Source organism: Kitasatospora griseola, assembly GCF_044999035.1.
Taxonomy (GTDB): domain Bacteria; phylum Actinomycetota; class Actinomycetes; order Streptomycetales; family Streptomycetaceae; genus Kitasatospora; species Kitasatospora griseola.
The window spans coordinates 2,139,512-2,197,182 of sequence record NZ_CP173360.1; the positions used below are offsets into that span (position 1 = coordinate 2,139,512).

At 70.3% G+C, this 57,671-nt stretch carries 41 protein-coding genes, 3 pseudogenes and 3 CRISPR repeat arrays (2 of these 47 running past the window's edge); of the genes and pseudogenes, 17 read left to right on the top strand and 27 right to left on the bottom strand.

Annotation, left to right across the window (positions count from 1 at the left end):
- The 6 genes from ACI1MP_RS09715 to ACI1MP_RS09740 form a co-directional block, all read right to left on the bottom strand.
- On the bottom strand, positions 1-52 hold the 5' portion of the coding sequence (locus tag ACI1MP_RS09715) for a cellulase family glycosylhydrolase (RefSeq protein WP_404868362.1). 1,253 nt of this gene lie to the left of the window's left edge; only the first 52 of its 1,305 coding nucleotides appear in the window; the start codon lies at positions 50-52; its stop codon lies off the left edge, out of view.
- Positions 53-113: 61 nt separating this feature from the next.
- Complete coding sequence (gene manA, locus ACI1MP_RS09720) at positions 114-1,307, bottom strand: mannose-6-phosphate isomerase, class I (RefSeq protein WP_404868363.1); 1,194 nt, start codon at positions 1,305-1,307, stop codon at positions 114-116.
- Between the two features lie 94 nt (positions 1,308-1,401).
- Entirely contained in the window at positions 1,402-2,430 is a 1,029-nt protein-coding gene (locus tag ACI1MP_RS09725; protein WP_404868364.1) for a LacI family DNA-binding transcriptional regulator, read from the bottom strand.
- A gap of 97 nt (positions 2,431-2,527) precedes the next feature.
- Positions 2,528-3,358: a carbohydrate ABC transporter permease gene (locus ACI1MP_RS09730; protein ID WP_404870786.1), complete on the bottom strand. Its 831-nt coding sequence runs from the start codon at positions 3,356-3,358 to the stop codon at positions 2,528-2,530.
- A gap of 47 nt (positions 3,359-3,405) precedes the next feature.
- Positions 3,406-4,380 carry a carbohydrate ABC transporter permease gene (locus ACI1MP_RS09735; RefSeq protein WP_404868365.1) on the bottom strand — a complete coding sequence of 325 codons (975 nt, stop codon included), beginning with the start codon at positions 4,378-4,380 and terminating at the stop codon, positions 3,406-3,408.
- Between the two features lie 100 nt (positions 4,381-4,480).
- Positions 4,481-5,788, bottom strand: a complete 1,308-nt coding sequence (locus tag ACI1MP_RS09740) for an extracellular solute-binding protein (RefSeq protein WP_404868366.1) — start codon at positions 5,786-5,788, stop codon at positions 4,481-4,483.
- A gap of 349 nt (positions 5,789-6,137) precedes the next feature.
- On the opposite strand from ACI1MP_RS09740, the gene ACI1MP_RS09745 reads away from it, so the two are divergent.
- The 3 genes from ACI1MP_RS09745 (at position 6,138) to ACI1MP_RS09755 (ending at position 9,378) form a co-directional block, all read left to right on the top strand.
- Entirely contained in the window at positions 6,138-7,130 is a 993-nt protein-coding gene (locus ACI1MP_RS09745) for an ROK family protein (protein WP_404868367.1), read from the top strand.
- A gap of 128 nt (positions 7,131-7,258) precedes the next feature.
- On the top strand, positions 7,259-8,245 hold the full coding sequence (locus ACI1MP_RS09750; RefSeq protein WP_404868368.1) for a LacI family DNA-binding transcriptional regulator: 987 nt from the start codon (positions 7,259-7,261) through the stop codon (positions 8,243-8,245).
- Between the two features lie 104 nt (positions 8,246-8,349).
- Entirely contained in the window at positions 8,350-9,378 is a 1,029-nt protein-coding gene (locus tag ACI1MP_RS09755; protein ID WP_404868369.1) for a LacI family DNA-binding transcriptional regulator, read from the top strand.
- Positions 9,379-9,406: 28 nt separating this feature from the next.
- Here the strand turns inward: ACI1MP_RS09755 and ACI1MP_RS09760 are convergent, their stop codons facing one another.
- Positions 9,407-10,447: a LacI family DNA-binding transcriptional regulator gene (locus ACI1MP_RS09760; protein WP_404870787.1), complete on the bottom strand. Its 1,041-nt coding sequence runs from the start codon at positions 10,445-10,447 to the stop codon at positions 9,407-9,409.
- 404 nt (positions 10,448-10,851) lie between these two features.
- Between ACI1MP_RS09760 and ACI1MP_RS09765 the strand changes: the two are divergent.
- The 4 genes and pseudogenes from ACI1MP_RS09765 (at position 10,852) to ACI1MP_RS09780 (ending at position 15,676) form a co-directional block, all read left to right on the top strand.
- A pseudogene (locus tag ACI1MP_RS09765) lies at positions 10,852-12,114 on the top strand (ABC transporter substrate-binding protein).
- Positions 12,115-12,351: 237 nt separating this feature from the next.
- Positions 12,352-14,766 carry a glycoside hydrolase family 2 protein gene (locus ACI1MP_RS09770; RefSeq protein ID WP_404868370.1) on the top strand — a complete coding sequence of 805 codons (2,415 nt, stop codon included), beginning with the start codon at positions 12,352-12,354 and terminating at the stop codon, positions 14,764-14,766.
- 140 nt (positions 14,767-14,906) lie between these two features.
- A pseudogene (locus ACI1MP_RS09775) lies at positions 14,907-15,116 on the top strand (MOSC N-terminal beta barrel domain-containing protein); the annotation flags it as partial.
- 95 nt (positions 15,117-15,211) lie between these two features.
- Entirely contained in the window at positions 15,212-15,676 is a 465-nt protein-coding gene (locus ACI1MP_RS09780; RefSeq protein ID WP_404868371.1) for an MOSC domain-containing protein, read from the top strand.
- A 287-nt stretch (positions 15,677-15,963) separates the two neighbouring features.
- Here ACI1MP_RS09780 and ACI1MP_RS09785 read toward each other — a convergent pair whose 3' ends face one another.
- On the bottom strand, positions 15,964-16,461 hold the full coding sequence (locus ACI1MP_RS09785) for a winged helix-turn-helix transcriptional regulator (RefSeq protein ID WP_404868372.1): 498 nt from the start codon (positions 16,459-16,461) through the stop codon (positions 15,964-15,966).
- Between the two features lie 92 nt (positions 16,462-16,553).
- On the opposite strand from ACI1MP_RS09785, the gene ACI1MP_RS09790 reads away from it, so the two are divergent.
- Entirely contained in the window at positions 16,554-17,288 is a 735-nt protein-coding gene (locus ACI1MP_RS09790; protein ID WP_404868373.1) for a nitroreductase, read from the top strand.
- 380 nt (positions 17,289-17,668) lie between these two features.
- On the opposite strand, the gene ACI1MP_RS09795 is transcribed toward ACI1MP_RS09790, so the two are convergent.
- Positions 17,669-17,872 carry a cold-shock protein gene (locus ACI1MP_RS09795; protein ID WP_224277403.1) on the bottom strand — a complete coding sequence of 68 codons (204 nt, stop codon included), beginning with the start codon at positions 17,870-17,872 and terminating at the stop codon, positions 17,669-17,671.
- 866 nt (positions 17,873-18,738) lie between these two features.
- On the opposite strand from ACI1MP_RS09795, the gene ACI1MP_RS09800 reads away from it, so the two are divergent.
- Positions 18,739-19,983 (top strand): tyrosine-type recombinase/integrase, encoded by a 1,245-nt coding sequence (locus ACI1MP_RS09800; protein ID WP_404868374.1) that lies wholly within the window; start codon positions 18,739-18,741, stop codon positions 19,981-19,983.
- A gap of 1,211 nt (positions 19,984-21,194) precedes the next feature.
- Positions 21,195-23,422: a CRISPR direct-repeat array (repeat unit 37 nt; unit sequence GTTGCGATCCTCGGCCGTCCCGAAGGACGACCGCCAC).
- A 139-nt stretch (positions 23,423-23,561) separates the two neighbouring features.
- On the opposite strand, the gene cas2 is transcribed toward ACI1MP_RS09800, so the two are convergent.
- Genes cas2 through cas5c form a run of 6 tightly spaced genes read right to left on the bottom strand, consistent with a single transcriptional unit; the run spans position 23,562 to position 29,042 of the window.
- Entirely contained in the window at positions 23,562-23,852 is a 291-nt protein-coding gene (gene cas2 / locus ACI1MP_RS09805; RefSeq protein ID WP_404868375.1) for a CRISPR-associated endonuclease Cas2, read from the bottom strand.
- The gene (gene cas1c / locus ACI1MP_RS09810; protein ID WP_404868376.1) at positions 23,852-24,886 is read right to left on the bottom strand and encodes a type I-C CRISPR-associated endonuclease Cas1c; all 1,035 of its coding nucleotides are present in this window, start codon (positions 24,884-24,886) and stop codon (positions 23,852-23,854) included. The genes cas2 and cas1c overlap by 1 nt, the downstream gene beginning before the upstream one ends.
- Positions 24,883-25,548: a CRISPR-associated protein Cas4 gene (gene cas4 / locus ACI1MP_RS09815; protein ID WP_404868377.1), complete on the bottom strand. Its 666-nt coding sequence runs from the start codon at positions 25,546-25,548 to the stop codon at positions 24,883-24,885. Before cas4 ends, cas1c begins: the two co-directional genes overlap by 4 nt.
- Positions 25,545-26,468, bottom strand: a complete 924-nt coding sequence (gene cas7c, locus ACI1MP_RS09820) for a type I-C CRISPR-associated protein Cas7/Csd2 (protein ID WP_404868378.1) — start codon at positions 26,466-26,468, stop codon at positions 25,545-25,547. Before cas7c ends, cas4 begins: the two co-directional genes overlap by 4 nt.
- 20 nt (positions 26,469-26,488) lie before the next feature.
- Entirely contained in the window at positions 26,489-28,282 is a 1,794-nt protein-coding gene (gene cas8c, locus ACI1MP_RS09825) for a type I-C CRISPR-associated protein Cas8c/Csd1 (RefSeq protein WP_404868379.1), read from the bottom strand.
- Between the two features lie 4 nt (positions 28,283-28,286).
- Positions 28,287-29,042, bottom strand: a complete 756-nt coding sequence (gene cas5c / locus ACI1MP_RS09830) for a type I-C CRISPR-associated protein Cas5c (protein WP_404868380.1) — start codon at positions 29,040-29,042, stop codon at positions 28,287-28,289.
- Between the two features lie 633 nt (positions 29,043-29,675).
- A CRISPR array of direct repeats spans positions 29,676-30,591; the repeat unit is 37 nt; unit sequence GTTGCGATCCTCGGCCGCCCCGAAGGGCGACCGCCAC.
- Between the two features lie 99 nt (positions 30,592-30,690).
- Positions 30,691-32,345: direct repeats of the CRISPR family, unit length 37 nt; unit sequence GTTGCGATCCTCGGCCGCCCCGAAGGGCGACCGCCAC.
- Positions 32,346-32,534: 189 nt separating this feature from the next.
- On the opposite strand from cas5c, the gene cas3 reads away from it, so the two are divergent.
- Together cas3 and ACI1MP_RS09840 are read left to right on the top strand one after the other, a co-directional pair.
- Entirely contained in the window at positions 32,535-34,778 is a 2,244-nt protein-coding gene (cas3, locus tag ACI1MP_RS09835; RefSeq protein WP_404870788.1) for a CRISPR-associated helicase Cas3', read from the top strand.
- 858 nt (positions 34,779-35,636) lie between these two features.
- Positions 35,637-36,077, top strand: a complete 441-nt coding sequence (locus ACI1MP_RS09840; RefSeq protein WP_404870789.1) for a CRISPR-associated endonuclease Cas3'' — start codon at positions 35,637-35,639, stop codon at positions 36,075-36,077.
- Positions 36,078-36,278: 201 nt separating this feature from the next.
- Here the strand turns inward: ACI1MP_RS09840 and argS are convergent, their stop codons facing one another.
- Positions 36,279-38,039, bottom strand: coding sequence for an arginine--tRNA ligase (argS, locus tag ACI1MP_RS09845; RefSeq protein WP_404868381.1), 1,761 nt, complete (start codon positions 38,037-38,039; stop codon positions 36,279-36,281).
- Positions 38,040-38,339: 300 nt separating this feature from the next.
- Here argS and ACI1MP_RS09850 point away from each other — a divergent pair, with 300 nt between their 5' ends.
- Positions 38,340-38,612, top strand: coding sequence for a hypothetical protein (locus ACI1MP_RS09850; RefSeq protein ID WP_404868382.1), 273 nt, complete (start codon positions 38,340-38,342; stop codon positions 38,610-38,612).
- 7 nt (positions 38,613-38,619) lie between these two features.
- On the opposite strand, the gene ACI1MP_RS09855 is transcribed toward ACI1MP_RS09850, so the two are convergent.
- Entirely contained in the window at positions 38,620-39,477 is an 858-nt protein-coding gene (locus ACI1MP_RS09855) for a methyltransferase domain-containing protein (RefSeq protein ID WP_404868383.1), read from the bottom strand.
- A 204-nt stretch (positions 39,478-39,681) separates the two neighbouring features.
- Between ACI1MP_RS09855 and ACI1MP_RS09860 the strand changes: the two genes are divergently transcribed.
- From ACI1MP_RS09860 to ACI1MP_RS09870, 3 genes are all read left to right on the top strand, one after another.
- Entirely contained in the window at positions 39,682-40,113 is a 432-nt protein-coding gene (locus tag ACI1MP_RS09860) for a hypothetical protein (protein WP_404868384.1), read from the top strand.
- Between the two features lie 346 nt (positions 40,114-40,459).
- Positions 40,460-41,320 carry a DUF5655 domain-containing protein gene (locus ACI1MP_RS09865; protein WP_404868385.1) on the top strand — a complete coding sequence of 287 codons (861 nt, stop codon included), beginning with the start codon at positions 40,460-40,462 and terminating at the stop codon, positions 41,318-41,320.
- Between the two features lie 77 nt (positions 41,321-41,397).
- Positions 41,398-42,630 (top strand): IS30 family transposase, encoded by a 1,233-nt coding sequence (locus ACI1MP_RS09870; protein WP_404868386.1) that lies wholly within the window; start codon positions 41,398-41,400, stop codon positions 42,628-42,630.
- 408 nt (positions 42,631-43,038) lie between these two features.
- Here the strand turns inward: ACI1MP_RS09870 and ACI1MP_RS09875 are convergent, their stop codons facing one another.
- A complete protein-coding gene (locus ACI1MP_RS09875) occupies positions 43,039-43,722 on the bottom strand; it encodes a hypothetical protein (RefSeq protein ID WP_404868387.1) in 684 nt (227 codons plus the stop codon).
- A gap of 187 nt (positions 43,723-43,909) precedes the next feature.
- Between ACI1MP_RS09875 and ACI1MP_RS09880 the strand changes: the two genes are divergently transcribed.
- Together ACI1MP_RS09880 and ACI1MP_RS09885 are read left to right on the top strand one after the other, a co-directional pair.
- A complete protein-coding gene (locus ACI1MP_RS09880) occupies positions 43,910-47,494 on the top strand; it encodes an AAA family ATPase (RefSeq protein ID WP_404868388.1) in 3,585 nt (1,194 codons plus the stop codon).
- The gene (locus ACI1MP_RS09885) at positions 47,491-48,384 is read left to right on the top strand and encodes a serine peptidase (protein WP_404868389.1); all 894 of its coding nucleotides are present in this window, start codon (positions 47,491-47,493) and stop codon (positions 48,382-48,384) included. The genes ACI1MP_RS09880 and ACI1MP_RS09885 overlap by 4 nt, the downstream gene beginning before the upstream one ends.
- Here ACI1MP_RS09885 and ACI1MP_RS09890 read toward each other — a convergent pair.
- From ACI1MP_RS09890 to ACI1MP_RS09930, 9 genes and pseudogenes are all read right to left on the bottom strand, one after another.
- On the bottom strand, positions 48,369-48,827 hold the full coding sequence (locus ACI1MP_RS09890) for a hypothetical protein (RefSeq protein ID WP_404868390.1): 459 nt from the start codon (positions 48,825-48,827) through the stop codon (positions 48,369-48,371). The two genes, ACI1MP_RS09885 and ACI1MP_RS09890, sit on opposite strands and share 16 nt — an antisense overlap.
- Positions 48,824-50,995 (bottom strand): hypothetical protein, encoded by a 2,172-nt coding sequence (locus ACI1MP_RS09895; RefSeq protein WP_404868391.1) that lies wholly within the window; start codon positions 50,993-50,995, stop codon positions 48,824-48,826. The genes ACI1MP_RS09890 and ACI1MP_RS09895 overlap by 4 nt, the downstream gene beginning before the upstream one ends.
- The gene (locus ACI1MP_RS09900) at positions 50,992-52,890 is read right to left on the bottom strand and encodes a hypothetical protein (protein ID WP_404868392.1); all 1,899 of its coding nucleotides are present in this window, start codon (positions 52,888-52,890) and stop codon (positions 50,992-50,994) included. The genes ACI1MP_RS09895 and ACI1MP_RS09900 overlap by 4 nt, the downstream gene beginning before the upstream one ends.
- Positions 52,887-54,356, bottom strand: a complete 1,470-nt coding sequence (locus tag ACI1MP_RS09905) for a site-specific integrase (RefSeq protein WP_404868393.1) — start codon at positions 54,354-54,356, stop codon at positions 52,887-52,889. Before ACI1MP_RS09905 ends, ACI1MP_RS09900 begins: the two co-directional genes overlap by 4 nt.
- A gap of 45 nt (positions 54,357-54,401) precedes the next feature.
- Positions 54,402-54,623 (bottom strand): hypothetical protein, encoded by a 222-nt coding sequence (locus ACI1MP_RS09910; RefSeq protein ID WP_404868394.1) that lies wholly within the window; start codon positions 54,621-54,623, stop codon positions 54,402-54,404.
- Positions 54,624-54,833: 210 nt separating this feature from the next.
- Complete coding sequence (locus ACI1MP_RS09915) at positions 54,834-57,092, bottom strand: DUF317 domain-containing protein (RefSeq protein ID WP_404870790.1); 2,259 nt, start codon at positions 57,090-57,092, stop codon at positions 54,834-54,836.
- Complete coding sequence (locus ACI1MP_RS09920; protein WP_404870887.1) at positions 57,028-57,264, bottom strand: hypothetical protein; 237 nt, start codon at positions 57,262-57,264, stop codon at positions 57,028-57,030. The genes ACI1MP_RS09915 and ACI1MP_RS09920 overlap by 65 nt, the downstream gene beginning before the upstream one ends.
- Before the next feature lie 42 nt (positions 57,265-57,306).
- The gene (locus ACI1MP_RS09925) at positions 57,307-57,504 is read right to left on the bottom strand and encodes a hypothetical protein (RefSeq protein WP_404870888.1); all 198 of its coding nucleotides are present in this window, start codon (positions 57,502-57,504) and stop codon (positions 57,307-57,309) included.
- Positions 57,505-57,563: 59 nt separating this feature from the next.
- Positions 57,564-57,671, bottom strand: a pseudogene (locus tag ACI1MP_RS09930) (DUF317 domain-containing protein); its annotated part runs 222 nt beyond the window's last position; the annotation flags it as partial.

Consider the following 57,671-nt stretch of genomic DNA (forward strand, 5'->3'; position numbering starts at 1 on the left):
CGGCGGCTCCCAGCAGGGTGCGGCGGCGGCTGGTGCGGGGCTGGTCGTTCACGGGGCTCCTCCGGACAAGCGTGGGTGGGGCGGTGCCTGGGGGTGTGACGGGTGGGCTTCGGTCAACGGAGCTGTGGGACCTTCGCGCGGAACAGGGTGGCGTCACCGTCCAGCTGGACGGGTCCGCCGGCGGCCGGGAGGTAGGCGGACTGCCCGGCGCCGAGGGTTGTTCCGCCGTCGATCCGGGCGGTGCCGCGCACGCAGAGCAGGATCTGCGGGCCGTCGTCGGCGATCTCCAGGGGTTCGCCGAGTTCGATCCGGGAGAGGCTGAACTCCTCGGCAGGAGTGAGGAATTCGAGCTCGCCGCAGCCGGTGGGAACGGCGGGGACGTGCTGCGGGGCGGTGGGGCGGAAGTCGACCACCGCGGCCAGTGCGACGGTGTCGACGTGCTTGGGGGTGAGGCCGCAGCGCAGCACGTTGTCGGAGCCGGCCATGATTTCGACGCCGAGGCCGCGCAGGTAGGCGTGCGGGACTCCGGCGTCCAGGTAGAGGGCCTGGCCGGGGCCGAGGCGGACGTGGTTGAGCAGCATCGCGGCGAGGATCCCGGGGTCGCCGGGATAGTCGCGGGCGGCGTCCCGGTACGCGGCCCAAGTGGCCGCGTCCGCATCGTCGCCCGAGGCCAGGGCGGCCAGGGCGGCGGGGAGTTCGGCGGCGGCCCGCTTTCCCCTGGTCCGGTCGTCCGCGAGAGCGGCGGTCAGCACCGTGCGCAGTGCCTGGTCGGCGGGGGCGGTGCGCAGCTGCCGGATCCAGGGGTCCAGCACCGGCAGCGCCAGGCGCTCCCAGAGCGCGGCGGTGGCCCGGGGGTCACGGAAGCCGCAGAGTGCCTCGAAGTCGCCGAGGGCGCAGATCAGTTCGGGCTTGTGATGGCGGTCGCGGTAGATCCGGTGCGGGGCGTCGAGCGGGATGCCGGCGGCCTCCTCGGCCGCGTACCCGGCCTCGGCCCGGGCGGTCGTCGGGTGGACCTGGACGGAGAGGGCCTGGTCGGCGGCCAGCAGTTTCAGCAGGAAGGGCAGGCGGGCACCGAACCGGTCGGCCACCCGCTCGCCCAGTTCGTGCCGCGGGTCGCGGGCGATGACGGCGTCGAGTGCCTCGCTGCCCCGGCCGCGGTCGATCCGGGCGGGTGCGCCGGGGTGGGCGCCCATCCACAGCTCGGCCTCGGGTTCGCCGCTGGGCCGACGGCCCGTCAGTTCGGCGAGGGCGGTGGTGGAGCCCCAGGCGTAGGTGCGGATGGTGGTGCTGAGCAGGTCGGCGGTCATGTCGGTGCTCCGGTGTGCGTGGGCCCCGGTCCGTCCCCGAGCTTCCTCACCCTCAAGAGGAGCCGGGGACGGACCGGGAGTCTGTGGGAGGCGGTCAGCGGGCCGGTGGGCCGCTGCTGCCGCGTGGTACCAGGACGGGCGTGGGGGCAGGCGAGGTCGGCGGACGCCGGTGCTCGATGACGTCGAACAGGGTGCGGGCGACCTGGACGCCGTACCCGTGGACGTCGTGGCTCATCGCGGACAGCGGGGGGTGGGTGAGCCGGCAGAGCTGGGAGTCGTCCCAGGCGATCAGGGACACGTCCACGGGGACCTGGAGGCCGAGCTCGGCGGCGACCGCGATGCCGGCCACGGCCATGATGTCGTTGTCGTACACGATCGCGCTGGGGCGCTCGGCGGAGGCCAGCAGCATCCGGGTGGCCCGGGCACCGGCCCGCCCCGAGAAGTCGGTGGGCAGGCTGCGCGGCGGCTCCAGGCCGAGCTGCGCGGCGACGGCCTCCAGCGCCCGGGTGCGGATCGCGGTGTGGCCGAGGGCCGGGTCGCCGCCGACCCGGGCGATGCGGCGGTGGCCGAGCATCGCCAGGTAGCGGACGGCGTCTTCGACGGCGGCGGAGTCGTCGGTCCACACGGCGGCCAGTGCCGGGCCGGCCAGGGCCGGGTGTCCGGCGGCGACGGCGGGCATGCCGAGCGCGGCGACGGCCGGGATCCGGGGGTCGTCCTCGGTGAGGTCGACCAGGACGGCGCCGGACACCCGGCGTGTGCGCCACCAGGTGCGGTGCACGGCGATCTCCTGCTCGCGGTCGCGCACCAGGCGCAGCAGCAGGGTCGCCGAGCGCTCCCCCAGCACGGTCTCGATGCCGGAGATGAACTCCATGTAGAAGGGTTCCAGGCCGAGTTGGTGGGCGGGGCGGGCGATGACCAGGCCTACGGTCTCGCCGTCCGGATGGAGGCTGGCCAGGCTGCGGGCGGCTTGGTTGGGTACCCAGCCGAGTTCGGCGGCGGCGGCCCGGATGCGGCGCCGGGTGGGCGCGGAGACGCCGGGCCGGTCGTTGAGGGCGAGTGACACGGCGCCGGGAGAGACTCCCGCGCGGGCGGCGACGTCGCGGATGGTGACGCGTCCGCTCATCGCCCCGGTCTCCTTGCCGTGGTGGGTGCGCCCTGCCGAGGCGGAGGCACCACGGCGCAGGTGTGGTGCCTCCGCCTCGGCTGTCCCGGGGGCCAGCTCACTTGCTGGATCCGGCGGCGAAGCCGGCGTAGATCAGGCGTTGCAGGGCGAGGAAGACGATCAGGGTCGGCAGGATGACCAGGATGGTTCCGGCCGAGATGATCTCCCAGTTGACGCCGAACGGGCCCTGGAAGCGGAACAGCGAGGTGGAGATGGTGCCGAGGTCGCTGGAGGGCATGTAGAGGAAGGGGATGAAGAAGTCGTTGTAGACGGTGACGCCCTTGACGATGACCACGGTGGCGATGGCGGGCTTGAGCATCGGCAGGATGATGCGCCAGTAGATGGTGAAGCTGTTGGCGCCGTCGAGGCGAGCGGCCTCGTCGAGGGAGACCGGGATGGAGCGGATGAACTGCAGGAAGATGTAGATCGAGATGATGTCGGTGCCGAGGTAGAGCAGGATCGGCGCCCAACGGGTGTTGAACGCACCGAGGTTGTCGATGATCTGGAAGGTCGCGACCTGGGTGGTGACGCTGGGGACCAGGCTGGCGAGCAGGAACAGCGCCATCACGAGCTTCTTCAGCCGGAAGTCGAAGCGGTCGATGGCGTAGGCGGTCATCGAGCCGATGACCACCGTGCCGGTGACCGAGACCAGCAGGATGAAGGTGGTGTTGAGGAAGGCGGGCAGCATCTTGCCCTGGGTGAAGGCGATCCGGAAGTTCTCGAAGTTGAGCCAGTTGCCGGGCAGGTCCAGCGGCCCGGTGCCGAGGGCTTCCTGACGGGTCTTCAGCGCGGTGAAGAGGATCACCAGCAGGGGGATCAGGACGACGGCGGAGGCCAGGACCAGCGAGAGGTACTTGGCACCGCCGGCTACGGCGGACCGGGCGTGGATCCGGCGCGCGGCGCGGAGGTGCCGCGCGGGGGTGACGGGGTCGGTGGTCACGAGAGTTCCACCCTCTCCTCCGGCACCAGGCGGCGCTGGATCCAGGTGACGAGCAGGATCAGGACGAGCAGGACCACGGCGCTGGCCGAGGCGAGGCCGAACTTGTCGAACTTGAAGGCCATGTTGATGCTCTGGATGACGAAGGTCTGCGAGCCGTTGGCGCCGCCGGTCATGATGTACGGGATCTCGAAGACGGCGAGCGAGCCGGAGACGGCGAGGATCGCGCTGAGGCTGATGACGGGCTTGATGCTGGGCGCGATGATGTGGCGGAACTGCTGCCAGCGGTTGGCCCCGTCCAGGGCGGCGGCCTCGTAGAGGTGCGGCGGGATGGACTGGATGGCGCCGAGGAAGAGCACCAGGTTCAGGCCGGTGTAGCGCCAGACCGACACGCCGGCCAGGGACTTGTTGACCAGGTCCGGGTCGCCCATCCAGAGGTGGTCGTCGTGGATGCCGAGGAGTGCGAGCAGGGAGTCCAGGGTGCCGTGGGGGCGGAAGAAGTAGAGGAAGACGAACCCGATCGCCACGCCGTTGATCAGGTAGGGGAAAAAGAGGATGCCCTTGAAGAGGTTGCGAAACTTCGTGTTGAAGCTGAGCACGGTGGCGAAGTAGAGCGCCAGGCAGATCTGCAGCACCGCGGCGATCAGGTAGACGCCGCTGACGAGGAACACCTTGAACAGCTCGGGGCGGGTGAACAGGTCGGTGTAGTTCTCCAGGCCGACGTTGTTCTTCTCAGGGCTGATGCCGTCCCAGTCGGTGAAGCTGTAGCCGAGCATGTCGGCGATCGGCAGGTAGGTGAAGGCGGTCAGCAACCCGAGCGGTACCAGCAGGTAGAGCCATGGCGTGAACCACCAGTGCCGGCGGACACCCTTGCGTCGGGTGGCGCGGCCTTTGCGGGCAGGGGCGGCGTCGGCGGCGGAGGCGGTCCGCGCGGGGGGCTGTGCGGTGCCCCGGTCCCTCTGCAGTGCAGTCATCTTCGTTCCTTCGTTGGTCCTGGCGTCCGGTGAGCGGCACGGCCCGGCCCTGATGTCAGGGCGGGTGGGCGCGGGCCGTGCCGCTCGGTTCCCGGGTGGGTCAGCCGACCGTCTTCTGCGACTCGGACCACTTCTTGTTGAGCTCGGCGAAGTAGCTCTTCTGGTCGCCGGGGGCGGCGCCGCGGGCGATGTCGACCAGCTTCTGCCGGTAGTCGGGGGCATCCAGGTTGATCTCCGCTCCCTTGTCGATCTTCTTGACCTTGGCCAGCTGCTCCTGGTTCTGGCCGATCATCTGCACGCCCTTCTCGGTGAAGGGCTTGAGGGCGCTGGGCAGTTCGGTGCCCTTGACGGAGGAGATGCCCTGCTCGTTCTGGGCGGCGCCGGACTTGTTGATGAACCAGTCGATCCAGGCGCGGGCCGCCTCCTGGTTCTTGGAGTGCTTGTTGATCGCGTACTTGTAGTCCGGCTGCAGGACGGTGCAGGGCTTGCCGGTGGTGGACGGGAACGGCATGTAGCCGATGTCGTCCGGGTTCGCGCCGGCCTTGGCGGCGGCGTCGCGCACCTGGGAGATGGACCAGGAGCCGAGGTACATCGAGCCGATCTTGCCGGTGGCCAGCAGAACCTTCGAGTTGTCCCAGTTGGTGGTGGTCGGGTCGGTCTCGGAGAGCTTCTCGCTGACCACCGAGTAGAGCAGGCTGTCGATGGTGAAGATGTCGTTGCCGCTGGTCCACGGCAGCGGCGTGGTGGCCATCGCGTCCTTGGCCTTGGGGTCGCAGCTGGGGGAGCTGACCGCGTCGGTCCACTGCCGCAGCGGCCAGCCGTCGTGGTAGTTGGTGTAGTACGGGGTCGCGGCGCCCTTGGCTTTGATGGCCTTCAGCGCGGCGGTGAACTCCTCGGGGGTCTTCGGCCACTCGGTGACGCCGGCGTCCGCCCAGACCTTCTTGTTGTAGACGAAGCCGGTCACGGTGCCGTAGTTGGCTATGCCGTAGACCTTGTCGCTGACCGTCGAGTAGTCGGTCCACTGGTACTGCTTGGACAGCTCGGCGGCCTCACCCAACGGCGAGAAGAAGTTGGGGAACTGAGCGATCGACAGGTCCGAGGGGATCGGCAGCACGTCACCGTAGTTCTCGGTGTTCATGCGGATCTTGACTTCGCCCTCGTAGTCCTTCATGCCCTCGAACTTCACCTTGACGTTCGGGTAGAGCTTGGTGAACTCGGCGGCGTACTTGTCCAGGGTGCCGTCGCCCAGCTGGTCCGTACGGTTCGTCAGGACCGTGATGGAGCCGGACACCTTGGTCGGGTCGGAGTTGACCGTCGGGACCGAGGTAGCGCTGCTGCCGCCATTGCTGCTACACGCCGTGAGCACCACCATGGTCGCGGCCGCAACGGCCACCCATCCTCTTCGCATCTCGCCCATCCTTCGCGCTGATCGTCTTCTGAACACGGGGGAAGCGACATCCAGCGGACCTGACCGGCCTCCCTGGCTGCTGGACGCTTAACGTAGACGTCACTTTGCTGCCATGTCCATAGAGCGGTCAACTTTGATATCCACCAGTTTTGTTACCGATCAAGGCCGTTTTTACTAAAACTTTGCCTAACTCATCAGTGGATCGGCTCTGTTATCCGACTGCGATCGAGGGTGCCTGGACAACGTTGTCAGCGAGGGTCAGAATCGCCGGGAACGCCCCGGCGGCACCCGGTCCAGCACTGCGGCGCCCCCTAGTCAGACACGCGGAGAAGTTACAATGAGTTACGAAATGGCTGGTGCCGCGATCACAGCCGGGTCAGCACCGGGTGGCATCCCCGCAGGACCGCTGATCGCGGCCCTCGACATCGGCGGCACCAAGATCGCGGGCGGCCTGGTCGACACCGACGGCACCCTGCTCCACCAGCTCCAGGTGCCCACCCCCGCCGACGGCGACCGCCACGAGCTGATGACCGCCGTCGACCACGTCCTCGACGACCTCGCCCGCCTCCCCGCCTGGCAGCACGTACGGGCGCTGGGCATCGGCAGTGCCGGCCCCGTCGACATCGCCGCCGGCACCGTCAGCCCGGTCAACCTCCCCGGCTGGCGCGGCTTCCCGCTGCGGTCCGAGGCCGCCGAGCACCCCGCCGTCCGCGACTTGCCCGTCGTCCTCGGCGGCGATGCCGTGGCCATGACCGCCGCCGAACACTGGCGCGGAGCCGCCCGGCCCTTCCGCAACGCCCTGTGCCTGGTGGTCTCCACCGGTGTCGGCGCCGGCCTCGTCCTCAACGGCCGCCTCCACACCGGCACCACCGGCAACGCCGGACACCTCGGGCACATCAGCATCGACTACGGCGGCCGCCCTTGCCCCTGCGGCTCCCGCGGCTGCCTCGAAGGACTTGCCTCCGGCACCGCCATCGCCCGCACCGCCGCCGAACTCGGCTGGCGCCCCGGCCCGGACGGCGACGCCACCGCGGGCGCCGTCGCCATCGCGGCCCGGGCCGGCGACCCACTCGCCCTGACCGCCTACGACCGCGCCGCCCGGGCCCTGGCGGCCGGCATCGCCGCCACCGCCAGCCTCGTCGAACTCGACGCCGCGGTGATCGGCGGCGGCGTCGCCAAGGCCGGCTCCGTCCTCTGCGACCCGCTCGCCCGCCACCTCGCCTCCTACGCCACCCTCTCCTTCACCCGCGGACTGCGCCTGGTGCGCGCGCACCTGGGCACCGACGCGGGCCTGGTCGGCGCCGCTGCCCTCGCCCGCCCCGCACTCCCCGCCCACCGCTGACGGGGCCTCCACCGCGTCACCCGCGAAGGACCGTCCCGCGGACCGAGAGGAGACGGAGGTGCCGGGCCCGGACGGCCGCCGGCCTCCCACCACCGATGAGCACCAGCAGACACGGCACCAGACCGACCATGAACGACGTCGCCACGCGAGCGGGTGTCAGCCTCAAGACCGTCTCCCGGGTCGTCAACCGCGAGAGCGGCGTTACCCCCGCGATGGCCGAGCGGGTCCGAGCCGCGATCGCCGAGCTGGGATTCCGCCGAAACGACACCGCCCGCCTGCTGCGCACCGGCCACACCGCGAGCATCGCGCTGTTCCTGGAGGACATCGGCGACCCGTTCTCCTCGCTCCTGGCCCGCACGGTCGAGGAGGTGGCCGTCGAGCAGGGCTGCCTGCTGTTCACCGGGTCCAGCGCGGAGGACGGAGAGCGCGAGCGCGAGCTGGCCACCGCCTTCTGCGCGCGCCGGGTCGACGGCCTGCTCATCGTGCCCGCCGGCGCCGACCACTCCTACCTGTCACCGGAGATCGCCTCGGGCACACCGGTGGTGTTCCTGGACCGGCCCGCCGCGGCCATCGACGCCGTCCTCAGCGACAACGCGGGCGGCGCCCGCCACGACGTCACCCACCTGATCCGTCACGGACACCGCCGGATCGGATTCGTCGGCGACCTGCCCGGCATCCACACCTGCGCGGAGCGGCTGCGCGGCTACCGCCAGGCGATGGACGAGGCGAACCTGCCGGTGGACGAACGCTGGATCGCCACCGGCCCGACCACCCCTGCCCAGATCGCGCGATCCCTCGCCCGCCTGCTGGAGGGGCCCAAGCCCGTCACCGCGCTGCTGACCGCCAACAACCGGATCACCACGGCAGCCCTCGGCGTCCTCGCCCACCACGACGCGAGGCCTGCCCTGCCGGGGTTCGACGACCTCGAACTCGCCGCGCTGCTCACTCCAGGCCTGACCGTTGTCGCCCAAGACCCCACGGCCCTCGGCAGGAGCGCCGCCGGCGTGGTGTTCGACCGGCTGCGCGGTGACACCGGCCCGAGCCGCCGCGTCCAGATCCCCACCCGCCTGATCGTGCGGGGATCGGCGGAGAAGGCCCCGCCACCCGAGGGCTGACCCGAGGCGAACGGGCGCCTGCCGCTGCTGCGCGACCTGACAGGATGGGACCCGGAACACGTGGAAACGTGCCGCAGGCCCGCCAGCCGTCAGAGGGGAACAGCATGCCGCACCGGGTGACGATCCGAGACGTCGCCGCTCGCGCCGGGGTCTCCGCCGGTGCCGTCTCGCTCGCCCTCAACGACCGGCCCGGCGTCTCGCAGGAGACCCGCCGCCGCATCACCGAGGCCGCCCGAGAGCTCGGCTGGTCCCCCAATCTCGCCGCCCGTTCGCTGGCCCGCGGTCCGCAGGTGCACACCATCGGCATGGCGATCAGCCGCGAAGCCGTGGACGAGGGACTCGACGCACTCCACATGGCCCTCATCGGCGGCATCGAGCACGTTCTGTCGGAACGGCCCTGCTCCCTGCTGCTGCACCTGACCACCAGCCGGGAGATGGAGATCGCCCTCTACAAGCAGTGGTGGCAGTCCGGCCAGGTCAACGGGGCGGTCCTGACTGGGGTGACCGCGGACGACCCCCGGATCGAGCCCACCCACCGCCTGGGCATGCCCGTGGTCGCCGTCACCCACCCCGACCACAGCGGCCCCTTCCCGGCGGTCTGGAGCGACGAGGCGGCGGCCATCACGGAGGCGGTGCGCTACCTGGCCGTTCTCGGGCACCGGCGGATCGCCCACATCGCGGGCCCCGCCAAGCTCGGCAGCGCACTGGTCCGCTCGCAGGCGTTCGAAGACATCGCCGTCGAACTGTCCCTGGAGGACCACCGCACCGTGGTCACCGACCTGTCGGCACATCAGGGCGCCCGCGCCACCCGGGAGTTGCTTGCCTCCGCCGACCGGCCCACCGCGATCGTCTACGACAACGACATCATGGCCGTGGCCGGCCTGGCGGTGGCCGCCGAGCTGGGCCTGCGGGTCCCCGAGGACCTGTCGCTGGTCGCCTGGGACGACTCGGACCTGTGCCGGATCACCAGACCGGGCCTGTCCGCCCTCAGCCACGACCCGTTCGCCTTCGGCTCGGAGGTAGCCAGGTGCCTGCTCGAACTCCTGGACACCGGGCGGGCCGAGTCCCGCATCTCCGGCACCCCCGAACTGGTCCCGCGCGGGACCACCGGCCCGCCGCCGCGGCAGCCGTGAGTCCGGCCCGTCCCGGGGGCGGGACCGATCAAGCCGGCGGTGCCGCGGTGCTCCCGCGGGGCGTCAGCTGCGGAGCGGCGTCCTCGTAGCCCTCGCTCCTCCCGCCCGCGATCAGCGCCAGCAGGGTCCGGGCGGCGTGCGCGCCGTAGGCGTGGATGTCCCGGGTCAGCGCGGTGAGCGGAGGCCGGACCACCTGGACCAGGGGGGAGTCGTCCCAGGCGACGATCGACAGGTCCCCGGGCACTTGGAGCCCCATCTCCTGGGCAACCGACAGGCCGGCGACCGCCGTCATGTCGTTGTCGTAGAGGATCGCGGTGGGCCGCTCGGGGGAGAGCAGCAGGCGCCGCGTCGCCCGTGCGCCCTCCAAGCCGGTGTAGTCGGTGTGGACGACCGGAACGGCCTCCAGCCCGAGCTCCTCGCACACGGCCGTGAATGCCGCGTCGCGCAGCGAGGTGTGCACCAGGCCCGTGAGCCCGGCGACCCGGCCGACCCGCCGGTGACCCAGCGCCGCCAGGTACTCCAGCGTCTCGCGGACCGCCGCGGAGTCGTCCGACCACACCGGGGTCAGGCCGCCGGAACCGGACGGGTGACCGATCACGACCGTCGGCAGGCCGATCTCCTCCAGGGCCGGCACGCGGGCGTCGTCCTCCCGCAGGTCGACCAGGATCGCGCCGTCGATCTGCCGCGCGCCCCACCACCGCCGGTAGGCCTCCAGGCCGCGCTCGTGGTCGGCGACCACCTGCAGCGCCAGTGAGTAGGACGCCTCGGACAGGACGCTCTCGATCCCGCCGATGAGCTCCATGAAGAACGGCTCGGTTCCGAGCATCCGGGCCGGCCGCGCCAGCGCCAGGCCCACCGCGGAGGACTTCGCGCCGCTCAGCGCCCGGGCGGCGCTGTTGCGCACGAACCCGATCTCCTCGGCGACCTCCGCGATCCGGGCCCGCGTCGCCTCCGAGACGCCCGGCTGGCCGTTGAGCGCATTGGAGACGGAGACCTTCGACACGCCGACGATCTTGGCGATGTCGGCGATCGTGGGCCGCCGCGCGGCCGGACTCTGCTGCGGGGACACCTGATCCACGAGGACCCTTCTGAACCGATGAGGCAGACCTTGCGCTCCCAAGCTACTACGGGCCTGGCCGTCCGCAGTAGCCAACCTGGGCATTGATAGGAACCGGTTAATCTCCTAGTGACATTGACGAGAAGGCGGACATAGCGTTTCCGGCATTAATCGGTTAATCCAGCAGGCAGCGGAGCGTGCGCGAGGTGGCCGCCCCGGCGCGGTCCTGCCTCCGGGATGGCCGGTACCCGATCCGCGCACCGCCGGGCCCGCCGGCTGCAGGCCTGGGTCCTTTGGCGTCACGCGCCGCGTACTCCTGCCCGCTGCTCCGGCGGCCCGCACCGATCCCCCCGACGACCGGCGCGAAGGACGAGCGAATGCGCACAGGGTGGGTGGCCGTCGCCGTCGCGACGGCGATGCTGCTGACGGCCTGCGGGAGCGGGGGCGACGGTGCCCCGCCTCCCGACGGCGGCGACACCCTCGTCTCCGGCGAGATCAAGGTCCTGACCAACCGCGTCGATCAACTCTCGGACGGGACGCTCAAGAAGTACGCGGACCGGTTCCGGAAGGCGTACCCGGACGTCAGGGTCCGGTTTGAGGCCCTCACCGACTACGAAGGCGGGATCGGCGTCCGGCTGGACAGCGGCGACTACGGCGACGTGCTGCTGATCCCCAACAGCATGACCCTCAGTCAGTACCCGGCCTACTTCGCGCCCCTCGGCTCCGCGGACAAGCTCGCGCAGACCTTCGACTTCACCGAGTACGCCACGGTGGCACACCAGGTGTACGGCCTAGCGAACATCGGCATCGCCACCGGCTTCGTCTACAACAAGGCCGTCCGGGAGCAGGCCGGCGTCACCGAGTGGCCGCAGTCCCCCGAACAGTTCATCGGCGCCCTCAAGGCCATCAAGGCGAAGACCGAGGCCATCCCCTACTACACCAATTACCACGACGGATGGCCGCTTCGGCGATGATCCGACCACATCGGCGGACCGGGCTGCAGCAACTCCGCCCGTGACGCCCTCGCCGCCACCCTGGACCCCTGGAGCCCGGGCAGGGACCTCCACGCCATCGACGGCCTGCTCTACAGCGCGGCCCTCGAGCAGCTGAACGAGCCCGATCCCACCGCCACCGACTGGGAGGACTCCAAGACCCTGATGGGCACGGGGAAGATCGGTGCGATGTTCCTCGGCTCCTGGGCGATCCCACAGATGCAGAAGGCCGCCAAGGCCGCCGGCCACAACCCCGACGACATCGCCTACATGCCGTTCCCGGCCCTGTCCAAGTCTCACTTCTGCACCGTCGTCCAGCCCGACTACAAGTACGCGGTCAGCGCGCACTCCAAGAACAAGGCCGCCGCCCGGGCCTGGATCGACCGGTACCTGACCAAGTCCGGCAGCGCCCAGGCGGAGCAGGCCATCTCCACGGTCAAGGGCACCCCGCTGCCACCGGCCCTCAAGGCCTTCGACGAATGCGGAGTGCGCATCATGACGCAGACCCAGGACAAGGCCGCCCTGGTGAGCGCGATCGACAAGGACGCCCGGATCGGGCTGAGCTCGCCCGACTACCGCCGAGGGCTGGTCGACATCGCCCGCGGCGCGGCCCCGGGAGACCAGGTCGGCTACTTCGCCGATCTCAACAAGCGATGGGCCCAGTCCCAGCGCAGACTCGGGCGCTGACTCCCGCTTCCCGCACCCCAACCCAAGATGAACCGGTAAAGACCGGATGCTTGCGCTTGGCTAGGCATCGGATGCTCGACGAGTCAATCTGGGGTCAGAACATGCTTTTACAAGGGATGTTCGCGTTTAGTTAAGCTCGCAAGCTAAACCTAACCGGTTTATGGACAGGGATGGCGCGGCGGGTTACGGTTGCTCCCGCCAGCCCCGGAACCACCCCACAGCGAATGGAGCCGCACGATGAAGGACGTCACCCAGCTCGACCAGGGCTGGACCCTGCACCACGCGGGGAACCAGCTGCCCGCCGTCGTGCCCGGCTGCGTCCACACCGACCTGCTCGCCGCCGGCCTCATCCCGGACCCGTTCCTGGAGACCAACGAGACCAGGGTCGCCTGGGTCGGCCGCCAGGACTGGACCTACACCCTGGACCTGCCTGCCCACGGCACCCCGCACGAGCGCACCGACCTGGTCTTCGATGGCCTCGACACCGCCGCCACCATCACCTACGGCGGAACCGAACTCGGCAACACCCGTAACATGCACCGCAGCTACCGCTTCGACGCCACCGGCCTCACCGGCGAGTTGGCGGTCCACTTCACCAGCGCCTACCGCGAGGCCGAGCGCGTGCGCGCCCTGGTCGGCGACCGGCCCAACGTCTACCCCGAGCCCTTCCAGTACATCCGCAAGATGGCCAGCAGCTTCGGCTGGGACTGGGGCCCGACCCTGCCCACCGCCGGCATATGGCGCCCCGCCCGGATCGAGCGGTGGAGCACCGCCCGACTGGCCCGCGTCCGCCCCCACGCCACCGTCACCGGCACCACCGGCACCGTCGAACTCCACCTCGACCTCGAGCGCACCGCCACCGGAACCGACCTCGAACTCACCGCCACCGCCACCATCGGCGAGCACACCGCCGCGGTCACCGTCCCGGCCGGCCAGGACACCGCCGTCCTCGTCCTGGAGGTCCCCGACGCCGCCCTCTGGTGGCCGCGCGGCTACGGCGACCAAGCCCTCCACGAACTCGACGTCACGCTCGCCGACGCACAGGGCCCGCTCGACACCTGGCAGCGCCGCATCGGCTTCCGCACCGTCGAACTCGACACCTCCGCCGACGAGCACGGCAGCGGCTTCACCCTGGTCGTCAACGGCGTCCGCCTCTTCGCCCGCGGCGTCAACTGGATCCCCGACGACACCCTGGTCACCCGGGTCACCTCCGAACGCTACAAGGACCGCCTCACCCGCGCCGCCGAAGCCAACATCGACCTCGTGCGGATCTGGGGCGGCGGCATCTACGAGAACGAAGCCTTCTACGACACCTGCGACGAACTCGGCCTGATGGTCTGGCAGGACTTCCTCTTCGCCTGCGCCGCCTACCCCGAGGAACAGCCGCTGCGCGGCGAGATCGAGGCCGAGGCCCGCGAGAACGTCGTCCGCCTGATGCCGCACCCCTCCCTCGTGCTGTGGAACGGCAACAACGAGAACCTGTGGGGCTTCCGTGACTGGGGCTGGGAGGAAGACCTCGCCACCGACTCCTGGGGCGAGGTCTACTACCTCGGCCTGCTGCCCCGGATCGTCGCCGAACTCGACCCCACCCGCCCCTACACGGCAGGCAGCCCCTGGTCCGGCAGCTGGGACCACCACCCCAACGACGTCGACCACGGCACCCACCACTCCTGGGAAGTGTGGAACCGTCAGGACTACGCCGAGTACCGCGCCACCGTCCCCCGCTTCGTCGCCGAGTTCGGCTGGCAGGCCCCGCCCGCCCACGCCACCCTGCGCCGAGCCCTGCCCACCGAGGAACTCGCCGCCGACTCGCCCGGCATGCTCCACCACCAGAAGGCCGAGGACGGCAACGGCAAGCTCGACCGCGGCGTCGCCCGCCACTTCGACCTCCCCGCCGACTTCGACCGCTGGCACTACCTCACCCAGGTCGTCCAGGCCCGCGCCGTCTCCGCCGGCATCGAACACTGGCGCTCCCACTGGCCCCGCTGCGCGGGCACCGTCGTCTGGCAGCTCAACGACTGCTGGCCCGTCTCCTCCTGGGCCGCCATCGACGGCGACGGCCGCCTCAAGCCCCTCTGGTACGAACTGCGCCGCGTCTACGCCGACCGGCTCGTCACCGTCCAACCGAACACCGACGACGAGGCCACCCCCACCCTCGCCCTCGCCAACCAGGCGGCCCAGCCCTGGAACACTGTCGTCACCCTGCGCCGGGTCTCAGCCGACGGCACCAGCACCACGACCACCGACATCCCGGTGACCGTCGAAGCCCGCTCGGTGCTGCGCCTGCCCGTACCGGGTGCGCTGACCCCGGCGGCCGGCTCGACCAAGGAGTTCCTGGCCGCCGACGCCGACGGCCTGCGCGCGGTGCACTTCCCGGTGTCCGACAAGGAATTCGACTACGGGCAGCCCGAGTTCGACGTCACCGTCGAGCCGGTGGCCGACGACGACAGCGCCCTCGACGTCGTCGTCACCGCCCACACCCTCGTCCGCGACCTGCTCCTGCAGGCGGACCGGTTGGCACCCGAGGCGGTCGCCGACCAGGGCCTGCTGACACTGCTCGCGGGCGAGCAGGCCCGGATCCGGATCACCGGCGCACCCGGCACCGACGCCGACACCGCCCGCACCGCCCTGTACTGCGTCCAGCCCGCATGACCGGCTCCGCCTGACACACCGCCGGCAGCGGCGTGATCGAGCGGACCGCCGCAGGGCCGAAGACGGTTCGCCGCCGCCCGGCGGCGGACCGTCCCGCCGTACCCGGCGTGGCACTCCCCACCGACCCGCAGGACCGGGACATGCCCCAGTTGACCGCCCTTCACATCTACCCCGTCAAATCGACCCACCGCTACAGCCCGGACACCGCCGCAGTCCAATCGCGGGGCCTCGCCGGAGACCGCCGCTGGATGCTCGCCGACCCGACCGGTCGGGCCGTGACCCAGCACGACAACCCCGCCCTCGCCCGGTACCGCACCGAGCTGCACCCCGACGGCTCACTGACCATCAGCGACCCCAGGGGCGCGCCCGCATCCGAGTGCCTCCACCGCACGCCCACGCAGGCCCGGCAGCACAAGGCATCCTCTTCGGAAGCACCTTCCCCACCGTGGAGACCACCAAGGAGGTCCAAGCGTGGTTCCGCGAGCGCCTCGGCGACGTCCGCCTGCTGCACCTGGCCGCCCCCGCCACCAGCCGCACGATCCATCTCGGTGGAGGACCACCTGACGCCACCACCAGCATGGTCGACGGCTACCCGGTGCACCTGACCACCACCGCCTCACTAGCCGCCCTCAACCAACATCTCGCCCAGGACCACCCGACGTCAGAGCCGCAGGCCGGGCCGCTGCCGATGAGCCGCTTCCGCCCCAACCTCGTCGTCACCGGCACCGAGCCGTGGGAGGAGGACACCTGGCACCGAATCAAGGTGGGCGACGTGGTCTTCCGCACCGCCGAACTGTGCGGACGGTGCGTGGTGATCACCCTCGACCAGGAGACCGGCGAACGCCGAGGAGCCCGCCCGCTCCGCGCGCTCGCGCGCCACCACCGGTACGGCAGAACGCTCGCTTTCTGACTCAGCATGGTCCCAGAACGGCCCGAGGGCCTGCGCGGCGACCGCCTGGGCACCGTGCGGCTCGGCGACGAGATCACAGTCCTGGCGACACGACCACGAGCACACGGCCCAACAGGACAGACCGAGCACGCGGACCCGGACACCACGACCCGCTGAGATTGTTGGTGGCCAGTTCGGATTCCCCGCTCGTGGTCACTTGATGGGGAGTCATCTGGCCGCGGATGTCACAACGCGTGGTCAGGGCAGATCGGCGGCTCGGCGCGGCGCTCTCGCGGAGGCGCGTCTGATCAGCCGGGCTGTCCGTCGGCGGACTGGCCGGGCCCCGGCCGGCCGAGGTGTGCGAGGATGCCCGGTCCCGGCTCGGGTGCGATGTCGTGTGCGGTGACGTCGGTTCCGCAGGCGTCGCAGGTGAGTCTGGCGTGGGCCTCGCCGGTGCAGTCGTGGTGGCGGTAGTGCGCGGGCGGCCCGTCGGGGGCCATGTAGGTGTCGCCCCAGTCCCTGATCGCCATGAGGATCGGGTAGGTGTCGTGGCCCTTGCGGGTCAGGCGGTATTCGACGTGGTCGCCGTCGTCGGCCTGCCGCCGGGCAAGGATGTCGTGCTCGACGAGTCGGGCGAGACGGTCCTGCAGCCGGCTGCGGGAGATCCCGAGTGCGCTCTGGAAGGCGTTGAACCGGCGGACGCCCGCGAACGAGGCCTTCAGGATCAGCAGCGTCCAGCGGTCGCCGAGGATCACCAGCGGGCGCGTGATCGAGCACGGCAGGTCGGCGAGGTCTTCGTAACGCACGCCCCGACTCTACCCCCGCGGTTCCAAAACAAGACCGGCCCGGCTAATGTGCGGTCTCGAAACGAGACCGACAGTTCCGGCGGAGGCCACCCTTGAGCCCGACCAGCACCCACCCCGGCACCGGCACCGACCTGCACGAGGCGCTCAGCCGGATCCTCACCGACCGCTTCACCTGCCGCCAGTTCCGACCCGACCCCGTCCCCCGGGACACCATCGAGCGGCTGCTGCACCTGGCCCAGCGCACCCCCTCCTGGTGCAACACCCAGCCCTGGCACGTGCACCTCACCGAAGGCGCCGCGACCGAACGCCTGCGCAGCCAGCTGATGGCCCACGTTCAAAGCCACCCGGCCGCCCCCGACTTCCCCTTCCCCGCCCAGTACACCGGCGCCTACCGCCAGCGCCGGCGCGAGTGCGGGCTTCAGCTGTACGGCAGCCTCGGCATCGCCAAGGGCGACCACGAGCGGACCCTGCGCCAACTGCTCCGCAACTTCGAGCTGTTCGACGCACCCCACGTCGCGATCATCACCACCGAGGCCGATCTCGGCGTGTACGGCGCCGTCGACTGCGGCCTCTACATCAACACCTTCCTGCTCGCCGCCCACAGCCTCGGCCTGGCCGCGGCACCGCAGGCCGCCCTCGCCGCCTACTCCGACTTCCTCCGCGACCACTTCGGCATCCCGGACAACCGGCGCGTGGTGGCCGGCATCTCCTTCGGCCACCCCGACCCCGACCACCCGGTCAACGCGTTCCGCACCACCCGCGAACAGCCCGATAGCACCGTCACCTGGCACACGGGCAGCAGCGAGGAAACGGCCGCGGGGGCGTGATCCATGGGGCTGGCGGGCACGCACCGGACCGGTACACGAAGGACTCGCCCCCAATGCCGACCGAACAGTCGGCCGCGCGGGTCGCGGCTAACGCCATCGAGCTGGACCGCGGTCACCCACGGTTACATCCACAACTGGCCGTCCGTGGGGAATTCCGGGTGGCCGCCGTCACCAGGGGACGTGGGTCAGGCCGCCGTTGCCCTCTGCGCCACCCATCGGCCCCAGCACTCCAGCCCGGACGGGCCACCTGGCCCACGCCGATGTCAGCTCACCCTACGAATCTCCGGGTACGGCCACAAAGGAAGGTACGACTCGCGCGGCGGAGACAAAGAGGCGCCCCGCACACGGACCCGTGCGGGGCACCCGCTCATGTCTGGAGGTCAGGCGGGGCGGATGTGCTCCGCCTGCGGGCCCTTCTGGCCCTGCACGACGTCGAAGGTCACCTTCTGGCCCTCCTGGAGCTCACGGAAGCCCTGGGCGTCGATGTTGGAGTAGTGGGCGAACACGTCGGGGCCGCCGCCGTCCTGCTCGATGAAGCCGAAGCCCTTCTCGGCGTTGAACCACTTCACGGTGCCGGTCGCCATGCGCTTGCCCTTCGTGGGAACTGGTCGCGCCCACTGGTGCGGGCCCGGAGGTGATCGCCGTGGTCCGGAGAGGCGTCGAACAGCAAGAACGCCCACGGCATGTGACCGCGGGCGAGAACTTCGGAACCACGACTGCTTGATCGAAACGTTACACCGCGGGGGGTTCCGCGGCCAGGGAGGCGAGCCGGACATCGAGCGGCGTCGCTGCGGCACCCGTACGCGCCTCGGTCGGTGCCGAGCCGCCGGCCGCCACCGGCACTCGTCCCAGCGGATTCCCGTCGAACACGCCCTCGCCGACCACAAGCGATGGAAAGGCCTGACCCGCTGGACCCACCGGCGAGACGCCCTCCCGGACACCTATCTCGCCATCGCCGGCCTCGTCTCCGACCGCACCGCTACCACCGGAACAACGCCACCGCTCAGGCCCTCGCACCCCCAACGCAATCACGCACCAGGTCGTAAGTCGCCTGCCGCAACTACCGATCGCGGATCAGGGCACCCCGACCTCGGCGGGCCACTCACTTCGGCCCAAGGCTGCGCAGGGCTGGCCAACCCGACGGGCCGTTCACGCTGCGTAGCCGCGTCGGGGGGCAGGAAGCACTCCCCATGCCACCTGGACGGGCCTTCGGAACAGGGCCCCGGTAGTCACGTACGGTGACGGTTCCGCGTGCCCGCATCGACCATGACGGGCACCACGGCAGCCTGCCCGTCCATTGGCGCGCCCAGCGGGTCCTCACCGTGAACCGCAGGTCAGAGCTCCATCTCCACGTTGGTGATCGCATGGTGGTCGCAGACGGTCATCCGATCGCGGCGCAGATAGCCTCCGTGAACTGATCAATGAGTCACAGCCACAGGAGGTACACGGAGTGCGCAGGTCAGGACGACCAGGCCGGGTCTACCGCCGATGCGGGTGCCGCGATGCCACCCGGCGTCAGCTCGGCGCGAAGTGCCCACGCCTGGCCGAGGAGAAGCACGGCACGTGGACGTTCGCCGTCGACATCCCCTCCCTCAACAGCCGCAGGCGCACCATACGGCGCGGCGGGTTCGAGGACGCCTGGACCGCCGAGACGGCACTTCGACGCCTCCTCGAAGGCCGGAAGCTGGGCTTCGACGCCGACCCCCACGAGACGGTCGCCGCCTACCTCACCAAGTGGCTCAAGAGCATGGAGTTCCTGCTCAAGCCCACCACCTACGCCCGCTACCGCACCTACGTACTCTGCGAACTCATCCCCGTCTTCGGCAAGATGCGCCTGGAGGAGCTCGCCCACGACCACATCGCCGCCTACACCCACCAGCAGCTCGAAGCCGGCCGCGGACACCAGGCCGTCTACCACTGCCTCGCCACCCTCTCCAGCGCCCTGGGCACCGCCGTGCGCACCCACCGCCTCCCCTACAACGCCGCCCAGCCCCTGCCCATGCGCAGGCCCCAAGCCGCCGAACGCGTCCCCTGGACCGCGGAACAGGCCGTCGCCTTCCTGAGTCACTGCCGAGGCGTCGACCCCGCCTTCGCCGACCTCTTCGAAGTCATCATCGGCACCGGCCTGCGCAAGGGAGAGGCCCTCGGCCTCCAGCGCCCGTGTGTCCGACTGGACGACCGCGTCATGTACATCCGCCACACCCTCTCCGCGATCGACAACCACGAACTCGTCCTGACCGCACCGAAGACCAAGAAGAGCCGCAACTGGGTGCCCCTGTCCGACCGCGTCGCCGCCGCCCTCGAACGCGCGATGACCAGGAACACCTCCCCGGGCAACGGCCACGTCTTCCAGGACACCGACGGCAAGCCCCTCCACCCCGCCGCCGTCCGCCGACGCTTCCACGAACTGCGCGAACAGGCCGGGCTCCCCCACGTCACCATCCACGACTTGCGCCACCTCGCCGCCACCATCGCCCTGGAGGGCAACGTGCCCATGGCCGTCATCTCCAAGACCCTGCGGCACTCCACCCTGTCGACCACCGCGAACATCTACAGCCATCTGACCTGGGACGTCGCCATGGCCGCGGTCCACACCATCGAAACCAGGCTCCACCTCGCCGAGTCCCGTACCCACTGCGGCGACGACGCCCTCGCCGGTCCCTTGCCGAACCCGCTGTTCAGTCACGCGGCCTGACACAACCGCACGGCTACAGCCACCCTGGTCCACCGGGCCCGCCCAGAACGCGGCAAGGACCAGCCAAACGGCCGGACCGGCCGGTCGATCACTGACATCCGCTCAGCCCCGGAGCCACCACCACACCTGACGCCACGGGCTCCACAGGCATGCCCACTTCCGGGAACTCATGCCGCTTCGACACGGGGCAGAAGCCCACTCAACGAAAAACTACGCTCAGTCACCTCGACTGAACAGACAAAAGCCGCATATCGACTGCATCTAAGCGCCCCACACCCCCGGATGCGCCCCCTGAAATGACGCGAACGAGCGTCCGCGACCACATTGCGACCACCACAGCAAAAGAGCGGGCACCCGGTTTCCCAAGTACCCGCTCTCACAACCGACTTCACAGTCGGGACGACAGGATTTGAACCTGCGACCCCTTGACCCCCAGCAGGAAGGGTCTCCCTATTCCTGCCTGAAATGCGCTCACGCACACGTCGTGCGTGTGCAGATGAGCGCGTTTCGTGCACCTCGCACGCCAGCGCGCATGACGTGTGGTCCCCAGCTGGTCCCCAGGCCAGGGGCTTGACGGAGGGTCCGGGTGGCGTTCATGTCTCCAGGGTAGCGCCACTCCAGCCGTGGATCCAGAGATTCCCGCGGATCGCCCAGGACGTCACCGGACAGAGACCCGGCATCGCGGAGTTAAATCAATTCGACCCGAGCCGAACGTCAGCCAGAAATGGCCGCATCAAACCCAGACCCCATCTATTTCCTTCGGTCTCACCGAAATTCTCGGGGCTCGCTGTGACCCGCTCGGGGGACCAGTCCGAGGCTTGACGCCATCGCTCTGCCCATGCTCCGGGTTGTACGACCTGAACAACCCGTCGATGACCGTCACCTGGGACTCCACGCCCTCCTCGACTACACCATCCGGAGATTGCGATCCTCGGCCGTCCCGAAAGATGACCGCCACCGCCGCGGACCGCGTAGGTGACCTCGCCCACCAGGTAGTTGCGATCCTCGGCCGTCCCGAAAGATGACCGCCACCCGTGCCAACCAGCCCGGCCGGGCCCACCGAGAAGGAGTTGCGATCCTCGGCCGTCCCGGAGGATGACCGCCACCTCGCCGATCGCGCCGTCGATGAGCGTCGAAGCGAGGTTGCGATCCTCGTCCCGAAGGATGACCGCCACCATCCACGACCTGGTCCACGTCGTGCCCGTGGCGGCGTTGCGATCCTCGGCCGTCCCGAAGGACGACCGCCACGACACGGTCGCGAAGCTGCGCTCGGACCGGGAGTTGCGATCCTCAGCCGTCCCGAAGGACGACCGCCACGTCGAGCATCTCGTGGAAGACCTTGCGCCAGTCCGGGTTGCGATCCTCGGCCGTCCCGAAGGACAACCGCCACCCGTCGGTGCGGCGGAATCGGTAGACGGGGCCGCTACGGTTGCGATCCTCGGCCGTCCCGAAGGACGACCGCCACTGCGGCGGCCCGCGCCCGGAGCGGACGGCCCGTCAGGTTGCGATCCTCGGCCGTCCCGAAGGACGACCGCCACCGGTGCCGATGCCCTTCGCGGTCACCAGGGTGCCCTGGTTGCGATCCTCGGCCGTCCCAAAGGATGACCGCCACATGGGGCTTCGACGGTATCCGTCTTCAGACCGACGCCGTTGCGATCCTCGGCCGTCCCGAAGGACGACCGCCACCAGGATCGCGGGGATCATCGCCGTCGCGACCGTGACGTTGCGATCCTCGGCCGTCGCGAAGGACGGCCGCCACCGGCCCTCCCCCTGCCACACCTCGACCGAGGAGCGTGTTGCGATCCTCGGCCGTCCCGAAGGACGACCGCCACTGGCGACGGCAGCGGTCGCGAGGGGGATGCGGAGGATGTTGCGATCCTCGGCCGTCCCGAAGGACGACCGCCACGTAGGAGCCCCGGCCTCTCTGGTGATCAGGCCCTAAGTTGCGATCCTCGGCCGTCCCGAAGGACGACCGCCACGCCGCCGCCGCAACGGCATCTTCGAGGTGCTGCTGATCGTTGCGATCCTCGGCCGTCCCGAAGGACGACCGCCACCTCCGCAGCACGCACCTGCGCCACGAGGGTGGTCCTGTTGCGATCCTCGGCCGTCCCGAAGGACGACCGCCACGATGTTGTCGGCGATGGGCTCGCGGTGCGCAGCCAGGTTGCGATCCTCGGCCGTCCCGAAGGACGACCGCCACTCGGCGCCGCCGAGCTCCGCGAGGTGATCAAGGCGTTGCGATCCTCGGCCGTCCCGAAGGACGACCGCCACGGCGGGCCGTCAGGCGGCCGTGTGCGCGGTGAGGTTGTTGCGATCCTCGGCCGTCCCGAAGGACGACCGCCACGGCCGGGCGGAGGCTGAGGCACCCGGTGACCGCGTCGTTGCGATCCTCGGCCGTCCCGAAGGACGACCGCCACGCCCGCTCCTCGGCGTCGTCACCAACGTCGAGGGCGAGGTTGCGATCCTCGGCCGTCCCGAAGGACGACCGCCACCCGCGAGGGCCTGAGCACTACGGTCGGCATCGGGCAGGTTGCGATCCTCGGCCGTCCCGAAGGACGACCGCCACCGGTGGCGGTGCGGGCGGCGGCGGAATCGGCGCGCGTTGCGATCCTCGGCCGTCCCGAAGGACGACCGCCACCCGTGGTGAGTTCCGCCGCCCGGACTCGGGCTGGTCGTTGCGATCCTCGGCCGTCCCGAAGGACGACCGCCACCCTGGACGATATCGACCATGCTTCCCCGGCCCTGGAGTTGCGATCCTCGGCCGTCCCGAAGGACGACCGCCACTGCGGCCTTCGACGATCTGCTGCGCGCGGGTACGGGAGTTGCGATCCTCGGCCGTCCCGAAGGACGACCGCCACGATCCCCTACCGCGAGGGGGTCCGCACCCCGGACGGGTTGCGATCCTCGGCCGTCCCGAAGGACGACCGCCACCCCAGGTGACGGCCCGCCAGGTCCAGCAGGAGCAGGCGTTGCGATCCTCGGCCGTCCCGAAGGACGACCGCCACCGCCCGGCCGCCGGCGCGTTCGGCGACCGCCCCGCGGTTGCGATCCTCGGCCGTCCCGAAGGACGACCGCCACGCGGACTCGATGTCGATGACATCGCCGACGAGAAGAGTTGCGATCCTCGGCCGTCCCGAAGGACGACCGCCACGGGCGAGCCGGGGCAGTGTCAGTGCTGTACGAGGGGTTGCGATCCTCGGCCGTCCCGAAGGACGACCGCCACTGCCGAACATCACGCCAAGGGAACGCCCATCGAGGTTGCGATCCTCGGCCGTCCCGAAGGACGACCGCCACCTCCGTCAGCGCCCGGCACTGGCGGGCCGCCCGCGAGTTGCGATCCTCGGCCGTCCCGAAGGACGACCGCCACCGAGCTGGACGCCGTCGTTCACATGATCCGGATGGGTTGCGATCCTCGGCCGTCCCGAAGGACGACCGCCACAGCATATAACCAGGGTGAACACGTCCCGAGTGACTGCGATGCGGAGACTGTTCACCGGCTGATTCCACTCAACTCGGACATCACGCTTCGGTGCGATCCGCGTGGCGTGTGTGCACTTGGGGTTCCGAACCGTGCTCTGTCACAGGATGAGGTCCTCACGGTGGCTTTGCACTCGGGCGATGCCGAGTGTCCGTACGTCGTTGAAGCCGTTGTGCGGGAGGCGGTAGATCCGGATGCTGTCGGTGTTGCCGTCGATGGTGTTGCCGATGTCGTTGAGGAGGTGCAGGAGGTCGACGTCGGTCGCGGCGATCTCGAAGACGGACTTCTGGACCCGCAGGCCGTGGCCTTCGCAGAGCTTCGCGACTTTCCGGAGCCGGCGGCGGCCTTCGGGTGTGGTGGTGTCGACGTCGTAGGTGAGCAGCAGGTCCATCAGCCGGCCGTCCAGGGTAGGTATCCGGGGAGGTCGCCTCGGATGTGGCGGGCGAGGATGCGGCACTGCAGGACCGGGAGGAGTGCGGCGGGGACTGTCCGGCCGGCTGCCGGGTGTTCCCAGGGTTGGGTCTTCCATTCCTGCCAGGCGGCGAGGACCGTTTTGCGGCCGTCTTCGGTGAGGTTGACGGCTCCGCCTGCGAGGGTGTCGAAGTGATGGGTCCTCAGTTCTCGGCGGTTGAGGAGGGTGAGGGCGAATCGGACGGCGAGGACGGGTCGGAATTCTTCCATCAGGTCGAGGGCGAGGGCCGGTTTCGCGGGGCGCAGGCCGTGGAGGAAGCCGATGTAGGGGTCGAGGCCGATCTGTTCGATGGCGCCGTGGACGAGGTTACGCAGCAGTCCGTAGGTGAAGGAGAGGGTGGCGTTGACGGGGTCGGTCGGTGGGCGGCGGTTGCGGTGGGTGAAGGCGGGGATTCCGTCGGTGGGCCGGTGTATGTCGCGGAGGGCGGCGAAGTAGTTGCGGGCGGCGTTGCCTTCGATGCCCATGAGGGTGTCGAGCGAGTCCGTGTGCTGGGTGTCGGTGAGTGCTTCGGCGAGTTTGGCGGCGGCTTCGCGGATGCGGGTCTGTGCGGTCGGGTTGGTGTCGCGGGCGGCGCGGAGCAGGATCCAGCGGCTGTTGCGGATTTTTCCGGCGACGGTGTTGCGGGCGATGGCGAGTCGCTGGTCGGGGTCGGTGTGGGCGCGGTGTTGTTCGTGGCGCAGGAGAACGTTGCCACGGACAGGGCCTTCGAGGCGTGCTTGGAAGCGTCCGCCCCGGGTCATCCAGGTGATGGGACGTCCGTCCTGGGCACAGCGGGTGAGGAGTTCGGTGGAGAGGTTGATGTGGCCGTAGAGAACGATGGCGTCGAGGCGTCGCAGGGGGAGGGTCTTGCGGCCGGGGGTGTCGGGGAGGTGGATACGGAGGGAGTCCTGGTCGAGGCGGAGGTCGGTGCCTTGGGTTTGGACGTAGAGGGTGTTGAGGAGTTCGAGGGTCATGGGTATGTGGGTTCTTCGTCGGGGAGGGTGTAGAGGTCGGTGAGGGCGTGCTGGTAGGGGCGGGTGCGGGTGAGGATGGTGGGGATGCAGGTGGTGGCCATGGAGCAGCGGCGGCAGCGGTTGTCGGTTGTGGGTGGCGGTAGTTGATGGGTGGTGAGGAGTTGGCGGACGGCTCGGGTGGCGGCCTCGACGCGTTGGTGGAGTTCGGGGGTGATGGTGATGGTGTGGCGTCGTCGGTCGGCTGCGGAGTAGATCGCGGCGTGGGGTACGGGTTGTTGGAACATGTGTTGCAAGCAAAGGGCTTGGGCTGCTGCTTGGACGTCGGCGGGGCCGCCCGGGTGGTAGCGGCCTGATTTGTGTTCGACGGGCAGGATGGTGCCGTTGTCGTGGAGTTCGACGGTGTCGCAGGTTCCGGTGAGTCCGAGGCCGTCGTGCCAGACGGGGAGGGCGTGCAGGGTGCGGATGGTTCCGCGTCCGCGGTTGCCGGGGGTGTCGACGCGTTGGTGGAGGAGGGTTCCGCGGGTGGTGGCGGCGTCGTCGGTGAAAGCGTCCTCGAGGACGATGAGGGCGCACTGGCGGGGGCAGTAGGTGTAGTGCTCCAGCCAGGAGAGGGCGACTTGGGGTTGGTCGCCGTCTCCCGGTCGGGGGTTGGGGTGGGTCATCCGACGATGCGGGTGAAGGCGACGCCGGCGTCGGTAAGGCCGGTTTCGTCGATGTCGATGGGGCCGTAGTCGGTGATGTTGCGGGCGGTGGCGTCGTGGAGTTGCTTGATGCGGATGCGGTCGAAGAGGGTGTGGGAGGGCAGGCGGCCGAAGGCGTCGTCGTGGGTGAAGACGTAGAGGCCGCGCAGCGCGAGGCTGCCGCGGGCGGCGGCGCGGTCGTGTTCGAACATGATCTCGAAGGCGCGCCAGAACATGGCGAGGTCGTCGCTGGTGACGCCGGTGCGGGCGGCGAGCGGGGCGCTGAAGTGGCCGGCTCCGCGGTACAGGGCGTAGGGGACGATGTGCTTGGTGCCCATCTCGGTCTCCTTGCCCTTCTTGTCCTCGGTGGGGTTGTTGAACGCGTCGACGTCTTCCTGCTTGGTGGGGGTGACGCGGGTGATGCCGATCTCCAGGGGGGTGATCGGGTCGATGGAGCGGGAGAAGGTGAGTTGCATGGGGCCCTGGACGCGGCCGGCGGGCTTCTTGCCGGTGCTCATGACGGCGCCGAACATTCGGATGTCGTAGAAGGTCTGGCACATCCAGGTGCGGGCGTCGGCCTGCTGGGTCTTGGGGCCGAGGGCGGTGTAGGCGCGTTCGTGCTGGCTGTTGAGGGCGACGCCGGCTTCGACGTAGATGTCGTAGCCGGGCTTGGGCTGGTGCTGGTTGAGCATGGCGACGGTGTTGCGGATCTTGCGCTTGATGGCGACGTCGGTGATGAGGCCCTGTCCGGAGACGGGGTCGGTGCGGGGGCTTCCGCCGGCGTCGGGGTCGCCGTTGGGGTTGCTGTCGACGGCCTCGACGAGGAAGACGAAGTCGTGCTTGCGGGCGGGGTCGAGGTGGGCGTCGTTCATGGCGGTCTCGTTCTCCAGAAGGTTTCGCACGGGCTGGGGTTGACGTTCGGTCAGGAGGGCTGTTCGTCGGGGGTGTTCGCGGCAGCCTTGGCTGCCTTCGCCGCGGCTTTGGCGGCCGTTGCCGCGGCTTTGGCTGCGAAGTCGGCGGCGCGCTGCTGTTCGTAGCCGATGACGAAGCGGGCCTGCTCGCGGGGCGACAGGTGCGTGGGCGGGTCGTCGGTGAGCGCGCCGAGGACCTGCGCCAGCCGCTCGCTCAGGGCGGTGTGAGCACCCGGCTTGTCGCGGCGCAGGCGCTTGAGGTGGGCGTTGGCTCCGTGGCGGAGGTTGGCCAGGACCGCGGCCGGGGCGGTCATCGCGGTGCCGAAGTACTTGTCGCCGATGGTGGCCTTCACGTCGGGCAGGGCCGCCGTCTGGATCGCTTCCAGGACGGCGAACGCCCGCCCGCACAGGTAGGCGGGGTCGGTGCTGTCGGAGTCGAGCCTGGGCATCGGGCGGTCCGTTCGGTCGTGGGAGCGGTTGAGGGCGAGGCGCAGCAGCGCGGTGCGCGGGGCGTCGATGCGGTGGTCGGCGCGGATGCGCTGGAGCAGGAGCGGGAGCAGGCGCGCCGGTGGCGGGGTGCGGCGCAGGGCGCTGTGCAGGAGTTCGCGTTCGATGCCGTGGGGTGCGGTGCCTTTGACGTACTGGGTGCCGTTGTGGCGGCCGGCGGCGAGGGTGAGGTGCCACAGGGGCAGGTAGCGGGTGGCGCCACGCCAACCGTCGTGGACGCCGTGGTCCTCGAACCAGGCGCCGAGGTTGGCCTTGACGGTGTGCAGGGGGACGTCGAGCCATTCCCGCACCACGGTGCGGGCGTTGTTCAGGCCCAAGGTGAGGGCGTAGAAGTCGTTGGGGTCGACGCGGCCGGCGGCGGCCGGGTCGGGGGTGTGGTGGAGGGTGTCGATGAGGTGGGCGACGGCGTCCGGGTCCGGGTCGTTGTCGTCGATGAGCTCGATGAGCGGCTCGTCGACGGGTTCGCGCGTCCACCACAGCAGCACACCGTCGGACAGGGAGCGGCGGTGCCGGCCGGAGGCGAGCATGGTGTTCAGCGCGGCCATGGAACGGCTTCCGCAACGGTCGCACACCGGGGTGTTGACCAGCTTGACGGCTCCGCCCCGGCCCTGCGCGGGCGAGTTGACGCTCACCAGCTGCGCCTCGTTACTGCCGCCGGTCGACGGGATCGCGCCCTTCTTGATCGGCTCGGGGATCGTCGACAGCAGGTCGCCCGGCTCGCCGCACACCAGGCACAGTTCCTGCTGCGCACCGCCGGCGCCCTTGCGCTCGCGTACGACGCGCGCCCACAACTCCCGCACCGATGCGCGCTCGTGCAGCCAGCGGCCGTCCACCAGCACGCCGACCGTGTGCCGGGCGTCCACCTCCGGCGGGACCTCGATCCCGGCGCGGCCGCGGGTGAGCACCTCCAGCACCAGGCCGGCCGACGGATCGTCAGGCACCTCGTCCGCCCAGCGGCGCAGCAGGGCAAGGTACTCCCCTCGCCGGCGTGCGGCCTCGGCCACACCTTTCTCGCTCGGGCCCTGTTCGTCGCCTTCGCCGCGGGCGCGGCCGAGGACGAACTCGGCGGTGTCCACCAGGAGGAACGGCGGTACGCGTGTTCCCGATCGCTGGACGTACGGCACCGCCTCGACGGTCGCCTCACCCCTGGATTTCGGGGGCGGCCGGCGGTCGGCCAAGGACGGGGCCGCGCCGTCGGTCGTGATCACCAGCGCCCAGTCGATCTGCCGGTACCGGTAGAACTCCGGCGGCAGGCCCTCCAGCCGCTCGGCCTGCTCGGCCAACCACTGCAGAAGCACCGGTTCACCCCTCGCCGTCGACACGCCACGGCGCCGACGGCATCGCTACCGCGTCCGCGGACAGCGGCTCCTCGGGCACCTCCATCACCCCGTCCACCAGCCGCGCACGGAACCACCGGTAGCGCTCGCCCTTCGGCGTGTAGACGATCGAGTGCAGCATCACACCCAGCTCCTCGGTCCGCCCCGCCACTGCGGGCGCCTCGGTCGCCGGCCCGAACGAGGCGCTGAACTCCCGGCAGCCCAGGAACGGCTGCGAGAAACACGCACCCCGGTCCACCCGCCGGCGCAACTGCTCCCGGAACTTCTCCTCCGGCGCGTTCGCGTGCCGCGCCACCACGATCTGCGCCCGGATCCGGTACGCGACGTCCGCCAACGCCATCGTGTTCCGCTGGTCCCGATCCTCCTCCACGTCGTACCGGGCGCCCGGAACCGTCTGGAGTTCCTGCACCTTCTTCGCCGTGACGACCGACTTCACCTCGTTGCGACGCACCTGCAGCCACTGAACCGGCCGCAGCACCTCGATCGCCCGCACCACATACCGGAACTCGGGCTTCCAGTAGATCGCCTCCAACACCCCCGTCGCAGCCGACGGCGTCATCACCGGATAACTCACCCGCTCCGACTTCAACTCCGGCCTGGTGAAACACGCAAGAGGCCCCCACACCTCCACCACCAGATCCGGGAACACCCACCCCGAATTCCCCCGACGACGAGCAAGAGCATCCCGCTCCCCCGCCGCAGCAACCCTTCCGGCCACCACAATCGCCTTTCCACACACAGAAGATGACGCAACATCAGTTCTGCTGCGCCGAGGCGACCGTAGACCAGCCCACCGACAACGACCGGAGCGCAGAAACCTCCCCACACCCGCCACGGAGAACAGGTTCGATCAGCATTGGCCAAGAGCCGACGAAAAGGTCGACAAACCCAACTCCGAGACCAGCCGGTGACCCATGGCGACCGATCCGCGACCGAACAGGAGACAGAAATGACTGGAAATCTCCATGCCACACGGTCGCCGTTCTGCCCGGTTGCGATCCTCTGCCGCCCCGGAGAGCGACTGCCACGCCGGCGGATTCGTGGCGAGCGCCGCCAGCTCGGCGTTGCGATCCTCGGCCGCCCCGAAGGACGACCGCCACGGTGCACCTGCCGGTCATCATGGCCGGTGTCAACGAGTTGCGATCCTCGGCCGCCCCGAAGGACGACCGCCACCCGGCGCGCTCGCCCTGTGGGAGATCCCCGTCGCGGCGTTGCGATCCTCGGTCGCCCCGGAGGGCGACCGCCACCAGAGTGCTCAGGCCGAAGTTCGACGTGGTGTCGAAGTTGCGATCCTCAGTCGCCCCGGGGGCGACCTCCACCCGCCGACACCGCCCTCAGCGGTGGCCGGGAAGCGGTTGCGATCCTCGGCCGCCCCGGAGGGCGACCGCCACAGGAGGTTCTGGATCAGGTCGGGGTGTACGGCGGGATTACGATCCTCGGCCGCCCCGAAGGGCGACCGCCACCACTGACCGTGCTCCACAGCTCCGGGGTGTTCGGGCGGTTGCGATCCTCGGCCGCCCCGAAGGGCGACCGCCACGTCTGGTCCTCCAGCCAGACCTGTACCGGAGCCGCGTTGCGATCCTCGGCCGCCCCGAAGGACGACCGCCACGGTGACCCCATCGGGCTGAGGCGGCATCAGGTCGATGTTGCGATCCTCAGCCGCCCCGAAGGGCGACCGCCACCGGCGCAGCTGATGATTCGGACGCGGTCTCCTGCGGTGTTGCGATCCTCGGCCGCCCCGAAGGGCGACTGCCACCACACGGTCGACCCGATCACCCTCGGGGCGTACCTGCTGTTGCGATCCTCGGCCGCCCCGAAGGACGACCGCCACGCCGCGGTCGTCGGTGTGGTTGCAGCACGCGAGCAGGTTGCGATCCTCGGCCGTCCCGAAGGGCGACCGCCACGGGCGGCGGGGAGCAACCGCCGGCCGAAGGCGGCGGCGTTGCGATCCTCGGCCGCCCCGAAGGACGACCGCCACCCAGGCCGACCGCGCCGGCCAGCAGCAGGCCGACCCAGTTGCGATCCTCGGCCGCCCCGAAGGACGACCGCCACCCGCGGCGATGACAGTAACCGCGATGATCAACCAGTTGCGATCCTCGGCCGCCCCGAAGGACGACCGCCACCGCCGTGTCGAGCAAGAACTCCCAGTCGGTGCTGGAGTTGCGACCCTCGGCCACCCCGGAGGGCGACCGCCACGGTCGTGCGAGACGTCGACTCCTGCACGGTCTGCCCGTTGCGATCCTCGGCCGCCCCGGAGGGCGACCGCCACGCCGTTGATGACCTGGACGGACATGTTGGTGCCGGTGTTGCGGCCCCGGACGGCGACCGCCACCTCTCAGGAGACCTCCATGCCGAGAATCCTCGGACGCGTTGCGATCCTCGGCCGCCCCGAAGGGCGACCGCCACGCCTCGTCGGCGGGCAGCAGCTCGCGCAGCTGCTTGCGGTTGCGATCCTCGGCCGCCCCGAAGGGCGACCGCCACTCTGGGGGCTGCTCCAGGACGGCTGGCAGCTGCTCGAGTTGCGATCCTCGGCCGCCCCGAAGGGCGACCGCCACGAGCTCGCTCCCGGCACCAAGCTGCCCACTCTCCGCGTTGCGATCCTCGGCCGCCCCGAAGGGCGACCGCCACCTCCGTGCCAGCGCAGGGTGGAGCCGGCAGGTGCGGTGTTGCGATCCTCGGCCGCCCCGAAGGGCGACCGCCACCCTTGTAGACCTCGCTGCGACAGCCGGAGCAGGTCACGTTGCGATCCTCGGCCGCCCCGAAGGGCGACCGCCACGAGAGCGTCCAGGCCGTCACGGCCGACAGAGAGGCGGTTGCGATCCTCGGCCGCCCCGAAGGGCGACCGCCACGGTGGCCGTGCCGGACCCGCGTGCACCAACGAGTGAGTTGCGATCCTCGGCCGCCCCGAAGGGCGACCGCCACCCGGCACTGCTGCGTGGGATGGCCACGACACCCTCGAGTTGCGATCCTCGGCCGCCCCGAAGGGCGACCGCCACGTAGACGGTGAGGATGAAGGCGAGTCCGCCGAGGGCGTTGCGATCCTCGGCCGCCCCGAAGGGCGACCGCCACCCGGGGTCATCAGAATGCCCCGGCCGCGCTGCTCCAGGGTTGCGATCCTCGGCCGCCCCGAAGGGCGACCGCCACAGCGGCGGCAGCGGGCGAGGTTTCCGGCTGGGGCTGGTTGCGATCCTCGGCCGCCCCGAAGGGCGACCGCCACCGCGTCCAGCGCCCCGGTGAACGCCCCGACCCCGGGGGTTGCGATCCTCGGCCGCCCCGAAGGGCGACCGCCACCGCGGCGGCGATGCCGTTCAGGACGCGGTCGATCTGGTTGCGATCCTCGGCCGCCCCGAAGGGCGACCGCCACTCATGTGCTGGCCGATCACCGGCCGGTCACACAGGTGTTGCGATCCTCGGCCGCCCCGAAGGGCGACCGCCACCCCCGACCGCGCGGCCGGCACCAGCCGGACGCAGAGGAGTTGCGATCCTCGGCCGCCCCGAAGGGCGACCGCCACCCGGTGGGCTGGGGCGCGTTGAACAGGGCGCAGTTCGAGTTGCGATCCTCGGCCGCCCCGAAGGGCGACCGCCACTGGCGGGCGGCGTCGAGGGTGCTGCCGCTGCCGGCGTTGCGATCCTCGGCCGCCCCGAAGGGCGACCGCCACAGCGGCGGTAGAGGTAGACGTAGCGGCCGTTGTCGAGGTTGCGATCCTCGGCCGCCCCGAAGGGCGACCGCCACCCGGGCCTTCGGCCGGCGGACCAGGTCGCGGCTGCGGTTGCGATCCTCGGCCGCCCCGAAGGGCGACCGCCACCAGGTCGGTGCGCGGGTTGGCGCCGTTGCCGTCGGGGTTGCGATCCTCGGCCGCCCCGAAGGGCGACCGCCACCGAGCCGTCCTCGCCGCCGCCGTGCACCAGGTCCAGGTTGCGATCCTCGGCCGCCCCGAAGGGCGACCGCCACCTGGCGGCGCTCGGCGCGGTGGTCGTGGTGTCCGTGTTGCGATCCTCGGCCGCCCCGAAGGGCGACCGCCACACCGGTCCATCAGCGGAAACCGGCTGTCTCTGGTACTCCTGCGCGACCAACCGGACAGGCAAATCTACAGAGTTCGGACATCGTGCTTCGGTGCGATCCGCGTGTCGGCTGCACACTTGGGGTTCCGAACCGATGCCCGCCGACGTCGGTCAGCAGCGGTACGGTCCGGCCGTGAACAAGGCAACCACTATGGACGGTTCAAACAGCGAAGTGGCACCACTGTGGGCCCACAGCCGGAACCTACCAGGTGCCCGCCACACTCTGGAGGACCATCTCCGGGGTTCCGCCTCGCTGGCGCGCCGGTTCGGATCGGCCTTCGGCGCGGGTGAGTTGGCCGAGTACCTGGCGCTGGTCCACGATGTCGGGAAGGGCTCGTGCGCCTGGCAGCACGGCCTGGAAGAGGCGGAGAAGCAGCAGCGCAAGGTCGGTGTCCCCCACAAGGAGGCCGGCACATGGCTGGCCGCCTCGCACGCGGGGGTCCCGTTCGGCGCGGTCGTGCAGGGGCACCACGGTGGACTCCCCGAACTCCAGAAGGTGAAAGACCTCGTCCACGCCGTGAAAACCGGCGCCTACGCGAACCAGGCGCTGATCGAGGAGGCCATCGCCCGCACGGCGGCCGTCGTCCCGGAGATCGTCCCGACCGGACGCATCCCCCTGCCGGCCTGGCTCTCCCGCGCGACAGGCCCGGAAGGCAAGTTGAACCGCGACCTGCTGGTGCGGATGCTGTTCAGCTGCGTGGTCGACGCCGACTTCCTCGACACCAGCGCCCACTTCGCGAACACGCCCGCACAAGTCCGGGCCGACGCCGACCTGACACACCTGCTGGAAGTCTTCGACACGCGCCGGAACGAAGCCCTGTCCCGGCGCCGCGCCTCGAAGATCGACGGCATCCGCCGGCGGGTCTACGAGGAGGCGGTGGCCGCAGCAACCGGCGCGCCCGGCATGTACGTGCTCCACGTGCCCACCGGCGGCGGGAAGACCCTCACCTCCGCCGGATTCGCCCTGCACCACGCCGTCGCGCACGGCCAGCGCCGTGTCGTCGTCGCCGTCCCCTACACAAGCATCACCCAGCAGAACGCCCGCACCTACCGCCACCTGCTCGACCCCGACGACCCGGACCTTCCCCCGACCGTCCTGGAACACCACAGCTCGGTCGACCTGGACGGCGCGAAGGGAACCTGGGCGCGCACCGCCGCCGAGAACTGGGACGCGCCGTTCGTCGTCACCACCACCGTCCAACTCTTCGAGTCGCTCTTCTCCCACAGGCCCGCCGCCATGCGCAAGATCCACCGCCTGGCCGGCGCGGTCATCGTCCTCGACGAGGTCCAGGCCCTGCCGGACCGGCTCCTGGCCCCGATCCTCAGCGCCCTGCGCGGCCTGGTCGACCACTTCGGCACCACCGTCGTCCTCACCTCCGCCACCCAGCCCGCCTTCTGGTCCCTCGCCCAGCTCGACGGCCTCCCCCGCCGCCAACTCATCGCCGACCCGGCCGAGTTGTTCGAAGAGCTGCGGCGCGTCACCTACGACTGGCGCACCGGCCCCGACGTCACCTGGGAGTCGATGGCCGACGAAATCGGCCGGCGCAGCGGGCGGCAGACACTGACCGTGGTGAACACCACCAAGGACGCCGCGCACCTGCACCGCCTCCTGGAAGAACGGGCGAGCGGTACCGTCCTGCACCTGTCCACCCGGATGACCGCCGGCCACCGCGGTGAGGTCATCGAACACATCCGCCGGCTCCTGGAGTCCGGCAGCGACGTCCACGTCGTGTCCACCCAGCTGATCGAGGCCGGCGTCGACCTCGACTTCCCCCGTGTGTTCCGCGCCTGGGCGCCCGCGGAGTCCCTGCAGCAGGCCGCCGGCCGGTGCAACCGCGAAGGCCACCAGGACGAAGGCACCGTCGTCGTCTTCAAGGTCCACGACGCCGGACAGCCCCGCGACAAGGCCTACACCGCCGCACTCGACGCCACCGCCGCCCACATCGGCCCGGACCTCGCCCGACCCGACAACCTCGACGCCCTCGACAAGTACTACCCGCTGCGCTACACCCTCCAAGGCAGCGGCCCCACCGGCATGGGCGCCCACATCGACACCCTGCGCACCCAACTCGACTTCCCCGCCGTCGACGACGCCTTCCGCATGATCGACGACACCCTCAACCGGCCGGTCGTCGTCATCCGCGACGAAGCCCACCGCGCCGCCGCCGAAGCCGACATCGCCGCCCTCAGATCCCCCTACCCGTGCGGACCGGAACCACTACGCCGACTCCAGCCCCACACCGCCCAACTCCCCCGCCACGAAGCCGACGCCGCCCTCACCACCGGCCTCGCCGAACCCGTCATCGGCAACCTCCTCCTGTGGAACGGCGCCTACCACCCCCACCGCGGACTCGACCCCGCCCAACCCGAAGACCGAACCGCCTTCCTCCTCTGAGCCCTCCTCAGCACGGAAACCGCCCCGGAGCCTCCCTCGTTCCACTCACGCCGACCACGAGACGACCGCACTTGGGCGCAGTCCGATCTGGTGGGCGCGCCGGGCCGCGTCGGCGACGTTGCGATCCGCGGCCGTCCCGCAAAACGACCGCCACCGGCGGGTCAACCGACTCGGTGCAGCATGGGCGGGATGTTGCGATCCGCGGCCGCCCCGGAGGGCGACCGCCACCAACTCGCTCGGGTTCAGCAGCAGCTTCGCCCGGGTGTTGCGATCCTCGGCCGCCCCGAAGGGCGACCGCCACCCGGATGACCGTCCGGTACGACAACGGCGAGCTGATGGTTGCGATCCTCGGCCGCCCCGGAGGGCGACCGCCACCGTCGGTCCCCAACGTCACGTCGCACACGTAGTCCATGTTGCGATCCTCGGCCGCCCCAGAGGGCGACCGCCACGTCCCACCGGATGGTGACGACGGTGTCTGAGGGGATGTTGCGATCCTCGGCCGCCCCGAAGGACGACCGCCACTCGCCGCCCGCTGCTTGGCGATCCGCCGGGCCTCGTCGTTGCGATCCTCGGCCGCCCCGAAGGACGACCGCCACCGCCGTCCGCTACCACCACCTGCGCGCAGCCCGCAAGTTGCGATCCTCGGCCGCCCCGAAGGGCGACCGCCACACCGGTCCATCAGCGGAAACCGGCTGTCTCTGGTACTCCTGCGCGACCAACCGGACAGGCAAATCTACAGAGTTCGGACATCGTGCTTCGGTGCGATCCGCGTGTCGGCTGCACACTTGGGGTTCCGAACCGATGCCCGCCGACGTCGGTCAGCAGCGGTACGGTCCGGCCGTGAACAAGGCAACCACTATGGACGGTTCAAACAGCGAAGTGGCACCACTGTGGGCCCACAGCCGGAACCTACCAGGTGCCCGCCACACTCTGGAGGACCATCTCCGGGGTTCCGCCTCGCTGGCGCGCCGGTTCGGATCGGCCTTCGGCGCGGGTGAGTTGGCCGAGTACCTGGCGCTGGTCCACGATGTCGGGAAGGGCTCGTGCGCCTGGCAGCACGGCCTGGAAGAGGCGGAGAAGCAGCAGCGCAAGGTCGGTGTCCCCCACAAGGAGGCCGGCACATGGCTGGCCGCCTCGCACGCGGGGGTCCCGTTCGGCGCCATCGTGCACGAACACCACAGTGGACCCCCCGAACTCCAGGTCATCGCCCGCACGGCCGTCGCCCCGGAGATCGTCCCGACCGGAGGCATCCCCTGCCGGCCTGGCTCGCCCGCGCGACAGGCCTGGGCTGCGAGCTGAGCCGTGACGTGCTGGTGCGGATGCTGTTCAGCTGCGTGGTCCACGCCGACTTCCTCAACACCAGCGCCCTCTTGGCGAACGCGCCCGCGCAGGTACGGGCCGACGCCGCCATGACGCACCTGCTCTCCCCAGAGTCACGGCCGCCCTCCACCGCCAGGCCGCCCTTCAGATGGCTGCTCACCCCGACGGCCGCCTATAAAGCTACAACCTCTCGGGCGTTCCGATGCCGAGGAGGTCCATGCCATGGCGGAGGGTCTGGCCAGTGAGCTGGCAGAGCAGCAGCCGGGTCTCCATGACCTCCGGGCTGGGGGCCTTGAGGACGGGGCAGTGCTCGTAGAACGTGGTGTACGCCGCCGCGAGGCTGTGCAGGTAGGCGCAGAGGCGGTGCGGCTCGAAGGTCTCGGCGACGAGGTCGATGGTGGCGCCGAACTCGTCGAGGAGGAGGCCGAGGGCGCGTTCGGTCGGCTCCAGGGCCAGGTCCTGATGGGCGGTCGGGGTGGCGCCGTCGGGGGCCTTGCGCAGGATGGACTGGATTCGGGCGTAGGCGTACTGGAGGTAGGTGCCGGTGTCGCCGTTGAGGGAGACCATTCGGTCGGTGTCGAAGATGTAGTCGCGGGTGCGGGAGGTTGAGAGGTCGGCGTACTTGACCGCGCCGATGCCGACTTGCTTGGCGCGGTCTTCGAGTTCCTCGGTGGCGAGCTGGGGGCTCTTCTCGGCGACGACGGTGCGGGCGCGGTCGACGGCTTCGTCGAGGAGGTCCATGAGGCGGACGGTCTCGCCAGAGCGGGTTTTGAAGGGTTTGCCGTCCTTGCCGAGGACGGTGCCGAAGCCGAGGTGCAGGGCGCGGACGTTGTCGGGGAGCCAGCCGGCGCGGCGGGCGGTTTCGAAGACCATCTGGAAGTGGAGGGCCTGGCGGCTGTCGACGACGTAGAGGAGCTGGTCGGCGCCGAGCAGTCCGACGCGGTCGCGGATGGCGGCGAGGTCGGTGGTGGCGTAGCCGTAGCCGCCGTCGCTCTTCTGGACGATCAGCGGGGTGGGTTCGCCGTTGGGGCCCTTGATGTCGTCGAAGAAGACGCACAGGGCACCGTCGGAGCGAACGGCGACGCCGGAGGCTTCGAGGTCGGCGCACACGTCGGCGAGCATCGGGTTGTAGTAGCTCTCGCCGACGGCGTCGGCGTCTTCGAGGAGGACACCGAGGCGGGCGTAGACGGCTTCGAAGTAGACCTTGGACTCGTCGACCATGCCCTGCCAGGACTCGACGGTCTCGGCGTGGCCGGCCTGCAGCTCGACGACACGCCGGCGCGCGCGGTCGGCGAAGTCGGCGTCGCTGTCGAACATGGCACGCGACGCCTTGTACAGGCGGTTGAGATGGGACATCGACGGCCCGGAGTCGTCCGGCTCGGTGTCGTCGCCGAGCTCGGCGGGGTGTTCGACGAGGTACTGGATGAGCATGCCGAACTGCGTGCCCCAGTCCCCGAGGTGGTTGCGCCGGACGACCTTCTCACCGGTGAACTCCAGGGCGCGCACCAGCGCGTCGCCGATGATCGTCGAGCGCAGGTGCCCGACGTGCATCTCCTTGGCGATGTTCGGCTGGCTGTAGTCGATCACCGTGACGCCGGCCTCTGCGTCGCTGCCGACACCGAGTCGGGCGTCGGCTGCGCGGGCGGCCAGGCTCTCGAGGATGGCGGCGTCGGTGACGGTGACGTTGATGAAGCCGGGCCCGGAGACCTCCAGGTTCGCGATCACCTGGTCAGAGCCGAGGTTCTCGTGCACCCGCGCGGCCACCTCGCGAGGGTTCGCGCGCATCGGCTTGGCCAGGCTCATGATGCCGTTGGCCTGGAAGTCGGCGCGGTCGCTTCGTCGCAGCTGGGGGTCGCTGTCCGCGGCGTCGGGGAACGCAGTGGAGATCGCCTGTGCGAAGCGCTCGCGCAGCGCGTCGGCGATGGAGAGGACCGTAGGCATAGATCGAAGGACCATTTCTGTGAGAGGGCGGATCCGCGGCCGGGCCGCGGGCGTCGCACAGCGCCGCAACGTCGAGTCAGCCGGCGCCGTCTGCCGAGTATCCCATTCCCCCCACAGCCAACGACCCGATTAACTTCGCTACGGAGCGCAGCCCGAACACTCAAGACCATTGATCGCAGCTCATCCTGAGTGGCCATCAGCAAAAAGCACGAACCCTCCAACTTCGGGAAAGCAAGCATTCGCCACGCTCCGAGCCCTCGCGCACGCCGCCGCCAGGATCAGGTCGGCATCGTCACCCTGATGACCTCCACCGAAGCGGAACGGCGGCTCGCCGCAGACCTCCTCGGAGAACGCCTCCACCTCATCCACGTCCACGCCCCCGAACCGGTGCGCCACGCCCGCGACGCCGTCCGCGCCTACCGGACCAACCCGGCACCGGACACGCCGGAGCTGTCCTGGTCCGACCCCGAACAGCCCGCGCTGGCGCTCGACACCACGGCCCCTCTCAACACCACCGCGAACGCCCTGTACACCTTCGCCGCCAGCGCCCTCGCGAACGCCGCGTCTCCATAGACATCGGTCAAGCAGCAGTCGGGAGATCCGGCATCGAACCGGCCCGCACGGGTGCCGCCTGCCGCCCGTCGTGCGAGGCGGCCCCATGCTCGCTACGACCGCTCCTGGTCTTCTCCGCCACCGCGATGAACGCCAGCTCGGAGAAGAAGAAGCCACCCAGCCGGTCCGCCTCGCGCACCGAGGTGTACCAAGCCTCGACCTCTTCAGGAACGACCGCGCCACGACCGTGCCTTGCCGCTGACAGCAGCGCCTTCCGGACCTGGCCAACCCGATCCTGTGCGTGCCCCGTGAACTCGGTCGACCACGCCAGCAACGGCTCGACGCCGACGAGCTCCAGCGGGCTGCGGGCGAGGAGCAGCCCGAGCTTGCGGCCGATCCGGCCGTCCGCGTAATCCATCCAGCTCTGCGCGTCGTCCGCGAACGCGTGGCACACCCGCCGGTCGAGATCGGCGTCCGCGCCCGCAACGACCATCGAGTCGAAGTCGACGTGCGCGATAACCGCCCGCCCGCCAGGCCGGAGGACTCGTGCCACCTCGGCCAGCATCTCCTGCGGGCTCGGCAGGCACTCGATGGTGTTGTAGGACAGGACGACGTCCACGCTCTCGTCGGAACACGGGAGAGGATCGCGCAGATCCGCAACGATCGTCGCCGTCGACCCCTTGTGGGCTGCCAGAGCCGCCTGAGCCTGGCGCAGCGACTCCGCCGAACGGTCGATCCCGATGAGGGAAGCCTGCGGCGCTTTCCGGCTGACAGCCCGCAGCGTCGGTCCCGCACCGCAGCCGAGATCAACAACAACCTGGTCGGGTTCCTGCGGGCGGGCCAGCTCCGCAAGGCGCGCGTGGATCGGCTCGGCACTGTCGGACACGGCGCAGCCCTCCTCCCCTGTTCGCGCCAGAGCCCGAGATGGCGGCACCAAGAGTTCGGATTTGCACCATATGACATGCTTCGAGATGCCTCATCCCGAGCAGGGAACCCACCCTCATGGCTCGCGCCTTCGAGCCACCGGCCGCTCCAGCAGCACGTCCCACCAGGCCAAGAACACCCAGCCCACAGTCGAAGCCGCAGCCACATGCCGCCCTGCCTAAAACTCATCGACGCCGGCGCCACTCCGTACGAAGCCGTCACCGACCTCGTGCGCCACGCCCTGCGCATCACCGACGGACTCCTGCCCGACCCCGACGCCCTGCGCGAACAGCTCGACGACCTGGAGGAGATCCTCGCCGACTACGGCGACGACGCGCCCGGCCTCGCCGACGTCGAACTGCGCCTGACTCCGCTCGACCCGAAGCGCCCGGCCCGCGACCTCCTCGAAGACCTCCTCACCGGCATCCACGCGTGCTGGCTCCTCCACACTGAGTACGACGACCTCGACGACGAGGACGACGACACCAGCGCGGAAGTCTGGACCGACGAACAGGCCGAACAGCACCAGCGGCGCAGCCGCAAGCGCTTCGCCCAGCTCGTCCGCGAGGCCGCCGCCCACCGCGAACCGCTCGTCTGACCGAGCGCCGGGCGCGCGTGGGCTCGGTGATCCAGAGCGTGGCGACGAACCCTATGGCTCAGAACATAGTTCTCACCGGGATCGGGACAGCTACTGGGCTGCCGGTGCCGCAACTGCCTCAGTAGAGCAGCCACGTCGAGAACACCGGCCCACCGGCGTTCCCCGCTATTCCTTGCTGATACAAAGTGCGATAAACGCAACAAGAACTAGATTGTCCTGCTTCCGGCATGTATGTTGTCCGGCTCATCCCTGGGCGGTCCGGGGATGGTGTGCTGGGGGGTACGTGGCGGGTCTGCAGGTGTTCCGCGTTTCTGATGGGGATGTTCGTCGTGTCGAGGGCGACACCGTGGAGCTGGAGCGTCACCTCCAGGCTCTCGTCGAGGCGAACATGGAGGAGATGCTGGGCGGCGTCCGCTTCCTGGCGAGCGAGTACTCCACCGGTCCAGTGCACCGGGGCCGGATCGACAGCCTCGGTCTGGACGAGGACGGCAGCCCGGTGCTGATCGAGTACAAGCGCACGAGCAGCGAGTCGGTTCTCGCCCAGGGCCTGTTCTACCTCTCGTGGCTGGTGGAGAACCGCGCCGAGTTCGAGGCGCTCGTCGAGCAGCGGCTCGGCGCCGCAGTCGCCGAGCAGGTGGACTGGAGCAACCCGCGGGTGGTGTGCATCGCGGCGGACTTCACCCGGTACGACCTGGCGGCGGCCGGAATGTCCCACCACCGGATCGACATGGTGGTCTACCGGCGCTATGGGGACGACCTGGTGACGCTGGAGCTGGCGGCGTCGGTCGCCGGCGGGTGCGGCGCCCTCTCGACCGGGCGGACGGAACTTGCCCGCCCGGTCGCGGCCAGCCGTCGGACGGTCACCGACGTCCTCGCGCAGGCCAGCGGCGAGATCCGCGGGCTGTACGAGGAGCTCGACGCCCGTCTGCTCGACCTGGGCGAGGGCCACGCGGTGCCGCTGCAGCACTACGTTGCCTACCGCCGCCGGCGGAACTTCGCCTGCGTCCGGGTGCTGGCACAGGCTCAGGCTTTGGTCGTCTTCCTGCGGGTCGACCCGACGACGGTCCAGCTGGTCCCGGGCTGGACCCGGGACGTCCGGAGAATCGGGCACCTCGGGACGGGCGAGCTGGAGGTCCGGATCGGGTCGGTGGAGGACCTCGATCGGTCGATGGAGTTGCTGCGCACGAGCTACGCGGCTGCCGCGTAGTTCGTCAACGGCGATGGGCCGCACCCCTTCGACTTAAGTTCTAGTGGTCGTTGCAACATCCCAGCTCAGGGGATGCAATGGACTATCAGATCCGGGAGGACCGGGGCCCTCAGGGTCGGAGGAAGCTGACCGCTGAGCGGGCGGCATACTTCCAGCTCATGCAGCAGGGCTTCAACAACTCCGAGGCGTGCCGAATCGTGGGCGTCAACCGGAGGACCGGCATCACCTGGCGCAACGGGCGCAACGCGTACAAGGGCTGGCCGAGGACCGCACCCCCGGTACACCGGGAGCTGTCCTCGGCCGGCCCTTCCCGCTACCTGCGGGAGTCCGAGCGCCTCCACATCGCCGACCGGCTGCGCGAGAACGCCACGATCCGCCAGATCGCCGCCGAACTGGGCCGCAGCCCGTCAACCGTCAGCCGGGAGATACGCCGCAACGGCTCCCACTGGACGGGTGGCAGGTTCGCCTACCGGCCCCATGCCGCCCAGGCCCGGGCGGATGCCCGCAGGCCCCGTCCCAAGGCCGGCAAGATCGGCCGGAACCCCGAACTGCGCGAGTTCGTCCAGGCCCGCCTCGAACGCCGCTGGAGTCCGGAGCAGATCAGTCACATCCTGCGGCAGCTGTTCCCCGGCCGGCCGGACATGCACGTGACCCACGAGACGATCTACCAGGCCCTCTACTCCCGCAAGCGCGGGGACCTCCGACGCGACCTGTCCCGTTCCCTCCGCACAGGCCGCGCCATGCGCCGCCCGCACCGTCAGTCCGCCAAGCGTCAGCCGCGCATGGCCAAGAACATGGTGATGATCAGCGAGCGGCCCGCCGAGGTCGACGACCGGGCCGTCCCTGGCCACTGGGAGGGCGACCTCATCATCGGCAAGGCCCACAAGTCCGCCATCGGCACGCTGGTGGAACGCTCCAGCCGGCTCCTTGTCCTGGTCCATCTCCCGGACGGCCGCCAGCCCGCCCAGGTCCGCGACGCGCTCATAGAGGCCGTCTCGACGCTGCCGCATCAGTTCAGAAGGTCCCTGACCTGGGACCAGGGCTCCGAGATGCACCTGCATCACCAGTTCAGCGCCGCCACGGAGATGGACGTCTACTTCTGCGAACCGGGAAGTCCATGGCAGCGCGGGTCGAACGAGAACACGAACGGCCTGCTGCGGCAGTACTTCCCGAAGGGCACGGACCTGTCCCGCTACACACGCGAGGACCTGGACACCGTCGTCGCCGAACTCAACAGCCGCCCACGCAAAACGCTCGGCTGGGAGACCCCAGCCGAGCGCTTCGCCAAGCTCCTGGCAACAGCCAGTTGATCATCGTGTTGCTACGACCCCTGGAATTCGCCCGAAGGGGTGCGGCCCATCGCCGTTGGTCGGCCCGCTCGTTCAAAGGCCGGGTCCACGGGGCGGACCGTGACCTTCAGCGGTGCCGGGTTGGCCAGCGAGGCGGTTACCGCCGGCGGGGCCGAGAAGCCGGGGGTGGTGCGGTGGCGGTCGGTTCGCTTGCCCGCGGGGCGGAGGCCGAGTTGATGGCCTGCTGGAGGTGAGCGCGGCGGGCGGCCCAGCGGCTCAGGTCGCGCTGGTAGGTCCGGGCTTCCTCCCCTCCGGCAAGGCTCGGGTGAGGGGCTGCGGGCTGATGGTCCTGGGGGTTCGGCCGTTCGATGTATTGGTCCTCTGTGTCAGGGGGTGGCGCTTCCCGGCGCCACCGGGAGTCGAGCCGGGTCAGTGTCCTCGGTGGTGCTGCGGTTCTCGGGCCAGCGCGGTGATCAGAGCGCGTTCACGGACCATGTCGGCGTGGACGTCGGGCTGGTCCGGGTCGAGGGCTTCGATGGCGCTGTCGATCGCGTCGAGGGCTTCGGATCGGCGCCCGAGGCTCCGCCAGGCGGTGGCGGTGCGGAAGAGCATGATCGGGTCGGTGTCGTCGAAAGTGGGCCAGGCGGCGAGCTCGAGGATCCGCTCGGCCTGGTCGGGCAGTCCGTCTCCGAGCCAGAGGCCGTGGAGCAGGGCGTGGCAGACCTGGGGGTTGTCGCCGGCCTCGGCGAGGCTGCGGTCCAGGGCTTCGAAGGCACCGGTGGCGGAGCTTCCGAGGAGGGCGAACGCCGAGAGGGCTCGGGTGTACGGATCCCAGCGGGCTCGCTCGCTCCCCGGAACCTGTTCGAGCAGCTGTTGGACGCTGCGGCACCGGAAGTCGAAGCGGAGGGCAGCGAGGTGGATGTGCCGGAGCGCTTGGGCGTGGGTGCGGTCGGTGCCGGGCTGGGTGAGGTGGTCGGTGCCGGCGAGATGGGCGAGGGCGCTGTTGCGGCGACCGCGGGCGTACCAGGTGAGGTAACTGTCTCTGGTCTGAAACTGTTGAGATGCATGCGGCGGAGCCGAGATATGGCAGTGGCTCCTCCGGTGTCGGTGCATGTTCGGCTCGTGGGATGTCTGTCATCTCGGCATGCGCACGCCCATGGTGGCGATCAGCAGGTGCGAGGAGACAGTCCGTTTCCCGATCTCGATGATCTGGCCACCGCTGGGGCGTGGAGTCTCTATCGTCGGACCTGCTGCTGATCGAGTTGACAAGGAGTCAGGGCGGATAGTGGTGGCGTCGGGGGTGGAGCAGCCGGAGGGCGTAGGCGAATCGCGGCACGTGGTGCTGTCGCTGGGGATCGCGCTGGCGCGTACTGAGGATGGTGACTCGCCGCGTTTCGGCCTGGACATCCTGGAGGAAGCCCCCGTCCATGCCGACAGGGTCGCAAAGATCCTGGAGGAGTTCCGGTACACGAAGCGGTGCCCGACAGCGGTACCAGAGGGACGGGCCGACTACGGGAAGCTGGTGGAGGCTGCGGTCGAGGCCGAGGACGCCGATGTGCTGATCGTGCACATCGTCGGGCACGGAGAGCTGGCCGGGGGCAGTAGCGAGAAGCTGTACATCCTGGGCAGCGACGGGGATCGCCTGGGCCGGCCGGTGGGTGGGTGGATCGACCTGATCGAAGACCACCCCGGGCGGCACCGGCCGATGACCCTGTTTGTCCTGGACGTCTGCTACGCCGGACAGGCCGCGGTGACCGCCTGGCACTCGCGGATGGACGTGGACAAACGTCGAGCTTGGGTGCTGGCCGCGACAGGACCGAACAAGCAGGCGTTCGGGTACCGGCTGAGCCGGGCCCTGGTTCAGGTGCTGGAGAAGTACCGCGACCTGGAGGTTCGCTTCGATCCCTCCTTGCGGTATATCCCGCCCGCCACGGTCTGGCGGGACATTGACCGCACCGTCAATGAACTGGCTCAACAAGCCAACGGATTACCGCAGTCGATCCTGACCAGCCTCGTCCCTGGCCACGCCGACATCTCCCACCTGCCGTTCTTCCCCAACCCCTCCTACAACGCCCACGACACCACTCCGGTACTGGACCTACCCCCGGAAATCGCCCGCCTGACTGACTGGGCCGCCGACCCGTTGCACTTCATGCGCCGCGCCGGCGGCGCCGAACCCGTGGACCGCGACTGGGCCGAGGGATACTTCAGCGGCCGCACAGCACAACTCGACACCCTCACCGCATGGCTCGACGATGACACCGCCACCCCAGGACTGCGCGTGGTCACCGGCAAAGCCGGGGCCGGCAAATCCGCACTCCTCGGCATCCTCCTGTGCGCAGCCCACCCAGCACTGCGCCGCCACACCCGCGCTCTGTGGGCGGGGCTCGACGACCACGTACCGGGCGAGAACAGCCGGATCGCAGCCGTCCACGCACGACGCCTCGGGCTCGACGACATCACCGCCTCGCTGGCCCGCCAACTCCGCCACATCACCACCCCACCCGGCGAAGAAACCCAGGACACGACCGGAAACCCGGCACAGCACCTGCTGAACCTGCTGCCCCCCGGCAGCCAGCCGGTCACCATCGTCATCGACGCCCTCGACGAAGCCCTGAGACCTCAAGACATAACCACCGCTCTGCTGCTCCCGCTTGCCCTACACGCGCAGACGGCAGCCGGCCGGCTGCGGCTGCTGGTCGGCACCCGAGCGGAGGCACGGTTCGACCAACTCCTCGGCCTGGCAAGGGATGCCGGAGCGTGCACGGACCTCAGCACCGTCGCACCGAGCGAGGTCCGCCGGGATGTGGCCGCCTACGCCAAACGGCTCCTGACCGCCGACGGCCCCTACACCCGCGCAGGTCTTCGGACCGTCCGGGACACCCTGGCCGAAACGATCGCCGAAACCCTCACTGCACACAGTCCGACCGGCCACGAAGGCCGCAACAGCGAAGCCATGGAGTGGGGGGAGTTCCTCACCGCGGGACTCTACGTCCACCATCTCCTGGCCACCCCGCCCGCCGCCACCGTCGAGGACGCCGCCCGACTGGGCCGGGCCGTGCCCCGCAACCTGCCAGACCTCCTCGAACTCGACCTGCAGCGCCACTCCGACCGGGTTCACCTGCGTCCGGTGCTCACGGCCCTCGCCTCCGCCCAGGGCCGAGGTATGCCCGAAAGCGTCCTGGTCCATGCAGCCGCCGCGTTCATCGTCAACGGTGACCCTCCCCTGTCTCAGCGAGACCTGTACGCCCTCCTGGACGGGGAAGCACGCTTCTACCTGCGCCGCGACATCGACACCGACGGAACCACCCTCTACCGGCTCTTCCACGAAGGCCTCGCCGACTGGCTCCGCCAGCCCAAGAGCTCACCCTCCGGCGAGGGCGCCCCGACGACCATGTGCTCCACGCCTGATTCGGCGGAGCGCCTGTTTGAACGGCTCTTGGACTGCGTCCCCCGGGATTCGGCCGGCGGCATGTTGTGGCAGCACGCAGCCGGTTATTTGCTGCGGCACGCCGCCCAGCACGCGGTCGACGCCGGGCGCCTGGACGAACTCCTCGACGACGGTTCCTACCTCCAGCATGCCGATCCTCACACCCTCGCCAACGCCCTGTCCTACGCCCGCTCCGACCGGGCCAGGCTCAATGCCGCCGTCTACCGCGCCTCCTGGGGCATCCACCACACGCTGCCACCCGCGGCACGCCGCCAGCTCCTCGCATTGGACGCGGCGCGCTTCCGCAACACACCGCTTCAGGAAGAGCTGCCCGGCGACGCCGACTGGATGGTGCGATGGGCAACGGGCAGCCAGGTCTCACCATCCCTGGTTCGGACCCTGTCCGGCCACACCGGCGAAGTGGTTGCGGTGGCGGTGACGGTGTTGGAGGGCCGACCGCACGCCATCACCGGCAGCTTCGACGGGTCGGTGCGGGTGTGGGACCTGACCACCGGTGCCCAGGTCCGCGAACTCACCGGCCACACCGGCGAAGTGGTTGCGGTGGCGGTGACGGTGTTGGAGGGCCGACCGCACGCCATCACCGGCAGCTTCGACGGGTCGGTGCGGGTGTGGGACCTGACCACCGGTGCCCAGGTCCGCGAGTTCACCGGCCACACCGGCGGGGTGCGCGCGGTGGCGGTGACGGTGTTGGAGGGCCGCCCGCACGCCATCACCACCGGCAGCTTCGACGGGCCGGTGCGGGTGTGGGACCTGACCACCGGTGCCCAGGTCCGCGAGTTCACCGGCCACACCGGCGGGGTGCGCGCGGTGGCGGTGACGGTGTTGGAGGGCCGCCCGCACGCCATCACCACCGGCAGCTTCGACGGGCCGGTGCGACTGTGGGACCTGACCACCGGTGCCCAGGTCCGCGAGTTCACCGGCCACACCGGCGGGGTGGCCGCGGTGGCGGTGACGGTGTTGGAGGGCCGACCGCACGCCATCACCGGCAGCTTCGACAGGTCGGTGCGGGTGTGGGACCTGACCACCGGTGCCCAGGTCCGCGAGTTCACCGGCCACACCGGCGGGGTGGACGCGGTGGCGGTGACGGTGTTGGAGGGCCGCCCGCACGCCATCACCACCGGCAGCTTCGACGGGCCGGTGCGGGTGTGGGACCTGACCACCGGTGCCCAGGTCCGCGAGTTCACCGGCCACACCGGCGGGGTGGACGCGGTGGCGGTGACGGTGTTGGAGGGCCGCCCGCACGCCATCACCACCGGCAGCTTCGACGGGTCGGTGCGACTGTGGGACCTGACCATCGGCGCCTGCTCCACCGCATTTCACTTCCCGGATGCAGTAGAAGCCGTGACCCTCACTCCGGATGGCATCGTGGTGGTCGGCTTCGGCCATGAAGTGGCCGCCCTCAGTCTTGAACCCCTCATCAGGAGGCTCCGTTGACCAGTGAGACTACTTCGCCGCTGCGGGTCGTCGCCGTACACGGGATCTACAACAGCTTCGGCACCGGAATCCCCGACGCCCGCAAGGAGGAGCTCCGCGCACTGAAGGCTGCCGCCTGGGCGCGGGACCTGGCAGCCGCCCTCGCCATCTCCCCGGAGCGGCTCGATATCGACTTCGCCTACTATGCGGACCGGCTCCGCCCTGGGCCGGCGGCCCAGGGGGAGCAGGACGGCGATTTCCTGGACGACCCGTTGGCGCAGGAGATTCTCGACGTGTGGGCGCGGGAGTTGGGGCTGCCTGAGGAGGTGGCGCAGGGGCATGCCGCCGTGCCGTTGCGGGGGTTCGCGTCGTGGATGGCGCGCAGGTTCGACCTGGCGGAGGGGCCGCTGGGGGTCTTCATTCGGCTGCTGTGCGGTGAGGTTGCCGCGTACCTGCGTTCTGCGGACGCTCCGGAGCGCATCGCGGCGCGTGAGGAGGTCGCGGCGCGGATCGCCCGGCATCGGCCGCGTGTCGTCGTTGCGCACTCGTTGGGTTCGGTAGTCGCCTACGAGGCCCTGCACGCCCACCCGGAGCTGCGGCCCGAGCTTTTCCTCACGCTGGGTTCGCCGCTGGCGCTGCCCCGTGTGGTCTTCGAGCGCCTCGTCCCCGCGCCGCGTCCTGCCGACAGCCCGCAGCTGCGGGGCGTAGGCTTGCCCGGTGGGACACGCTGGGTGAACATCGCCGACCCCGGTGACCCCGTCGCCGTCCCGCCCAAGCTTGACAGGTTCTTCGACGGGATCGCCCTGGACCTCACCTCCACCATCAGTGCGCACTACCGTTTCCATCACGCCGACAACTACCTGCGGTGCGCGACCACGGCGGCAACCATCGGCCCCTACCTCGGCATCTGACCCGCGGGGGCGCGGCGTCGGTTGATGGAAGTCACCACCGGGTCCGCCCGGGCGATGAGCTGTGCGCGGAGGGCTTCGTTTTCGATGCTGAGCTCGTTGATCAGCAGGCTGTAGGTGGTGGCGAGTTCTTCGAGCCCCGCGCAGTGGGCCCGGAGCCTGTCGAGTTCGTCGGGGGCCTCGGTGCCGGACTCGTTGGGCTCGTTGATGCCTTTGAACTGCCGCTTGGCCTCGGCGGCCAGCATCTGGAAGTGGTCGCGCAGGTCGGTGTGCTTCTGGGCCACGATCCAATATTTGACCTGGGCCTCGACGGCGAGCTGGACGACCGAGAGCCGGCCGGTGGAGTGCTCGGGTGTGCCGGCGAGGAGGCGGTCGGCCGCGGTGAGGATGGCGATCCGTTCGGGAGCGGTTTCGGGCTTGGGCCACGCGGTGCTGGCGGCGTTCATCGGGCTCCTCGTCCGCGGTTATGGGTGTCGATGATGGTCTGGAGGGCTTGGAGTTCGGCGCGTTCACGCTGGTGGCGGGGGGAAGGGGCGAGGACGTCGGCGACCAGGTGCCGCAGTTCCTCGGCCCGCTTCTCGCGCTCGGCGATGTCGCGGTCGGTGTAGGCGATGTTCTGGCAGGAGGGCCGACAATCGTCCTGGTCGGGTGTCTGGCGGGTGCTGCCCTGGGCGGTGAAGACCCGGCACAGGGCCTTCGCCGCGTCGTGGACGCAGGTCATGGCCCGTCCGGGGTAGATCTGCAGCAGCGGGTTGGCGACCAGGTCTCGTGCCTGCTTGGGGTTGGTCAGGACGCGGCCGGCGAACTTCGCGTTGCCCGCCCGGACCCGGTACCGGTAGCGGTCTGCCGCGGGGCCGCTGACGTGTTCGCGGGCGTCCAGCAGGCGCTCGTCCTCGGCGAGCTGGTCGAGGCGGGCGAGCCACTCCTCGAAGGCGTGCTCGTCGGGGAAGCCGGACTCGTAGGTGCCCGAGTAGCCGAGGGTGACCTGGGTGTAGACGTGCGCGTACTGGATTGCGGCGGCGACCAGGCCGCGGGGCCGGCGGACGATGTGCCAGGCGAGGGTCCTGCGGAACCTCGCGGGGGAGATGGCCCCGTGCGGGTCGGGCGGGATCGCCTCGCTCAGGCCGGTGGCCTGGCAGAAGTCGTTGACCCAGGTGATGAAGGCGGCGATGTCGCGGGGCGCTTCGCGGCTGGTGCGGGCCTCGCCGGGCCGGTCGCTGAGGGCGCCGATGGGGTTGGCCGGGTCGAGGTGGACAGGGAAGAGCAGTTGGTGGTCGTGGAGCCGCTCGGCGGTGTCGACGGCGCGGGCGACGACGTCGATGACCGTCCACGGGTCCTTGCGCTCCTCGCCCTCGGGGATCTTGTTGCCGTTGCTGTCCTTCACCCCTTTGAAGTGGCGCCCGGTCAGGGTCCAGACGCCGGTGGCCTCGTCGTAGGCGCTGCAGCCGCGCTCCAGGTTGAGGACTTCCCCTGGTCTCATTCCGGAGAGGTAGGCGACCGTGATCGTCGCGGCTGTTCTCAGGAGGCGGGCCAGCTTCGGGGCCTGTTCGTAGGTGATGCGGCCGTGCCAGGGCTTGCCGTGGACCTTGCCGGTGACCGGGGTGTCGAGGTAGGCGGCGTCGTCGACGGCGATGCCGGAGCCTGTCACCATCGCGCGCAGGAGCGCGCCGCGCTGGCGGTGCTCGCGGAATGCGGACTCCGAGGTGTCGAGGATCCGCACCAGGTGGGGCCAGCACGGTTCCAGCGTCCCGTCCGCGCCGATCCGGCCCGGCAGTGCCTTGCCGGTGCGGCGCAGGTCGTCGAGGTAGGCGGCCAGGAGCGGCGCCAGCTGGCGCGGCTGGTTGGGCGCAGTGGGCGCGGTGCTGCCGTGGCGGGCGCGTCGTGCCCGGTCGTTGCTGCCCTGGTGGGAGAGCGCCAGGTAGGCGCGGTGGGCGGTGATGATGTCGTCGGCGAAGTCGCCGACGAACCGCAGGGCCCAGAGCAGCAGCGGCTCCATGGTGTCGGGATGGATCCGCGGGGTCTTGTTCTCGCCGTTCGTGCGGGAGGCGCCGAGCAGGTCGAAGGGGTAGTCGCCGTTCCAGGGCGCTTCCTCCGGCAGGCGGGCTTCCTCGGGGACGCGCTCCTGGTAGGTCCACAGGCGGCGGACCTCCAGCAGCAGGTCGCCCTTGGCGCCGATCGGCTTCTCCATGTCGTCCACGGTGTCGAGATACGCCTCAAGGTCGTCGTGGGTCACCTGGCCGAGCGAGGTCAGGCCGCGGGTTTCCAGCCAGAGGATGAAGGCGTTGAGCTTGCTGAATCCCACGGAGATTGTCCGCAGGGCCGGTCGGTCGGCGGGGGTGTGCCGCATCGGCTTGGGCATGTCGTGGTTGATCATCTGCCAGACGTAGTGCTTGACCTGGGTGCGGAACGGCTCGGGGATGGCTGCGAAGTTGAGCGTGGTGGTCGGGATGTGGCCCTCGAACAGTCCGGGAGTGAGGTCCCAGCGTTCGTCGCGGAACACGGACGCGACGGCGCGGCCGGCCTTGGGGTTAAGCCGGCGGCGCAGGAGGACCGGGGTGTCGGGGCCGGGCAGGGCGGTGTCGGGGAACTCCTGGGGGGCGGTCGGCAGGGTCACGGCAGGTCCAGTTCTCGGGCGAGGAAGCGTTCGGCGAGGCGACGGTGCTCGGGGGTGATGGCCTCGCGGGCCTCGGCGACGGCGTGCGGGTCGGCGCGGTCCAGGAGGTCGTCCAGCTGGGTGTGGGGCAGGGCGAACCGCTCGGCCCACCGAAGCGGTGTTGTACTGGTCCTGCGGTTCGCCAGTTCGTCCCGGACCAGGATCTGCAGGGGCAGGTGGTGCGGTGCCGCCCGGGCGCACGGACACGACAGGCAGAGCATGAACGAGGCCCGGCAGGGCTGTCCGGCCGGTGCGTGCGGGCTGTTGTCGTGGTCGACGCACCCGGTCATCACGGTGTCGAGCTCCGCGGCGAGCAGGCGCCGGAGCGTCGCGGCGTCCATGCCGTGGCGGGCGGCGACCCGGGCCGGGTGTTTGGCCGCCTCGGCGACCTCATCGGCGGTGAGGACCTGTAGGGCGGCGTGGCTCCTGGCCTTGGCGACCTCTCGGGCCAGGGCACCGGCGACGACGCGCTGGTACTCGGCCAGGTTCCCGCGGTTGCGTACGAGGTAGTCGTTGACGAGGGTCGTCTCGGTGTGGGCGACGGGCTCCTGGTTCAACTCGTTGTAGGTCAGCCGCAGCCGTCCCAACGTCACGTCGAGGTGGGCAGATTGGGCGTCCGGCCCGGTGCCCGGCGCCGGGTCCGCGGGGATCCGCCTGGCCTGGGACCAGGACCGGATGAGGTTGCCGTCCGCTCCGGTGCGCAGGCCGGGGCCCATGCCCCCGCCGCCGCTGCGGGCCCACCAGACCAGCAGCCGGTCGCTTCCCAACAGGCGGCGGGGACCTTCGGCGAGTTCGTGCAGGAGCATGAACACCCCGAACGGAGTGCTGAGCCTCTCACGCTGGTCCGGCCCCGGCCCGGCGGATTCCGTCTCGCTCCCGGCCCACTTCGGCAGGTCGACCAGCGGCCGGTCCATGTGGCGCCGGCTGCCCCGCCGGGGCTTGTCCAGCTCGACGACTGCCGAGGCGATGCCGCCGGCGTGCCCGTCCGGGCGGTGGTGTCCCGCCGGGGCTTTGGTGATCGTGCTCTCGTTCTCCCCGGTCATCGCGACCAGCAGGATCACGAACGCGGCGATCTCCAGCGCGGACAGGTGCACGGCCTCCATGTGCTCGGCGACCGTCCCCAGCTGCCTCACCCACCACTGGGGGGCGCCGCGCGGTGTGCGGGGGACGTCGGCGTGCTCCTCCACGAAGGCGGCGAGGCGGCCCCGCCGCCGCTGCTGGGGAGGTTCGCCGTCCAGGTCTCCCGTCCGCCACCATTCCGCCAGGGCCTGGCCGGCGCGGATGCGGGTGGCGGCCTGCCGTACGTCGTGGCGGGCCGCGTTCAGGATCCGCTGCATCTCGGCTCGGCTGTAGGAGGGGTTCGCCCGCTCCCGGCGGCGGTTGGCGTGCTTGGGCTGGCGTTGGTTCAGGGCGGTGCGGAACTCCGGCCCCAGCCCGGGAACGGCCCGGAGGTTGCTGATCATCTCGCCCACCTGGTGCCACAGGGAGGTGTAGTTCTGCCGCTCCAGACGCCAGCCGTCCAGGTGTACCAGTAGCAGGTCCTGCGGCCTCGTCGGCGGCATGTTCAGCGCGCCCAGGTAGGTGGCGAAGCTCCGGAAGAACCGGTAGGACTTCTCGGCCGAGCTGAGCCTGCGCAACCGCCCGCCCGCCCTGGTGCGTTGGACGAAGCCGTTCGCGAAAGCCAGTTGGAGCTCCGGCGAGACGGTCAGCCGCGCGAAGTCGAAGACCTGGGCGGGCTCCTCGGTGTCCTCCGGGATGAACAGGACCTGCAGGGGCGTCTCCTCCTCGGCCCGTCGCCGCGGCCGGTAGCCCGCTGGCGGCAGCGCTCCGGGGCGCCCGCCGCCCGCCGCGCTCATCGCCGACCTGCCAGCGGGTCGTTGATGACCAGCGGATGGCCGGCCAGGAACGTGGCCAGGAAGCCGTCCAGGGCGATCCCGTGGATCTGCTGCAGCAGGAACTCGACATCCAGCGAGACGAACGGCTCAAGATAGAACTTTTTGGTCGTTTCCGGACTGGCATGGCCGAGGATCGTCGCCACCAGCTGCCAGGTGCCCCCGAACTGCTCGCGGAAGTCCTTGGCCTCCTCCTGGTCCAGGTGCGCGAACTGCTGCGAGTAGACCAGCCGCCCGACCGCGTACCACCTCAGCGCGCAGCTGTGCCGCAGCATGTGGGGCGTGCAGGACAGGCCCGGCAGGTTCATGGTGCTGATGCGGGCGTTGGCCTGCGCGAACGTGTGGTGCCAGCCGTGGGGGTGCCGGGGCAGGCCGTCCTCGTTCAGCCAGAGTGCGAGCGGCTCCAGGCCCTGGGGCGTCGACCTGAACAGCCGGCGGCGTTCCTGCGGCTTCAGATCGTCCATCGCGACGACGGATTCGCGCCCGTCGGCGCCGACCAGCCGCAGCCGCCCGCTCTCGACCCGGACGACCTTGCGGACGCTCGGCTGGCGCTCGTAGCGGCCGGCGGCCTGGGCGTTGCGCACAGCCCGGGCGCGAGCGCCCTCCACGTAGTCCAGGACCCTGAGCAGCGGCAGCCGGGCGATCCAGTACTTGTGGCCCCACCGACCCTTCGCGCTCGCCGAGGCAAGCCGACAGGTGGAGAAGCCGCGAACCCCCTCGTCGGTCGGGAGTTCGGGCAGCAGGACGCTGCCCCATTCGGTCAGCCGCAGCCCTGTCGAGTAGAGGCCGTCGGCGAAGGCCGCGTCGCGTTGCTCGTTCCGCCCCCTCCATCCCCGACTCGTCCGGCCGTCCAGGTCCTTGCCGCGCAGGCCCACGTCGCGCCAGCGTGCGTAGCCCGCCGGGTCGAGCCACTTGATGTCCCGATCGCGGGCACCTCTGGGCTGGAGGTCGAAGTCGTCGAAGCCGGCCACGGGGTCCGGAATGCCGAACTCGGCCGCCGCCCAGCGATAGAAGACCCGCAGCGAGGTCACGTTGGCTCGGAAGGTCGGCGGCTTGACGCGCCGGGGATTCAGTTCCTCCGTCAGCCGCCACTCCTTGAAGAACTCCGCGTCCTCGTCCGTTGCGTCGTCCCACCGGCCACCGGTCGCGTTCAGGAAGTTCAGCCACAACCGCAACGACTGCGCGTACTTGTCCCATGTCAGGGGCGACCGCCTTCGGACCCGGCGCGACTCGAAGAAGGCGTTGATCCGCCGGTCCGGCAACCCCGTCGGCGACAGCAGGAACGGCTGCCGATCCTTCGGGCCGCGCACCCCCACCGCGTTCAACAGTTCGCGATGACGGTCCGCGAGGGTCACCGATGGACTGACCGCGACGGACGCCAGGTCGTACCGGAAGACAATCCACTGACCAGGCATGTAGGTGGCTCTCACACCCGTGACGCTAGGCCCCGAGCAACACCAACAACAGTTGTTCCGCTAGAGACCGGAGCGGTTGGCCAGCGCCGCGCTGGTCTGCCAGTCCGCGTTGGCGCGGCTGAGCCAGCGAGCGGCTTCGGAGGGCCAGGGTCGGCCCGCGTCGATGTCCTGTTCGATGAGGGTGCGGACGGCGGCGAGTGCCGTCGGGCGAAGGTCGTCGCGGTGGACGGCGGCGGCCAGGGCTGCGTACGAGCCGGGGGTGTCGAGCAGTCCGCGGATCATGATCCGTTGGGTGGGCGGGTAGGCGGCAGCGCGGGCGATCCGTTCGATGGTGTCGAGAGCGGTGGCGGTGGTGGTCCGGCCGTGTCCCTTGTCGAGTCTGTTCCGTGGTGGCGGTGGCGGGTTCAGCAGGTTCGGCGGGTGGCGGCCGAATGGGGCTCGAAGGCGCGCCGCATCGGTCGTGGGTTCGGGCGCAGGTGCCGCTCGCGGTGGTCAGCGGGCCGGCTGCCGGGGCTGGTCGGGGGGATTGGAGGCGGCAGTCGAGCGGCTGGCGGCCGGTGCCAGCTGTGAGAGAACGACGCGGGTGCGAGCGGCCAGCGACCGCGCGGACGGACCGGGCGGGGCCTTGGGGATGAGGGGGCGGACGTCGAGGCACAGCAGGTGCTCGGATGTGAGGTCACGGCCGAGGCGGGCCACCGGCGCCGGGTCGGCCATCGCGGCGGTGACGGCTTCCAGGAGCGGGGCCGGGATGTTCTCCGACATCTCGATGGTCCAGCCCTCGGCTTCGCTGCCGCCGCTGATCTGCCAGGCGCGGCTCTCCCCGACGAACATCTGCCCGGCGGGGGCGGTGAAGCGGTAGACGCTGGCCATCTCGCCGTCCGGTGCGTCCCAGATCAGGTGTTCGCGGGTGCTGTTGTCGTGCCAGCCGGCGGAGATGATCGGCACGAGACCGTCCTCGGCGTTCCCGGCGGTCCGGATCAGCTCGCTCGGGTTGGCTGCGAGCGTGGTGTGCAGGGCGGTCACGATCTCCGGCGGGGTGCGGGGGTCTGCGGTGACCCGCCAGATCTCCTCGCCGCTCAGCAGGTAGTTGGAGGACGCGGTCCAGCTCGTCCCCGTGTCGTCGGTGGTCGACTGGGCGCGCAGCCGTCGGCACGGGCTGGTGTACACCGTGGTGGGGCCCTGCTTCTCGGTGGTCCAGCCCCGGCCGGTCAAGGCTTTGGCCGCAACAATGCGGTCGTGGCCGGGGCCGGCGAGGTAGACCGGGGCGACGATGGCCAGCGGCGCGGGCCTGAAGTCCGGGGCGAAGAGCTCCGGGGTGCGCGCGGCGGCCCCGGTCAGCAGACGGTCGATCGCATGGAGCGCCTGCGCGTGCTGGGCGGTCGGCAGCGATCCCCAGGTCCACGTGGTGCCGTCGCCGACCGGCCGGCCGTGCAGCGCTTCGGCGATCCCGCTGAGGTCCACCCCGTTGATCTGCGCCGTAGCGGCGTAGGCTGCCGCGTCCTCCAGGTCGCTGATGTTGAAGGGGACTTCACTCAGTACCGTGGTGAGGGGAGGTGTCGGCTTCCGGCTTGCGGTCCGCAGGTCGAGGTTGGCGCCCAGGTCCAGGTCGAGGAGCGCCGGCGCACTCGCTGCCGCCGCGATGACCATGTCTTCCACCAGCAGGTGCGCCAGGGCCCTCTGCTCCGAGGGAAGTTGGCCCCAGGTCGTCGGGGTGCGGCTCCGGCTGCTGGGGATGACCCGGTCCACGATGTACCACTCGGGTACGAAGTCGAGGTGTTCGACCTCCTCCAGGGCCGCCTCGCACAGCTCGGCCGCCGCTTCCCGCAGGTCCGTCTCGGTGTACGGGCTGGCGGCGGCTGGGCTGGCCTCCGTCCGGTGACCGAGGTGGGCCAGGAGTTCCTCGTCCATCCAGTCCCGGTCGCGCTGCAGGGGGGTGGGGTTGGTGAGGGCCCGGGTGAGTGCGTCGACGACGACCGCGGGGGCGTTGGTGGTGACCATGGCCTGCCAGTAGGGCGGGTAGCCGCCAGAGCCCCGCGGACCGATCTCCACGTACAGGTGGGGGTGGGCCATGAGGTCGTCCGGATCGCCGGGCGGGTCCAGGCGGACCTGTACTCGGGCGAGTTCGTCGGGAGCTTCGAGGTCGAGCATGCCGCCGCGGTAGGTGCTGCGCCAGCCAGCGTCGGTGAGGGTGCGGATCAGGGTCCGCCGGTCGGTCGGCTGCTGGAGGGCGGGGTGCGACTCGCCGGTCCAGTCGATGGTGGCCCCGGTGCGGGCGAGTACGTCGGTGACGGCCATGATGATCTCGGGCGGCGTCTCGGTCGAGAAGCCGGCCATCCAGGCCGGTGTGCCGAGGGGTTCCGGGGCGGCCGTGATCCGCCAAGCGGCGCCGGGGTCGAGCTGGCCGTCCGCGATGCGGAAGCGGTGGTTCGGGCTCCAGGCGAACTCCTGGCCCAGGTCGTCGTCGGTACTGCGGCCCCAGCCCTGCTGGACGAGGCGGTCGAAGACCCGGTTGATGTGGCTGGCCCCGGCGAGGTAAGCAGGGGTGATGTCGATCGTGGTTTCGGGGATGGCGGTTCCTCGGGGGCTGTCAGCGGCTGGGGCCGTGGGTGACGGTGGCGAAGCGGGCTGCTGGTTCGGGATCGGCGACGGGCCGCGGGGCGGCCGCCTCGCAGCCGCACCCCGGTGTTCAGCGAAAGCGCGGCCTCGGCCCGGACTCGGACGCCGAGAAGGCGATCTGGGTGGAGTCGGCAGCGGCGCGGGTCGGGGAGGTCGTGCGGGCGGCTCGGGCGCGGTGGGTGTCCAGCGGCGTCGGGCTGGAGGGGATCTCCGTCAGTTCGGCGGCGCCGACGACCGCCGCGCCGACGGCCAGGTCGCCGAGGTCTCCGATGTCGCGGATGGCGGGGGCGAGCATCGCGCTGACCATGGTGTGCAGGATCTGGTCCGGCGTGCAGATGCTGGCTGCGGATCAGCCGTCGAAGTCGCCGGCGATGTCGACGCTCCAGAATCCGTCCTGCCCGGCCTCCTCCCACTCCTCCGGGTCGAGAACCGCCTGAGTGTTGAGGACGATCCTGTCCTGCGGGCTGTGCTCGGCGAACGCCGTCTCGGTGCCCGCCGCGGTGTCCCAGATGAGGGTCCACCCGTGGGCCTGGAGGGGGGGCGCCACTCGTCGTCGGCGGCGCCCCCGGTGAGCCGCCGGCCGGTACGCAGCCGGTCGGCCAGCTCGGTGGTGATGGCCTCGACAACCTCGACCGGCGTGTTATCGGAGAGGCTGACGGTCCACAGCGGTGGGAGGAAGGGGCGTTCATGGACGGCGACCTTCCACTTCACGTC

Coding starts and splice junctions, on each gene's coding strand:
- manA (WP_404868363.1), bottom strand. CDS start 1,307: ATGACCGCCGACCTGCTCAGCACCACCATCCGCACCTACGCCTGGGGC.
- ACI1MP_RS09725 (WP_404868364.1), bottom strand. CDS start 2,430: ATGAGCGGACGCGTCACCATCCGCGACGTCGCCGCCCGCGCGGGAGTC.
- ACI1MP_RS09735 (WP_404868365.1), bottom strand. CDS start 4,380: ATGACTGCACTGCAGAGGGACCGGGGCACCGCACAGCCCCCCGCGCGG.
- ACI1MP_RS09740 (WP_404868366.1), bottom strand. CDS start 5,788: ATGCGAAGAGGATGGGTGGCCGTTGCGGCCGCGACCATGGTGGTGCTC.
- ACI1MP_RS09745 (WP_404868367.1), top strand. CDS start 6,138: ATGGCTGGTGCCGCGATCACAGCCGGGTCAGCACCGGGTGGCATCCCC.
- ACI1MP_RS09750 (WP_404868368.1), top strand. CDS start 7,259: ATGAACGACGTCGCCACGCGAGCGGGTGTCAGCCTCAAGACCGTCTCC.
- ACI1MP_RS09755 (WP_404868369.1), top strand. CDS start 8,350: ATGCCGCACCGGGTGACGATCCGAGACGTCGCCGCTCGCGCCGGGGTC.
- ACI1MP_RS09770 (WP_404868370.1), top strand. CDS start 12,352: ATGAAGGACGTCACCCAGCTCGACCAGGGCTGGACCCTGCACCACGCG.
- ACI1MP_RS09795 (WP_224277403.1), bottom strand. CDS start 17,872: ATGGCGACCGGCACCGTGAAGTGGTTCAACGCCGAGAAGGGCTTCGGC.
- cas2 (WP_404868375.1), bottom strand. CDS start 23,852: ATGGACCTGCTGCTCACCTACGACGTCGACACCACCACACCCGAAGGC.
- cas1c (WP_404868376.1), bottom strand. CDS start 24,886: ATGACCCTCGAACTCCTCAACACCCTCTACGTCCAAACCCAAGGCACC.
- cas4 (WP_404868377.1), bottom strand. CDS start 25,548: ATGACCCACCCCAACCCCCGACCGGGAGACGGCGACCAACCCCAAGTC.
- cas3 (WP_404870788.1), top strand. CDS start 32,535: ATGGACGGTTCAAACAGCGAAGTGGCACCACTGTGGGCCCACAGCCGG.
- ACI1MP_RS09840 (WP_404870789.1), top strand. CDS start 35,637: ATGGACGGTTCAAACAGCGAAGTGGCACCACTGTGGGCCCACAGCCGG.
- argS (WP_404868381.1), bottom strand. CDS start 38,039: ATGCCTACGGTCCTCTCCATCGCCGACGCGCTGCGCGAGCGCTTCGCA.
- ACI1MP_RS09850 (WP_404868382.1), top strand. CDS start 38,340: ATGACCTCCACCGAAGCGGAACGGCGGCTCGCCGCAGACCTCCTCGGA.
- ACI1MP_RS09860 (WP_404868384.1), top strand. CDS start 39,682: ATGCCGCCCTGCCTAAAACTCATCGACGCCGGCGCCACTCCGTACGAA.
- ACI1MP_RS09870 (WP_404868386.1), top strand. CDS start 41,398: ATGGACTATCAGATCCGGGAGGACCGGGGCCCTCAGGGTCGGAGGAAG.
- ACI1MP_RS09875 (WP_404868387.1), bottom strand. CDS start 43,722: ATGCACCGACACCGGAGGAGCCACTGCCATATCTCGGCTCCGCCGCAT.
- ACI1MP_RS09890 (WP_404868390.1), bottom strand. CDS start 48,827: ATGAACGCCGCCAGCACCGCGTGGCCCAAGCCCGAAACCGCTCCCGAA.
- ACI1MP_RS09900 (WP_404868392.1), bottom strand. CDS start 52,890: ATGAGCGCGGCGGGCGGCGGGCGCCCCGGAGCGCTGCCGCCAGCGGGC.
- ACI1MP_RS09910 (WP_404868394.1), bottom strand. CDS start 54,623: ATGATCCGCGGACTGCTCGACACCCCCGGCTCGTACGCAGCCCTGGCC.
- ACI1MP_RS09920 (WP_404870887.1), bottom strand. CDS start 57,264: ATGGTCAGCGCGATGCTCGCCCCCGCCATCCGCGACATCGGAGACCTC.